Source organism: Nevskia soli DSM 19509 (assembly GCF_000711955.1).
GTDB classification, from domain to species: domain Bacteria; phylum Pseudomonadota; class Gammaproteobacteria; order Nevskiales; family Nevskiaceae; genus Nevskia; species Nevskia soli.
This window is the reverse complement of the sequence record NZ_JONR01000043.1, coordinates 1-44,332: the sequence shown is the minus strand read 5'-3', so window position 1 is coordinate 44,332 and position 44,332 is coordinate 1. Positions and strand designations below refer to the sequence as shown.

Below are 44,332 nucleotides of genomic sequence, written 5' to 3'. Positions count from 1 at the left end.
TGCGGTTCCGCCTTGAAGGCGGGTCACTTTCTTGTCTCCAGCGACAAGAAAGTAACCAAAGAAGCGCCGCCCCGGAGCCTGCGCCCATCAATCACCTATCGGTGATTGATGGGTCCCCTGCGCTTCTCGCCCGCGGCGGGGTTTTTGTACAGGCCATCCCTGGCCTGTACAAAAACGCTTCGGCATCCTGCCTCGCCTCGCGCCAAACAGGCGCGAGCCTACGTCGCCGCGGACTCCGATGCTCGGCGCAGACAACGGGGGGAACGTCAAAAGCCACGGCAACCGCAACATCAAAAGCCGAAACGTTGCTCTTGAGCGCTCCCTATCCCTTTTCGTCATCCCCGCGCAGGCGGGGATCCAGTTTTGCTGACCTCAACGTACGGTTGCAGCCTCGACTTTCGCGGGCGTTTTCCTGGGGAAAGGAACATCGCTCACCGCATGCGTGCCAACAAAAAACCTTGGCACGCATGGCACGCATGGCAAAAACAGGGGTTTCTGCGCATGGTGCCGGCCAGCGGCTGACCATGCGCTAGCCCCTGGATTCCGGCTTTCGCCGGAATGACAAGGTGCGAGAGGTGAGACTGAGCGGGCTTGGTGAATGAAGGAATGCGTTGCGATTCTTTCGCCCCATGCCTTACGCGCTCGGAGGAATTCTGGATGGACAAGAAGCCAAGTGGTTCCGAAGACGAGGCGGCAATTCGCCAAGTAGTCGAGTCGTGGACCGCCGCCGTACGCCGCAGAGACTTCGAAGGCATTCTCCGGAACCATGCTTCCGACATCGCGATGTTCGATGTGCCGCCGCCGTTTCAAATCAGAGGAATCGAGGCCTACAGAAAGTCTTGGGATTTGTTCTTTTCCTGGTCGAGTGATCCGGTTCCGTTCGATATCACCGAGATGAGCATCACTGCCAGTGCGGATGTCGCTTTTGTTGTTGCGACGATGCGTTGTGCGGAGCCTGGGCCTGACGGTAAGCAGAAGCCACTGGATTTTCGGTTGATGATGGGGCTGCGCAAGATCGAGGGGCGGTGGATCATTACGCATGAGCATCATTCGGTGCCGGCGGAGAGTTGAAGATGCACCGCGTTCCGCCCGCGGCGGAATGACGAGGTGGGGGTGAGGGCACGATTTACGTTATTACCCTTGTGGGCTTGGCGAATGGCGGAATGCGCTACGCTTATTCCGCCCTACTATCGTTGCTCTCCCCTGAGCCGGGCTTAACAGATCTTCACTTGCCGATGACCGAACCGACGCCGAAGGAATCCCGGGTATCCGATACGCGCCAGGGCGCGAAGGTGGGATTGATCATTGTCCTGCTGCTGGTGTTTGGCGGGCTGTTCCTGGTGCGGGTGCTGCACAAGACTTCGCAGCTTCAGGATTGCGTGATGTCCGGGCGGACGAATTGTGCGCCGGTGGATGGGGCCAGTCCGAGCAACTGAGGAGGTTGGTCTTTTAGGGGGAACTACGGTGCTTTTTTGAATGCGCGCCCCTCACCCCTGCCCTCTCCCTACGTACGTGGGGAGAGGGAGTAACGACTGGGAGGGGATTCGTCAGGAGTGCGCGACCAAGCCGATTGCTAGACCAGCACGAAGGCCAGGATCCACATCAGGATGCCGCCGGCGGCGGAGACCAGGGCCAGGCCGAAGAGCCAGCGTTTGCGGGTCAGGGCGGTGATCGATGCGGCGGAGATGGCGATCTGGATCAGGGTCATCGCCATGGCCAGCTTTTCGTGCGGATGCAGGGCGTGCTCGGATTGCTGGTTGGCTTCTTCCGAGGCTTTCTCGAACTTCTCCGCCTGCTGCTTGCTCTGCTCCTTTTCCTCGCCGTAGCGCTTGATGTCGGCCTTGAGCGCGGCGATGCGCGCGGGGTCGGTGGTGGACTGCGCTTCGGATTCGGCGATTTCCTGCTTGATGCCCTTGGCCTGGTAGTAGGCCCACTGGTCGGAGGCCATGGTGCGGCTGAGCACGGCTTCGTTCTTGTAGATCAGCGCGTTGTTCTGGGTGTGGCCTCCAAGGTAGCTGACGACGGCGCCCAGGGTGGCGAGGATGGCGGTGAAGATGGCGACCTGCTGGCTCAGGGCCACGCCATGCTGCGCCTCGTGCTCGATGTGGTGCTCGTGTGCGGCCGGCACTTCGTATTCTTCGCTCATGGTTCGCTCGCTTTCATTTGCGGTCTGCAATGGCGAAGTACGTGCTTCGCCGATGTCTTGTCCCTCACCCGGCGCTGGCGCGCCGACCTCTCCCGGAGGGAGAGGCAAACAATCAGGCAATCAACGGATGTAGTGGTCGGCGAACAGCAGGGTGAAAATTCCCATCAGGTAGACGATGGAATAGCCGAAGGTCTTCATCGCCAGGCCAGGGCGCGGCGCCCACTTGAGCTGGATGGCGTAGTAGAGGAAGACGAAGCCGAGCAGCAATGCGCCGACGAGGTAGATGACGCCGCTCATGCCGAAGACGAAGGGCAGCACGCTGACCACCAGCAGCAGGATGGTGTAGAGCAAAACCTGCAGGCGGGTGTACTCAAGGCCGTGGGTGACGGGCAGCATGGGTACGTCGACGTCGGCGTATTCCTTGTGGCGCTCGATGGCCAGGGCCCAGAAGTGCGGCGGGGTCCAGGTGAAGATGATGAGGAACAGCAGCAGGGCGTGCGGATGGATGGTGCCGCTGATGGCGGCCCAGCCCAGCACCGGCGGTGCGGCGCCGGCGGCGCCGCCGATGACGATGTTCTGCGGCGTGGCGCGCTTGAGGTAGAGGGTGTAGACGCCGGCGTAGCCGATGAGGGTGGCGAGGGTCAGCCAGGCGGTGAGCGGGTTGACCAGGAACCACAGCACGGCGAAGCCGGCGGTGCCGATGATGGCGGTGAAGACGATGGACTCGGTGACGGACAGCGTGCCGGTGACCAGCGGGCGGCCGCAGGTGCGGGCCATGCGCGCGTCGATGTTGCGGTCGATGAGCTGGTTGACGGCGGCGGCGGCGGCGGCCTGGAGGGTGATGCCGATGGTGCCCCACAGCAGCTTGTCCAGCGGCGGCAGGCCGGGCACGGCGAGGAACATGCCGATGATGGCGGTGAAGACGATGAGCATCACCACGCGCGGCTTGCACAGCTCGTAGTACTCGTTGAGCCGGTGGCGCAGGCCCGAGGGCGCGGCGACGGTGGTCTGTGCGGTCATGTCGGCTTGGCCCTCAGCCTTGTGCGGTTTCCGGCTTGCGCCAGGCGAAGAAGTTGACGGCCACCACGGCCAGCAGCAGCAGGGCGGCGCCGGCATTGTGCGCGTCGGCCAGCAGCAGGGGCAATTGCAGCTTGACGATGCTGATGCCGATGCAGACCTGGAGCAGCAACGCCCCGAGCAGGGCTGCGCCGAGGCGGCGCCACAGCGTGGTCTTGGCGGTGGCCAGCAGATACAGCGCGAGGCCGCCGAGCACCAGGCTCAGCAGCAGGGCGCCGTAGCGGTGCATCAGGTGAATGGTGGCGCGGGTGGCGCCGTCGAGGATGCCGTACTCGTAGTTGGCGCCGGTGCCGTGCCAGACGTCGAAGGCCTGGGCGATGCCGGTCTGCGGCGCGTAGGAGCCGAGGCAGGCGGGGAAATCCGGACAGGCCAGGGCGGCGTAGTTGGAGCTGGTCCAGCCGCCGAGGAAGATCTGGCCGATCACCAGCAGCAGGGCGAAGGCAGCGCAGCCGCGCAGGCTGGTGGCGGTGGACGGCGCCGGCGCTGCGGCCTTTTCGTTCTGCGCGGTGAACCAGGCCTGGCGCTCGGAGCGGGCTTCGCGCTCGGGCCTGCCGCGAGCGGCGGTGGCGGGTTCGACGGCGCCGCCGCGCAGCCACAGCCACCACAGCAGGACCAGGGTGGTGAGGCCGACCAGCAGGTGGCCGGTGACGGTGACGGGGTTGACGTTCCACAGCACGGTGAGCGCGCCGAGCGCGCCCTGCAGGCAGACGGTGCCGATCAGGGCCAGGCTCAGGCCGCGGAACTGGCGCAGGCCGCCCACCAGCCAGGTGAGGGCGGCGAGGATCAGCAGCAGGGTGCCGAGGGTGGTGGCGAGGTAGCGGTGGATCATCTCCTTCCAGGCCTTGTGGGCCTCCACCACCGGGCGCGTCGGGTAGGCCTGCGCCACGCTTTCGGCGGAGTCGCGGGCGGCGGCGGTGACGGTGAGGTGGCCATAGCAGCCGGGCCAGTCAGGGCAGCCGAGGCCGGCGTTGGACAGGCGCACATAGGCGCCGAAGACGACGACCACGAAGCAGAGGATCAACGCGAGGAGATTGATGCCGCGAAACAGGGCCATTTTCGGGGGATTTGCACTGCCGCGGCCGGTGCATGGGCGGCTTCTAAGGGTGCGTATTGTACCCGTCCAGGTGGTTAAAAGCTGCTCAGGGCCGGGGCCGCGCTGGCCCCTCGATACACCCGCTTCGCGGGCACTCGGGGCGAACGGGTGTAGTGCTTGGGAGGGAAACAGCCGGCGGCCATGGGCCGCCCAACAATCACTGCTTGCGGCCTCAGTCGATCTGGGATTGGTTCATCAGCTTCTTCAGGTCCTTGCCGATGCCCTTGAAGTCGACGATGGGGTCGGCCTTGGGGGGGTAGAGCATGAACCAGTTGCCGAGGGGGTCGACCATGTAGAGGGCGTCCGGCGCGGCGGGCTGGAAGAAGTCGGTGGCGCGGCTGCCGGGGGCAGCGGTGTCAGCCAGAAATACGAGGTCGGGGTGTTCGGCGGCGAGCAGGGCCTTGGCGGCGGCCAGGGACTGGGCGTCGGGGGCGAGGTAGATGCGTTGCAGGCGGCGGGCGTTGCGGTCGAGCGAGGTGCGTATCTGGCGGCTGAGATGGACGGCGGTCCGGCAGGCCTGGGCGCATGCGGCGGGGGCGAGATAGACCATGTCCCACTTGCCCTTGAAGACGGCGGCGTCGGCGGGTTTGCCGTCGGCGTCCTGCAGGGCCAGCGGCGGCAGCGGGCGCGCGGGATGGACCAGCTGGCCATAGTTGGTGGTGCCGGTGGGGCGCAGGTTGGGGAAGAGGAAGTAGACGGCGTAGGCGGCCAGCACCGGCAGCACGAAGATGGCCAGCACGATGAGGAAGGGGCGGCGGTTGCGCGGGGGAGCGGTGGGGGTGGTGTTCACGGCTTACGTTTCAGGTTGAGCTTGATGAAGATGACCAGCAGGGTCAGGGCGAAGGCGAACCATTGTGCGGCATAGGCGTAGTGGCGCGCCGGGGGAAAGCCCTCGCTGCTGACGCGCCACTCCCGCACAAAGCCATCGGGCGCGTCGGGGGCGAGGAGGATTTCGCCGGCCATCACCGGCTCGCCGTAGAAGCAAGCCAGGTCCTTGGCGTTGGGATAGAGCACCAGGCGCGGCCATTCGGCGGAGAGCTTGTCGGGGATGCAGGCCGAGTTGCCCAGGCGGATGCCCGGCTCGGGCAGGGAGCGCCACAGGCCCTGCACCATGACCTCGCCTGCCGGCACCGGCAGCGGCGGCAGGGTGTGGCGGTTGGGACCGTGTGGCACCCAGCCGCGGTTGACGATGACCAGTCCGCCGCTGCTCAGGCGCAGCGGGGTCCAGACGTTGTAACCGGGCATGTCGGCGTGGACCTGGTCGTCGAGCAGGAGCTGGCGCTCGGCGAGCCAGGTGCCGTGCGCGGTCACCGCGATGGCGGCGAGATTGGCCGGGACGGCGGTGGCGGCTTTCAGTTCGACCGGCGCAAGCTGGGTGGCGGCGGTGTATTGCAGGTCCAGGGCTTTCTTTTCGGCGCCGCGGTCGAGTTGCCAGATGCCGAGATAGACGGTCAGGGCGCAGCCGACGACGGTGCCGGCGATGGACCACTTGGAGGGGCGGAATGACCAGCTCATCGATTGCCTGAATTACCTGCGGTTTCATCGGGGGACACGCCGCGGGCTAAGATGCGCCTCAGCCTTCCACTGGCGTCCGTAATGCTTGTCAAAATCATCATCGTGGCCTTCCTGCTCGCCATCGTGGCGTCGCTGTTCACGGGCCTCTACTTCCTGCTCAAGGACAAGGGCACCAGCGACGACCGCCGCACGGTGAATGCCTTGAAGGTACGCGTGGGGCTGTCCATTGCCTTCGCGCTGTTCCTGATTGTGAGCTACTACATGGGGTGGATACATCCCCATGGTGTGGGTGGGTAGAGCTTGGGGAGTCAATCGCCACGGCTGGGGATATCCCGCCAATGGGCTTGCTGGGATTCGCTGCGCTCATCCCAGCTTACGGGAATTGCGAAGCGCGAAACGCTATCCGGAATGATGAAGTGCGTACTCCGCATCTCTGGATACCGGCTTTCGCCAGTATGACGCTGATGATGTGGGTGGCGGCTTAAAGCAAAAGGCCCGGCCTTGCGGCCGGGCCTTTTTTATTTCGCTACGGCTGCGCGCTCAGAGCACGTAGACGAAGGTGAACAGGCCGATCCATACCACGTCCACGAAGTGCCAATACCAGGCCACGCCCTCGAAGCCGAAGTGGCGATCGGGCTTGAAGTGGCCGGACATCAGGCGCAGGGTGATGATGATCAGCATCAGGGTGCCGAGCGTCACGTGCATGCCGTGGAAGCCGGTGAGCATGAAGAAGGTGCTGCCGTAGACGCCGGAGTGCAGGGTCAGGTTCTGCACTTCGTAGGCATGGATGTATTCCTTGGCCTGGCAGAACAGGAAGGTGACGCCCAGGGCGATGGTCAGCCACATGAAGGCGATGCACTTGGCGCGCTTGTTTTCCTTCAGCGCGTGGTGCGCCCAGGTGACGGTGAAGCTGGAGGTGATCAGGAGCAGGGTGTTGATCGCCGGCAGGCCCCAGGCTTCCATGCCTTCGAACTCGCCGCCGACGTGGCCGGGGCCGTTGCTCGGCCAGCTGGCTTCGAAGTGCGGCCACAGCAGCAGGTTGGTGAGCAGCTTGGAGCCGTCGCCGCCGAGCCAGGGAACCGACAGCATGCGGGTGTAGAACAGGGCGCCGAAGAAGGCGCCGAAGAACATCACCTCGGAGAAGATGAACCAGCTCATGCCCCAGCGGAAGGTGCGGTCCACCTGGAGGTTGTAGCTGCCGTGCTCGCTCTCCATGGCGACATCGCGGCACCAGCGGAAGATGATGTAGAAGGCCAGCACCGCGCCGGCGATGATCATCGGCTTGATCGGCAGGGCGCGGTCTTCCAGGTAGCCGGCCACGCCATAGACCAGCAGCGCCAGGGCGGCGGTCAGGATGAACGGCCAGACGCTGGGGTTGGGGACGAAGTAGCGGCTCGGGCCGGATTCGGCGGGGGCGGCAGGTGCATGGGTCGCCATCTGACTTTCCTCGGTTCAGCTTTTAGGTGAGATCGTTTGCTGCTCGGTGCTGCTTTTCGGCGCGTTCTGCTGCGCCAACTCGGTTACATCGAAAAACGTGTACGACAGCGTGACCGTATCCACATCCGCCGGCAACTGCGGATCGAGCATGAAGCGCACCGGCATGCGCTTGGCTTCGCCGGCCTTGAACGGCTGCTGGCTGAAGCAGAAGCACTCGGTCTTGTGCAGATGCTTCGCCGCATTCCACGGCGCGACACTCGGCACCGCCTGCCCCACCACGTCCTTGTCCCGTTGATTCTTCGCATCGAAATACACCGTGTACAGCTTGCCCGGATGCACTTCGATCTGCGCCTGGTCGGCGCTGAAACTCCACACCTGACCGCCATTCACCGTGGTCAGGAACTGCACCTTGACGATGCGGTCGCTGTCCACCCGTTCCTTCACATCGCTCGACACCAGCATGCCGTTGTTCTTGCCGTTGAGCCCGGTCAACTGGCAGATGGCGCCGTACAGGGGCACCATGGCGAAGCCGAACCCGAACATGAACAACACCACCACTGCCAGCTTCCAGCTGCCGCGGCGGGCGCCTTTCCTGCCGGTTGCTTCCTCGGACAAGAGCGCTCAGCCTCCGCGGTGACTCATCGACCAGAAGAAGGCGGCGACGAAGGCGAACGCCAGCAGGGCCAGCCACAGCGCGGTGCGTACATTGCGCCGGGCCAGGTCCTGGTTGCCGCGTTTCGTTTCGTTCACTGCCTTCCGGTCGTCCTGATCAATGGGCCCAGGGGCTTTCGGCATCCGTCACGTGGGGCGGATCCTCGAAGGTGTGGTACGGCGCCGGGCTCGGCACGGTCCACTCCAGGCCATAAGCGCCATCCCACACGCGAGCGGTCGCCGGCTTCATGCCGGTGCGCCAGAGTGCACAGCGCAGGATGTTGTAGAAGAACACGAACTGGCCGATGAAGAACAGGAAGGCGCCGACCGTGGAGATCTGGTTGAAATCGGTGAACTGCACGGCGTAGTCCGGGATACGGCGCGGCATGCCGGCGAGGCCGACGAAATGCTGCGGGAAGAAGGTGACGTTGATCCAGACCACCGACCACCAGAAATGGACCTTGCCGAGCGTCTCGTTGTACATCACGCCGGTCCACTTCGGAATCCAGTAGTAGACGGCGGCGATGATGCCGAACACCGCGCCGGGCACCAGCACGTAGTGGAAATGCGCCACCACGAAGTAGGTGTTGTGGTACTGGAAGTCGACCGGGGCCAGGGCCAGCATCAGGCCGGAGAAGCCGCCGATGCTGAACAGGAAGACGAAGGCCAGTGCGAACAGCATCGGCGTTTCGTAGGTCATCGAGCCCTGCCACATGGTGGCGACCCAGTTGAACACCTTCACGCCGGTGGGCACCGCGATCAGCATGGTGCTGAACATGAAGAACAGCTCGCCCGCCAGCGGGATGCCGACGGTGAACATGTGGTGCGCCCAGACGATGAACGACAGGAAGGCGATCGAGCCCATGGCGTAGACCATGGAGGCGTAACCGAACAGGGGCTTGCGGGCGAAGGTCGGGATGATGGTCGAGATCACGCCGAAGGACGGCAGGATCAGGATGTACACCTCGGGATGGCCGAAGAACCAGAAGATGTGCTCGAACATCACCGGGTCGCCGCCGCCGGCGGCGTTGAAGAAGCTGGTGCCGAAGTATTTGTCGGTGAGCAGCATGGTGACCGCGCCCGCCAGCACCGGCATGACGGCGATCAGCAGGTAGGCGGTGATCAGCCAGCTCCAGGCGAACAGCGGCATTTTCAGCAGGGTCATGCCCGGCGCGCGCATGTTCAGGATGGTCACCACCACGTTGATGGCGCCGGTGATGGAGCTGATGCCCATCAAATGGATGGCGAACACCAGCAGCGGGAAGGAGTTGCCGGTCTGCAGCACCAGCGGCGGGTAGATGGTCCAGCCGCCGGCGGGGGCGCCGCCCGGCAGGAAGAAGGTGCTGAGCAGCAGGGCGAAGGCGAACGGCAGGATCCAGAAGCCCCAGTTGTTGACGCGCGGCAGGGCCAGGTCGGAAGCGCCGATGGTCATCGGCACCATCCAGTTGGCAAGGCCGACGAAGCCGGGCATGACGCCGCCGAAGATCATCACCAGGGCGTGCATGGTGGTGAACTGGTTGAACAGCTCCGGATCGAAGTACTGCATGCCGGGCTGCCACAGCTCGGCGCGGATGGCCAGGGACATCAGGCCGCCGATGATGAACATGGTGGCGCTGAACCAGAGGTACAGGGTCCCCAGGTCCTTGTGATTGGTGGTCTTGATCCAGCGCATGATGCCCTTGTCGGGACCATGGGCGTGATCGTGGCTGTGGTCGTGACCGTGGTCGTCGTGAGCGTGTGCTTCTGCCATGACTCTAGCTCCTACCTCGAATTCGGATTACTGCTTACTTGCCGCGCAAACATGTTTGTGACTGGATCCCGGCTTTCGCCGGGATGACGGCCCATGCTGCGGGCTAATTCTGTCGCATCACATCAAGATCAAGATAATTCACTTGTGGCTTACTTGCCGCGCAGAGCCGTTACCTGCGCAGGCTGCACGTCGCCGGAATGGTTGCCCCAGGAGTTGCGCTCGTAGGTGGCCACGGCCGCGACGTCGGCATCGGAAAGCTGGGGGCCGAACGGCGGCATCGCGTTCTTGCCCTTCAGGATCTGGGTGATGTGGGCGTCGACCGGGCCGGCGACGACGGCACTGCCGACCAGGGCCGGGAAGGCCGGCTTCATGCCCTGGCCGGTGGCCTGGTGGCAGGCGGCGCAGGTGGCGGCGTAGATCTTCTCGCCGTTCTTGACCAGTTCGTCATGGTCGAGCTTGGCCGGCGCGGCGGCGGCAGGCTTGGCGGCATCGGCGGCCGGGGTGGCGGCTGGAGCGGCTGCAGCGGGAGCGGCCGGGGCGGCGGCGACTTCGGTTGCGGCGGGCGCGGCGGCGGCGGGAGCCGGGGCTGCGGTGGCGCCCTTCTGCTGCGCCAGCCACTGTTCGTATTCGGGCTCGGACACGGCCTTGACGACGATCGGCATGAAGCCGTGGTCACGGCCGCAGAGCACGGTGCACTGGCCGCGGTAGATGCCGGGCTCGTCGATCTTGGCCCACATCTCGTTGATGTAGCCCGGGATGGCGTCCTTCTTTACGGCGAGGTCGGGCACCCACCAGCCGTGGATGACGTCGTCGGAGGTGAGCAGGAAGCGGACCTTCTTGCCGACCGGCAGGACCAGGTAATGGTCGACGTCGTGCAGGTAGTTCGGCACGGTCTTGGGGTCGATGCCGGAATGGAGCTGGCGCGCGGCGTTGGCCTTGGCTTCCAGGGTGCTGAAGAAGCTGACGCCCTGATCGACGTATTCGTACTGCCACTTCCACTGGTAGCCGGTGATCTTGACGGTCAGGTCGGCGTTGCGCGTGTCGTACATCTTGATCAGGGTGCCGGCGGCCGGAACGGCCATGGCGATCAGGATGAGGAAGGGGATGATGGTCCAGGCGATTTCCACGGTGGTGCTTTCGTGGAAGGTGGCCGGCACCGGATGCTTGGTGCGGCGATGCGCGAACAGCGAGTAGAACATCACGCCGAAGACCAGCACGCCGATGACGACGCAGATCCAGAAGACGTACATGTGCAGCCACCAGACGCGGTGGCTGATTTCGGTCACGCCCTTGGGCATGTTCCAGTAGGCATTGTCCATCGTGTCCGCCGCGCGGGCGGCGAAGGTACCCAGCCCAAGCAGGGCGGCGACGATGCTGCGGAGGACCAGATTGACTCTGGGGCTCAGGTTCGGCATTCCCCTCTCCAAAAATGACTACGCCTAATCAATATATGCAGCTCATCCCGGAGCGGACTCCGGGTTACGACCGTCCGGCTTGCGGCGCCAGCCGGGGTGTATCAGTTCGCGCATGCGTGCGGCGAGGCGTTCCCGCTCCTCGTCCGTCAGGCAGCGTCCCAGTTCGAGACTCTGCCCCAGACTGCTCAGCAGCAGCCGGCTAGGGCTGTTGCGATACGGGCCGGTCTCCAGCAGCACCCGTGTACTCGACCGCGTGAAGCGTACCTGCAAGCCGGCGCCGCGTCCTATTTCACCGACTTCGACGCGGATGGCGTCTTGGTCGAAGTCCACCACCTCGCGGTAGCGGTTGCGGCGCAAGCTTACTGCCAGGGCCGCTGCCAGCGCGACCAGTTCCAGTCCGGCAAACGGGAGAATCGGCCAGAAGCCCTTCAAGGCAAAGAAGCCGCCGATCGCCAGCGACACCGCGCACATCCAGGCCATGAACCAGACCGCCTGCCGCACGCTCATCGAAGCGTTCGGTCCGATCACCAGTCGCGTGTTCACGGAATACTGCATGTTCGCGTTGCTGGACGTCCGTCCGGAATCCGCCGGGCCGCCAAACGCCGGTATTTTAGGGGCCTGCGTCCGCAGGCGTAAAGCGAAACCTTGGAAAAGGCTTACGTTTGCAACACTTGCTCATCGAACAAGGCGGCGATTTCGCCGGTGCCGGCACCGGCCGGCACGGTGGCGAGCAGTGGCGCAGGCATCAGTGTGCGCAGTGTGTCGATATTGTCCCGCAGGCGCTCCTGGACCGGCGGCATGACGTTGGCGATCCAGCCCAGCAAGCGGGTTTTACGCTGGATGGACTCGGCGCTGAGTAGGGCATGATTGATACACCCCAGGCGCATCGCCACCACCAGGATCACCGGCCAGCCGTGTTGTCCGACCCAGTCGGCGTAGCTGTGGCGCGCGTTCAGCGGCACCAGCCAGCCGCCCGCGCCTTCCACCACGACCCGGTCGTGTCCGCGCGCAAGATGGTGGTGCGCGGCGTCGAGCGCGGCCAGGGCGATGTCGATGCCGGCTTCGCGCGCGGCCAGGTGAGGGGCGATGGCGGGCTCGAAACACCAGGGGTTCACCTCCTCGTAGCTCAGCCCGGGCGTGGAAGCGGCATGGAGCAGCAGGGCATCGTCGTTGCGCAGGCCGGCGGCACTGCGCTCGGCGCCGGAGGCGAGCGGCTTGAAGCCGGCGGCGCTGTGGCCTTCGGCGCGGAACCGCTGCAGCAGGGCCTGGGCGATGCGGGTCTTGCCGACGCCGGTATCGGTGCCGGTGACGAAAATCGTGGCGGAAGCCACGATCTTCAGTGACTAGTGGTTAGTGGCCAGTGATTAGTAGAAGCGGTTGTTTCGCCTTTACTAGCCACTAACCACTGATCACTGTTCACTTGCCTCAATCCGTCCGCCAGCGCCTCCAACAGGCCATCGATCTGCCCTGAAGTGTGGGCGGCCGACAGCGTGATGCGCAGGCGCGAGGTGCCGCGCGGCACGGTGGGCGGGCGGATGGCGGCGACCCAGTAGCCCTGCTCATAGAGGTGGCGCGAGAGGCTCAGCGCGCGTTCCGCCGCGCCCAGCACCAGGGGCTGGATCGGCGTTTCCGAGGACGAGAGGTTGAGGCCGAGTTGCGCGGCGCCGCTGCGGAAGCGGTGGATATTGGCGTGCAGGGCTTCACGCCGCTGCGGCTCGGCCTGGACGATGCGCAGCGCGGCGCGCGCGGCGGCGGCGATGGCCGGTGGCGGCGCGGTGGAGAAGACCCAGCTGCGCGCGCGCTGGATCAGGTATTCGATGAGGGTGTCCGAGCCGGCGACGAAGGCGCCGGCGGCGCCCAGGCTCTTGCCGAGGGTGGCGACGTGGACCAGGGGCGGCGGCAGCGGCGCCGCGGGGTGCGACAGCAAATCGAGACTGCCCTGCCCGCGCTCGCCGAGCACGCCGAAGCCGTGGGCGTCGTCGACCATGAGGTTGCCTTCGTAGGCTTCGCACAGGGTGGACAGGGCCGGCAGGTCGGCGAGGTCGCCGTCCATGCTGAAGACGGCGTCCGTCACCAGCAGGGCCTGGCGGCCGGCGTCCCGCGCCTCGCGCAGGGCGCGGCCGAAGCCGCCGAGGTTGCCGTGGGGCACGCGCACGCATTCGGCGCCGGAGAGCCGGCCGCCGTCGATGAGCGAGGCGTGGTTGAGCTCGTCGGCCACCAGCACGTCGTCGCGCCTGAGCAGGGCGCGCAGCACGCCGAGGTTAGCCGCCCAGCCGGTGGAGAACAGCAGCACGCGCGGCCTTTGCAGGAACTCCGCCAGCTCTTCCTCGAGCCGGGCGTGCTCGCGGTTGTAGCCGGAGACCAGAGCGGAGGCGCCGCTGCCGGTGCCGGAGGCGTCGAGCGCACGCTTGGCCGCTTCGGCCAGGCGCGGGTCGGCGGCGAGGCCGAGATAGTCGTTGCTGCAGAAGTTGATGCAGGGCTTGCCCTGCACGGTGAGCGCGACGCCATGGCCGCCTTCGACGGCGCGCCGCACGCGGTACAGGTCTTCGGCGCGCAGCTGCTTCAGTTCAGCGGCGAGCCTTTGCTCCAGGCCCGGGTGCGGGGTTGGACCGTCCACGAAAAGATCTGGTCGTCGGCAGGATCAGGCGGTGGCCGCTGCGTGTTCGGCGACGCCGGCGTGATGGTGGTGATCGCCGCAGGCATCGGCCTTCACCACCGCGCCCTGCCCTTCCGGCTTGAGGCCGAGGCGCTGGAACAGCTGGCGGTCCTTGTCGTTCTGCGGGTTGGAGGTGGTGAGCAGGCGCTCGCCGTAGAAGATGGAGTTGGCGCCGGCGAAGAAGCACAGGGCCTGGAGCTCGTCGTTCATCTGGGTGCGGCCGGCGGAGAGGCGCACGTGGGAGCGCGGCATCATGATGCGGGCGATGGCGATGGTGCGGACGAAGTCGAAGGGATCGAGCGGGGCGGCGCCGTCGAGCGGGGTGCCGGGCACCTGCACCAGCTCGTTGATCGGCACGCTTTCGGGCTGCTCGGGCAGGTTGGCCAGGACGCGCAGCATCTCGGCGCGGTCGGTGGGCGACTCGCCCATGCCGACGATGCCGCCGCAGCAGACCTTCATGCCGGCGTCGCGCACGTTGCCGAGGGTTTCGAGGCGGTCCTCGAAGGTGCGGGTGGTGATGATCTCGCTGTAGTGCTCGGGCGAGGTGTCGATGTTGTGGTTGTAGTAATCGAGGCCGGCGGCGGCCAGACGCTGCGCCTGGTGCTGCTTGAGCATGCCGAGGGTGACGCAGGTTTCCAGTCCCATGGCCTTCACTTCGCGCACCATTTCCTCGACCTTTTCGAGGTCGCGGTCCTTGGGCGAGCGCCAGGCGGCGCCCATGCAGAAGCGGGTGGCGCCGTTGTCCTTGGCTTCCTGCGCGGCGCGCATCACTTCCTGCAAGGGCATCAGCGGCTCGGCCTTGAGGCCAGTCTCGAAGCGCACGCTCTGCGGGCAGTAGGCGCAGTCTTCCGGGCAGGCGCCGGTCTTGATCGACAGCAGGGTGGAGAGCTGCACCGCGTTCGGATCAAAATGGGCGCGATGAACCGTCTGGGCCTGGAACAGCAGATCGTTGAACGGCAGGGCGAACAGGGCCTGCACTTCCTCGCTGCGCCAGTCGTGGCGGGTGGCCTGGGCTTCGGACATGGTGACTCCACTGGGGTATCTGAAATGTTGCCGGAATGCTGCCGCGCCAGTTTTGCCGGGCCGGGATCGGCTGTCAACTTATGAGCCACTCCTATGGTTGACGGCGTGTTTTCCGGGCTGTTCCGGCTGTTGCTGCCGGAGCGGTGCAGCCTGTGCCGGCAGGTTGCCCCTGGACCGGTGTGCGGCGACTGCCGCGCGGACCTGCCGTGGAACCACAGCGCCTGCCCGCGCTGCGCCCGGCCGCAGGAAAGCGGGCCGGGGCATGTTTGCGCCACCTGCGCCGAGGCCCCGCCGCCGTTCGATTCCGGCTGGTCGGCGTTCCGTTACCAGATACCGATCGACAAGGCGGTACAGGGACTGAAATACCACGCCGGGTTTCGCAGCGCGCAGTGGCTGGGGCAGGAAATGGGGCGGGCGCTGGCGCAACGCGCCCTGCCCTTGCCGCAGGTCTTACTGCCGGTGCCGCTGCATGCGGGGCGGCTGCGCGGGCGCGGGTACAACCAGGCGCTGGAGCTGGCGCGGGCCATCGGCGGCGTGCTCGATGTGGAAGTGGATGCGCGGGGCGCCGCTCGCTTGCGGGCCACCGCGGATCAGATCGGCAAGAGCGCGGCGGAGCGGCGGCGCAATGTGAAGGGGGCTTTCGCGGTCACGGCCGGGCGCTACGACGGCAAGCACATCGCGTTGGTGGACGATGTGATGACCACGGGGAGCACGCTGGCGGAACTGGCGCGGGCTTGCCGCAAGGCTGGGGCTTCGCGCATCGAGGTGTGGACGGCGGCGCGGGCGGTTTGAGTTTCGGCCCTTGCCGCCAGGGGCTGGTTTAGAGCCAGCCGGCGGGGCGCAGCAGGAGATCCAGCGCGAGGCCGGCGAAGACGGCCGCGCCGAAACGGTTGTTGTCGAGGAAGGCCTGGAAGCAGGGTCCGCGTTCGCGGGTGCGCGTCATCCATTGCTCACGGATCGCGAAGCCCGCAGCCGCCACGAGGCCGGCACCATAGGCCGGGCCGCGTTGCGCCTGCACGCCGACGATCACCAGCAGCACCAGCGCGGCGAGATGCAGCAGGCCGACAATGAGGCGATCGTAGCGGCCGAACAGGATGGCGCTGGATTTGACGCCGATCTTGAGGTCGTCCTCGCGGTCGCTCATGGCGTAGTAGGTGTCGTAGGCGACGACCCAGCACAGGTTGGCCGCCATCAGCGGGGCCGCTTCGCCCCAGGGGACGGAACCACGCACGGCCGCGTAGGCCATGGGGATGCCCCAGGAGAAGGCGATGCCGAGATGGGCTTGCGGCAGGCTGTGGAAGCGCTTGGCGAAGGGGTAGCTGGCGGCGAGGACCACGGCGGGGACGGAGAGCCAGAGGGCGGCGGCGTTGAGATGGCTGGCGATGAGCAGGGCGAGCAGGCAGAGCACGGCGAACAGGGCCAGCGCTTCGCGCGGCGACACTCGGCCCGCTGCGATGGGGCGGTCCTTGGTGCGTTCGACGTGGGGATCGATCTTGCGGTCGGCGAAGTCGTTGATGACGCAGCCGGCGGAGCGCATCAGGATTGTGCCTGCTACGAAGACTGCGAACAGGTCCCAGCTTGGCGTGCCTTTGGAGGCGAGCCACAGGGCCCAGAGGGTGGGCCAGAGGAGGAGGTAGATGCCGATGCGCTTGTTGAGGCGCATCAGGAGGGCGTAGTCGTGGAGGCGCTTGGACATTACTAAGCGTTCGCTAGCAGCACGTATTGGCGCGTGCATGAGTGGGTTTGGATTGCCTTCTGAAACCTTGGCGTGCGCGCTTGCGCGCGGGCATTGGAGTCGCAGATTGAAATTGCGGTTCCGCCTTCAAGGCGGAACCAGGATTTCAGGCAGCGCAGGCAAGGAGCCGCGCGCAAGCGCGTGCGCCGAGATGTCAGAGCTGCGAGGCCAGATCCTTCGCTGCGCTCAGGATGACAAGGGAAAGGCAAAACTGGATTCCCGCCTGCGCGGGAATGACGATGGGGGATAGTTCCGTGCTTGGCCCCTCCCTCGATACAAATCGCTTCGCGATTCACTCGGGACATTCGGAAAAGCACACCCGCTGCGCGGGCACTCGGAGCGAACGGAGGTTGGCGCATTGCAATGAAAAAGCGCCCCTCACCCCGGCCCTCTCCCCATGTTCATGGGGAGAGGGGGAACGGCGATCACACCTGGGCATATTTTTCGGCGTCGCCTACCCAGCGGGCGATCAGTCTCCGTGCTTCGTGCGGTGATTTGTTGAGCCATTGGTCCGCGAGTTTCTGCAAGGGCGGAATCTGCGCGGCATCGCGCACCGGGTCGGCGATCTTGAGGCCGACCAGGCCGGTCTGTTTGCGGCCGAGGAGTTCGCCGGGGCCGCGCAGTTCCAGGTCGTGCTGGGCGATCTTGAAGCCGTCGTGGGTGGTGCGCATGACTTCGAGCCGCGCCTTGCCGCCCTCGCCCAGCGGCGGCTGGTACATGAGCACGCACTGGCTGGCGGTGGCGCCGCGGCCGACCCGGCCGCGCAGCTGGTGGAGCTGGGCCAGGCCGAGGCGTTCGGCGTTGTCGATGATCATGATGCTGGCATTGGGGACGTCGACGCCGACTTCGATGACGGTGGTGGCGACCAGCAGCTGGGTGCCGCCGTTCTGGAAGGCGCGCATCTGCGCGTCCTTTTCCGGGGCCTTGAGGCGGCCGTGGACCAGGCCGACACGCAGCTCTGGGAGTTCGGCGCGCAGCTGGCGGTAGGTCTCTTCGGCGGCCTGGGCCTGGAGCTGGTCGGACTCTTCGATGAGGGTGCAGACCCAGTAGGCCTGGCGGCCGGCGAGGCAGACTTCGCCGATGCGCTCGAGCACTTCGCCGCGGCGCTCGTTGGAGAGGGCCACGGTCAGCACGGGGGTGCGGCCGGGAGGGAGCTCGTCGATGACGGAGACGTCGAGGTCGGCGTAGAGGGTCTGCGCCAGGGTGCGCGGGATCGGCGTGGCGGACATGATGAGCTGGTGCGGGGTGACGCCGCGCGGGCCCTTGTCGCGCAGGGCCAGGCGCTGGCCGACGCCGAAGCGGTGCTGCTCGTCGACCACGACCAGGCCGAGCTTGGCGAAGCGCACTTCGGACTGGAACAGGGCGTGGGTGCCGACCCAGACCTTGACGTCGCCGCGCGCGGCGCGGCGCATGGCTTCTTCCTTCTCGGCTTTCTTCATGCGGCCGGAGAGGACGCCGACTTCGACGCCGAGGGGGCCGAGCATGCGGGCGAGGTTGTGGGCATGCTGTTCGGCCAGCAGCTCGGTCGGCGCCATCAGCACGGCCTGCAAACCGGCCTGGGCGCTGCCGAGCATGGCGGCGGCGGCGACGACGGTCTTGCCGCAGCCGACATCGCCCTGGAGCAGGCGCAGCATTGGCTTGCCGGAGGCGAGGTCGTGGGCGATCTCGCCGATAACGCGGCGCTGCGCGCCGGTGAGGGCGAAGGGCAGCTTCTCCTGCAACATGGCGGAGGCTTGTTGCAGGTTGTCGATGCGCGCGCCGGGCTGGGCCAGGGTGCGCTTGCGCAGCAGGCGCATGCACAGTTGGTGCGCCAGCAGCTCTTCACGCAGCAGGCGCAGTTGCGCCGGATGGCGCTCGAGCAGGAGGTCGCCGAGGTCGGTGCCGCCGGGCTCGTGCAGGACGCGCAGGGCGGTCATGGTGTCCGGCGGGGCGAGGCCGGGCAGTTCGGCGTTGAATTCCGGATCGCGCGCGGCGGCTTCCATGGCTTGCTGGATCAGGCTGCGCAGGCGCTGCTGGGTGATGCCGGTGACGAGGGGATAGATCGGCGTGAGCTTGGGCTCGGCCGGCAGCAGGGCGGGATCGTCGGCGACGCGGTATTCGGGGTGAACCATTTCCAGGCCGGAGGCGCCGGCGCGGACGGTGCCGAAGGCGCGCACCCAGCGGCCCTCGGTGAAGCTCTGCTTCTGCAATTCGTTGAAGTGGAAGAAGCGCAGCAGCAGGCCGCTGCCGCCGTCGTCGATGGCCACGCGCAGGCTGCGGCGCGGGCCGCCGAAGCGCACGTCGGCCGCCACCACCTTGCCGCGCACCAGGGCTTCCTCGCCGGCCTTGAGCTCGTCGAGCGGGACGATGCGGCGGCGGTCCTCGTAGCGGCTGGGCAGGTGGAACAGCAGGTCCTGCACGCGCTCGATGTCGAGCGCGCGCAGTTTCGCGGCCACGGCGGGGCCGGCACCTTTGAGGTAGGTGACTTCGGTGGCGAGGGTGGTGGGCGGCTTGACGCCGGCCGCACGCGGCGCTGTGCGCCGCCCGCCTGCCCCCTCCCTTTTCACGGCCCCCGCCACCGCAGTTCTATTCGAGAACCAGGATCGCGTCCGCCTCGACACGCGAGCCGCGCGGCAGGCTGGCCACGCCGATGGCGGCGCGCGCCGGGAACGGCTGCACGAAGTACTCGCTCATGATTTCGTTGACCTTGGGGAAGTGCGCCAGGTCGGTGAGGAAGACGTTGAGCTTGGCGACGTCCTTGAGGCCGCCGCCGGAGGCTTCGGCGACTGCGCGCAGGTTGGTGAAGACCTGGTGGATCTCGGCCTCGATGGTGGCGTTCTGCAGCTGCATGGTCTTCGGGTCGAGCGGGATCTGCCCGGATAGATAGACGGTGTTGCCGCACTTGACGGCCTGCGAGTAGGTGCCGATAGCGGCCGGCGCCTGGTCGGTGTGGATGATCTGACGGGTCATAGTGGAAAAGTGATTAGTGGTTAGTGGTTAGTGGTTAGTAGAAGCGAAATTTGCGAGCCGCACAAACCAACTGGTCACTAACCACTAATCACAGGCCACTGCTTTAAACGCGGTTGACGCGCTGCACCGGCGGCAGGCGGCGCAGGCGGCGCAGCACGCGCGCCAGGTGGACGCGGTCCTTCACCGTGACGACGAAGCGCATTTCCAGGGCCTCGGAGCCGTCGCGTTCGGGCATCTGCACGTTTTCGATGCTGGCGTTGGCGCTGGAGATTTCGCCGGCAACCATGGCCAGCAGGCCGCGGCGGTTCTCGGCCTTGAGCTTGAGCTCGGCCAGGAAGTCGCCCTGCACTTTCTCCGACCAGATCAGGGGCACGCGTTCCTGCGGTCCGCCCTTGCGGGTCTGCACGTGGCGGCATTCGAGGCGGTGGATGACGATGCCGCGGCCGACGCTGACGTAGCCGCAGATGTCGTCGCCCGGGATCGGGTGGCAGCACTTGGCGTAGTCGATGACCAGGCCTTCGGTGCCTTCGATCTGCAAGGGCACGCTTTCGCCGGGGACGGTGTTCTGCTGCGGGTCCGGCAGGAAGTGGCGGGCCACCAGCGGCGCCAGGCGCGAGCCGGTGCCGATGGAGATGTAGAGGTCTTCCATGTCCTGCAGGTTGAAGGCCTTGAGCACCGCTTCGGTGGACTCCTCCTTGAGGGAGGACAGCGGCACGTGCAGCTCGCGCAGGGCGATTTCCAGCAGGCGGCGGCCGAGGCGGATGGCCTCGTCCTCGCGCTGGTTCTTGAGGAAGTTGCGGATGTGCGAGCGCGCCTTGGCGGTCTTGACGTAGTTGAGCCAGGCGGCGTTCGGGCGGGCGTGGCGGGCGGTGATGATTTCCACCGTCTGGCCGTTCTGCAAGGGCGTGTTGAGCGGCTCGAGCTGCTGGTCGATGCGCGAGGCGACGCAGTGGTCGCCCAACTCGGAGTGCACCGAGTAGGCGAAGTCCACGGCGGTGGCGCCGCGCGGCAGGCGGCGGATCTGGCCCTTGGGGGTGAAGACGTAGACCTCGTCCGGGAACAGGTCGACCTTGACGTTTTCGATGAAGTCGAGCGCGCCGGCGCCGCCCTGCATTTCGAACAGGTTGCCGAGCCATTCGCGGGCGCGCACCTGCGGCGCGGAACCGGGGTCGTTCTTGCCGCCGAGCTTGTACTGCCAGTGGGCGGCGATGCCGCTCTCGGAGATGTGGTGCATGTCGCGGGTGCGGATCTGCACTTCGATCTTGCGGCCCTGCGGGCCGACGCAGGTGGTGTGCAGCGACTGGTAGCCGTTGACCTTGGGGTTGGCGATGAAGTCGTTGAACAGCTCGGAGATGGGCCGGTAGACGTGGTGCACCACGCCCAGGGCGCGGTAGCAGTCGTCGACCTTGGTCACCAGGATGCGGAAGCCGAGCAGGTCCATCACGTCGAGAAAGCGCAGGCGCTTGCGCTGCATCTTTTCGTAGACGGCGTAGAGGTTCTTCTGGCGGCCGACCACCGAGGCGCCGATGCCTTCCTCGCGCAGGGCGCGCTCGAGCTTGTGCTCGAATTCCTTGATCAGGCTCTTGGTGTCGCCCAGACGGTCGTTCACCGCGCGCTGGAACACGTTGTAGCGCTTGGGGTGCAGGTTGAGGAAGGCCAGGTCTTCCAGCTCGGTGCGCAGGGTGTTTATCCCTAAGCGCTGCGCGATGGGAGCGTAGATTTCGATGGTTTCGCGGGCCACGCGGCGGCGCTTGGCCGACTCCACGCCTTCCAGGGTGCGCATGTTGTGCAGGCGGTCGGCCAGCTTGACCAGGATGACGCGCAGATCCTGCGCCATCGCCAGCAGCAGCTTGCGCACGCTCTCGGCCTGCTGCTCGGCGCGGGTCATGCCTTCGACTTTGTGGAACTTGCTGACGCCGTCGACCAGCTCGGCCACGTCCTTGCCGAACAGGCGCACGATCTCGCCCTTGTCGACGGCCGTGTCCTCGATCACGTCGTGCAGGATAGCGGCGCACAGCGTGGTGGCGTCGAGGCGCATTTCGGCCAGGATGCGGGCCACCGCCAGCGGGTGATAGATGTAGGGTTCGCCGGATTCGCGGGCCTGGCCGGAATGCATGCGGGCGCCGAACTCGTAGGCGCGGCGCACTTCGGCGATCTGGTCTTCGGGCAGATATTCCTGCAGCACCTTGCACAGGGCTTCGATGCCGTACTCGCGCGCTACGCGCTGAGTGCGGATCGCCGTGCCGATGCGCTGGATGACCGGGAATTCCATAAGCTCAGTATAGACTGAGGGCGGCGCGCGACGGTGCAAGCTGGACGTCCTGTCCAGGCACCGGTCATCGATGACCGGACTGTTGAAACAATCAAAAGCGGCAAATCAAAAGCAATAAAAAAGGGGCCTTGCGGCCCCTTTTTTGAATCTGCGAAATATCCGCAGCTTACATATCGAAGCTGGGATCCAGCGCTTCCAGTTCCATCTTCGGCTGCTGGATGGCGGGCAGGTCGGCCTCGCTCAGCACGGAGGTGCCGACGTAGCCTTCGGCGATTTCCTTCAGCGACAGGACGGTGGACTTGTGGCTGCCCCAGGGCAGGCGCGCTTCGGCGCCGCGAGCCAGCTGGCGGGCGCGCTTGGCGGCGACCAGGCTCAGTTCGAACTGGTTGGGGATGCGGGCCAGACAATCTTCTACGGTTACGCGTGCCATGACTTACCTGCTGAGAAAACACGGACTAAGCTGCTAATTATACCCAAACCGGGGGCGGCAGGCCAAGAGCGGGGCGGTTTTTAGGCGCCTGGAAATGGGAACGGCACCCGTCGGCTCCGCTTCGCTCGAGCCGACCTACCGGACCGGGACTGCGCCGGTAACACTCGAAATAGTATGGGGTTTCGCTGGCTTTTCAACCGGGACCGGGCGGAGCCCCAGGCCGGAGAAAGCGGCCGGATTTACAGCTTCAATTCCCGGATCAAGGCGGCATGGCGCGCGCGCTGGGCCGGCAGGCCGAGGCGGCGGGCCAGGATCAGGGACTGCAACTCGTCGAGGGCGTGGTCGAAGGTGTCGTTGACGATGAGGTAGTCGTATTCGTCGTAATGCACCATTTCGGCGTGGGCGGCTTCCATGCGGGCGGCGATGACCTCGGGGTCGTCCTGGCCGCGGCCGTGCAGTCGGCGTTCCAGTTCGGCCGCCGAGGGGGGCAGGATGAACACCCCTTTGGCATCCGGTCGCCGGGCACGGATCTGGCGGGCGCCCTGCCAGTCGATATCCAGCAGCAGTTCGGTGCCGGCGGCGAGCAGGCGCTCGGTTTCGGCGAGGCCAGTGCCGTAGCGCCGGCCGAACACCTCGGCGTGCTCGAGGAATTCCCCGGCCGCGACCATGGCCAGGAATGTGGCGTCGTCGACGAAGTGGTAGTGGCTGCCGTGCTCCTCCCCCGCGCGCGGCGCGCGGGTGGTGTAGGACACCGAGATGGCGCAGGCGATGCCGCGCTGCTTGAGGCGTTCCACCAGGGCGCGGCTCAGGCTGGTCTTGCCGCCGCCGCTGGGGGCGGAGACGATCCACAGCGATCCTGGCGGAACTTCGGCATGAGGCTGGGTCTGCGGCATTTAGCGTTCCACCGGGCAATGCGTCGATTTTCGCGCAAAGCCGCGTCTACTGCCTACGGCCTCCCTCACCCCACCACCCGCTCCGCGGGCGGTCCTCCCCTCTCCCGCGTTGCGGTAGAGGGGCATCGGTCGGCGGCTACGCCGCCGGTTCATGTGAACGGGTGGTACTGGAACAGCCAGGTTTCGGACAGGGTGTTGCTGCCCGACTTGAGGTAGAGCCGCAGGTCCACCGGGTCGTTGCCGTCGACGGTGAGGTCGAACTGGGCGCGCCAGTGGCCGCTGACACCGTCCGGCACGGCTTCGGCGAAGACATAGGAGAAGGTGCCGCGCGAGGCGGTCAGCACCGGCTCGGGCTTGACGCCGAACGGCAGGGACACCAGCGGGCCGCCCATGAATTCGACCACGAACTTGCGCACGCCCGCCGGGCGCGGCTGGCCGGGCTGGCCGCCGCGGCCGAGGCGGGTGGCGACGCAGCGCGCCAGCGGCGTGGGGTACGGCTCGTCCGCGCTCCAGTAGAGGCGGTAGTGCAGGCGGTAGCTGGAGCCGGCGCGGGCCGGGGCCTTGGGCACCCACATGGCGACGATGTTGTCGTGGATCTCGTCGTTGTCGGGGATTTCCACCAGCTGCACCGAGCCCTCGCCCCAGCCATCCAGCGGTTCGACCCACAGGCTGGGGCGGCGCTGGTAGTTGACGCCGTCGAGGTAGTGGTCGAAGTTGCGGTCGCGCTGGAGCAGGCCGAAGCCGTGCGGGTTGGCGTCGGAGAAGGCCGAGGCCATGGTGCGCGGCGGATTGTTGAGCGGGCGCCAGATGTGCTCGCCGGCGCCGGTCCAGATGGCCAGGCCGTCGGAGTCGTGCACCTCGGGGCGCCAGTCCACGGCGGTGCTCTTGACGGTCTCGGAGAACCAGTACATCGAGGTCAGCGGCGCGAGGCCGAGCCGGTCGATGTCGGCGCGCAGGAACAGGGCGGTCTCGACCTCCATGATCACCGCCTTGTCGCGGCGCATGATGAAGCGGTAGGCGCCGGTGATGCTGGGGCCTTCGAGGAAAGCGCAGACGGTCACCGTGTCGCTGTTCTCGGCCGGGGCTTCGAAATAGACCTGGGTGAAGGCGGGAAATTCTTCCGGCTTGCCGGCCACCGCAACGTTGGCGGCGACGCCGCGCGCGGACAGGCCGTATTGGTACAGCTCGCCGATGGCGCGGAAGTAGGAGGCGCCGAGGAAGGCGGCCCAGTCGTTCTTGTGCCAGTCGAGCCGGTCCTGATCATCGAGACGGCTTTCCTGGAAGCGGAAGCCGGCGAAGCCGGCGCCCTTGGGCAACTCGCGCGCCGGACTGTCCTTCGGCATGTCGAAGTAGTCCGGGTCGTAGATCAGCTCGCGCGCGCTGGCGCCTTCGGCCAGGTACATGCGCACCGGCGCCTGGAAGTAGCGGCCGAGGTGGAAGAAGGTCACCGGGAATTGCCCCGGGCCCTTGGCGAAGAGGGCGTACTCGGGCTTGAAGTGGATCTTGCCGTGGGCGTCGTAGTCGATGCGTTCCAGCACTTCGCGCGACAGGGTCGGCGGCGGCGCATAGGGCTGCCCCGCCCTGGCGCGGGCTTGCTCGATCAGCGCCTCGAAGGAGAAGGGCGCGGCGGCGCCGAACTGGATGCGCTTGGCCGCGAGCGCGGCCGGCGTGATGCCGAGCGCGGCGAGGGCCATGGTGGCGCTGCTGGCGGTAAGAAAGGTTCTGCGATCGATCATGACGGGTTCCGGCCGGTGGCAAATGATACAGGCTGGAAAGCGCGGAGCGTCACCGCCGTGAATGCGGCGCCCGCCACGCTTCCTGGGGGGACCGTTTCAGGAACGTCGTCGAAAAGATCAGTTCAGCCGCCCCGACGCGGGCCGGGGCGGCTGAACTGGGCAACAAGCATGCTTACCAACCCTGCGGCTTGCTGAATTCCGGATAGGTCCTGGCGATGAAGGCCTTGAACTCGGGGGAGTTGTAGGCGGCGACGAGGTCGTTGACGAAGGGCTGCCCCTTGTCGGCGCTGCGCACCGCGACGACGTTGATGTAGCGGTCGCCGAGGTCTTCGATGTCCACCGCGTCGGCCAGCTTCAGGCCGGAGGCGTAGGCGTAGTTGCCGTTGACGAAGGAGTAGTCGGTGTCGTCGAGCGAGCGCGGCAGCGAGGCGGCTTCCAGCGGCAGCAGCTTGAGATGGCGCGGGTTGGCGGCAACGTCCTTTTCCGAGGCGCGCACCGGGTCGGTGTCGGGCTTCAGTTGCAGCAGGCCGCGCTTGGCCAGCATGCCGAGGGCGCGCGCCTCGTTGGTCGGGTCGTTGGGCAGGGCGATGCGGTCGCCGTCCTTGAGCTCGTTCAGGGCGTGGTGCTTGCGGCTGTACAGGCCCATCGGCTCGGTCGGCACCTGCGCCACCGGCTCGAGCTGCAGATCATGGTCGGCGGCGAACTTGCGCAGGTAGACGATGTGCTGGAACACGTTGGCGTCGAGCGCGCCCTGCGCCAGCGCCAGGTTGGGCTGCACGTAGTCGCTGAACTCGATCACCTTCACCGAGTAGCCGCGCGCTTCCAGCCAGGGCTTGATGCTGTGGCGGATCATGTCGCTGAAGGGACCGGCGGTGGCGCCGATGTTGAGCTGCTTCTTGTCGGCCGCCTGCGCCGGCAGGCCGGCGAGCAGGGCAACGAGGAACAGGGGCAAGGCACGGAACAGCAGTTTGCGGATCATGATGCGTCCCTCTTTATATATGAAGTCTGGAGCGGAAGGGCTCAACGCTTGTCGAGCCGCGCGGCAATGCGGTTGCCGGTGAACTGGATGGCCTGCACGATCACCACCAGGATGGCCACGGTGATCAGCATGACGTTGGTCTGGAAACGGTAGTAGCCGTAGCGGATGGCGAGGTCGCCGATGCCGCCGCCGCCGACCACGCCGGCCACGGCGGTGTAGGACAGCAGGCTCACCGCCATCACGGTCAGGCCCAGCACCAGGCCGGAGCGCGCCTCCACCAGCAGCACCTTGAACACGATCTGCGGCACGCTCGCGCCCATCGCCTCGGCGGCTTCGACCACGCCTCGCGGTACTTCGCGCAGCGACTGCTCGACCAGGCGGGCGAAGTACGGGACGGCGGCGAAAGACAGCGGCACCGCCGCGGCCAGGGGGCCGATGGAACTGCCGATGAGCCAGCGCGTCAGCGGCACCAGGGCCACGATGAGGATGACGAAGGGGAAGGAGCGCACCACGTTGATGAAGCCGTTGAGCACGGCGAACAGCCAGGGCCGTTGCAGCAGCTGGCCGCGGTCGGTGAGCAGCACCAGCACGCCCAGGGGGCCGCCGAGCAGCACCGACGCCGCCAGCGACACCAGCAGCATCAGCGCGGTCTGGCCCAGGGCCAGCCACAGGTCGGGCAGGATTTCGATCAGGGAATCCGACATGGCTCGATAACTCCTATACCGCCTCGAACAGGCGCCGTGCCGCATCGCTGCGCGGCTGCGGCGGTTCGGCCTGGCGCAGGTCCAGTTCCTCCACCACGCGCCCGTTTTCCATCACCGCCACGCGGTCGCACAGCGCGCGCACCACCGCGAGCGAATGGCTGACGATGACGATGGTCACGCCCAGGCGCTGGTTGATGTCGCGCAGTACAGCGAGCAGTTCGCGGGTGGTATGCGGGTCGAGCGCCGAGGTGGGTTCGTCGCAGAGCAGCACCTGCGGCTCGGTGGCGAGCGCGCGGGCGATGGCGACGCGCTGCTTCTGGCCGCCGCTGAGCTGGGCCGGATAGTGCGCGGCCTTGTCGGCCAGGCCGACCAGTTCCAGGCACTGCCGGGCGCGGGCGGCGACGGCTTCACCCTTGAGGCCGGCGATGCGCAGCGGGAAGCAGACGTTCTCCAGGGCGCTGTGGTTATGCAGCAGGTTGAATTGCTGGAAGATCATGCCGATGCGCCGCCGGGCCTGGCGCAGGGCGGCGGCATCGAGCAGGTCCAGGCGCTGGCCGCCGACCCAGATTTCGCCGGCGGTAGGGCGCTCCAGCAGGTTGATCAGGCGCAACAGTGTGGACTTGCCGGCGCCGGAGAAGCCGATGATGCCGAATACCTCCCCGGATCCGACGCGCAGGCAGAGGGGCGCCACCGCTTCGAACGGGCGCGGTCCCGCCGCGAAGCTCTTGGCGACGCCTTCGAGGCTGATCATGGGCGGGGCCTGGGACAAGGGAATGGAGCGGCGCGAGGGTCGCACACTCTAGGCAAAGCGCCGGGCGCGGGGAAATAGCCAATGGTGCTAGCGATATGAAAAACCGCGTCATGCGGCGCCCAGCCCGCTGATTAACGGAATTTAATGATTCGCCAATGCCCCCGAATGCGGCGGCGCTTAATCTTCCGTCCGGGCGCAGGCCCGCACTACACGCAATGACCGCTCGAACGACAGGTTCTCCTACGAACACGCCCTCCCCTGGCCGCCACCGCTGGCTGGCCGCCTGCTGCGTGGCCGGCCTCTCCGCCTGCAACCTCGGGCCCGGCTACCAGCGGCCGGACGTGCCGCCGCCCGCCGCCTGGACCGGGGCCGATGCCCAGGCCGCCGCGGCCTGGCCTTCGGCGGACTGGTGGAAGGGGTTCGGCTCGCCGCAGCTCGACGCCTTCATGGCCCAGTCGCGCCAGGCCAACGACGACATCGCCGCCGCCATTGCCCGCGTGCGCCAGGCCGACGCGCAGGCGCGCATCGCCGGGGCGGCGCTGCTGCCCACGCTGGACGCCAGCTTCGACGCCAGCCAGACGCGCACCCAGGGCTCCAGCGGCTCGCACACCGGCGCCACGTTCAGCCCTCTGCTCAGCGCCAGCTACGCGCTCGACTTCTGGGGCAAGAACCGGGCGACGCGCGATGCCGCCGTGGCCGCCGCCAACGCCAGCCGCTACGACCGCGCCACTGTCGAACTGACGGTGATGAGCAGCGTCGCCGGCACCTATTTCCAGACGCTGTCGCTGCGCGACCGCCTCGACGTGGCGCAGAAGAACCTCGATGCCGCGCAGACCATTCTCAACGGCCTCAAGCTGCAGCAGCAGGCCGGCACCGCCAACGCCCTCGACGTGGCGCAGCAGGCCACCACCGTGGCCACGCTCTACGCCGCAATCCCGCCGCTGAAGCAGCAGCTGCGGCAGAGCGTGGACGCGCTGGCGATCCTGGTCGGCGCCACGCCGGAATCGGTGGAAGTGAACAGCGGCACCCTGGACGGTGTGGCGCAGCCGCAGGTGGCGCCGGGCTTGCCGTCCGAACTGCTGGCGCGCCGCCCGGATGTGGCCGAGGCCGAGGCGCAGCTGATCTCCGCCAATGCCGACATGGCCGCGGCGCGCGCCGCCTTCTTCCCCAGCATCGTCCTCACCGCCAGCGGCGGCTATGCCAGCGACCAGCTGGCCGGACTGCTCAATCCCTCCAACGCCATCTTCTCGGTGGCGGCGGGCATCACCCAGCCGATCTTCGAGGGCGGCCTGCTGCAAGGGCAGTCGGAACTGGCCAAGGGACGCTACGCCGAGCTGGCGGCGGATTACCACAAGGCGGTGATCTCGGCCTTCGGCAATGTCGAGGACGCCCTGGTCGCGGTGCAACAGACGGCGGAGCAGGAACAGCGGCAGCAGGAGGCGGTGAACACGGCGCAGCGCGCCTATGAGATCGCCCAGGCGCAGATGCACGCCGGCACCATCAACGTGCTGACCCTACTCAATACCGAAAGCGCCCTGTTCACTGCGCAGGATGCGCTGGCCCAAGTCAAATTCTCCCACCTGCAAGCCCTGGTGAATCTGTTCAGCGCCCTGGGCGGCGGTTGGCAACAAGCTTAAGCAACTAAGCAACAAGGCTGCAGGAGCAAACAAGCATGGCCGCTGACAGCGGAATCTCGATGCGGACCCTCAAGCCGGGCCGCACCCGTAGCGTGATGATCGCGGTCGCAGTGGTGCTCGGCCTGCTGTACTGGTGGCACCTGCGCGCGGACGAAAAGGCCGGGGCCGCGGCGAAGCCGAAAGCCTCGCAGGGTATCGCCGTCGATGTGGTCCCGGCTAAGCGCGTCGACATGCCGCAGTACGCGGAAGGCCTGGGCTCGGTGCAGGCCTTCTACACCGTGACCATCACGCCGCGCGTCGACGGGCAGCTGATGAAGGTGGGCTTCACCGAGGGACAGACGGTGCAGAAGGGCGACCTGCTGGCGCAGATCGACCCGCGCCCCTACCAGGCCGCGCTGGAGCAGGCGATCGGCACGCGGGACAAGGATCAGGCCCTGCTGGAGAACGCCAAGCGCGACCTCGAGCGCTACGAGATGCTGGCGCCGCAGGACCTGACCAGCAAGCAGACGGTGGACACGCAGCGCGCCCTGGTGATGCAGACCGCGGCGCAGATCAAGAGCGACCAGGCCGCGGTGGACAACGCCCGCACCCAGCTCGACTACACCACCATCACCTCGCCGATCCAGGGCCGCACCGGCATCCGCCTGGTCGATCCGGGCAACAACGTGCACGCGTCCGACACCACCGGCATCGTGGTGGTGACGCAGCTGCAGCCGATCTCGGCGATCTTCACCCTGCCGGAAGATTCATTGCCGGCGATGTCCGCCGCCCTGGAGAAAGGCGGCGTGACCGTGGCGGCGCTGTCGCGCGACGGCAAGACCGAGCTGGATCACGGCACCGTGACGCTGATCGACAACCAGATCGATCCGACCACCGGTACGGTACGGGTCAAGGCGGTCTTCCCCAATACGCACAACACCCTGTGGCCGGGCGAGTTCATCAACGCCAGGGCCCTGCTGCAAACCCGGCATGAGGCGCTCAGCATCCCCTCCACCGCGGTGCAGCGCGGACCCAACGGCATCTTCACCTACGTACTGCGCGCCGACTCCACGGTGGAAGTGCGGCCGCTGAAGATCACCGACGAGAATACCGATACGGTGCTGGTGAACGACGGCCTCAAGGAAGGCGAGCAGGTGGTGGTCAGCAACCAGTACCGTCTGCAACCCGACGCCAAGGTGCGCACCGGCTCCGATAACGCCACCAAGACGGCGGCGGCCGGCGCGGCCCCGGCTTCCGACGCCACCCCGGCGACGGAGCCGGCGGCGGCCAACGCCAAGCCATGAACATTTCCGCCCCCTTCATCCAGCGACCGATCGCCACCTCGCTGCTGATGGCGGGAATCCTGCTGATCGGCATCGTCACCTTCCCGATGCTGCCGGTGGCACCGCTGCCGCAGGTGGATTTCCCCACCATCCAGGTCTCGGCCTCGCTGCCCGGCGCCAGCCCCGAAACCATGGCCTCGTCGGTGGCGACGCCGCTGGAAACGCAGTTCTCGGCGATTCCCGGCGTGTCGCAGATGACCTCGACCAGCGTGCTCGGCAACACCCAGCTGACCATCCAGTTCGACCTCAACCGCAACATCGACGCCGCGGCCCAGGACGTACAGTCGGCCATCGTCGCCGCGGGCGGGCAGCTGCCGAAGAACCTGCCCTCGCCGCCCAACTACCGCAAGGTCAATCCCGCCGATTCGGCGATCCTGATCCTGTCGGTGCACTCCGACGTGCTGCCGCTGACCCAGGTGGACGACTACGCCGAAACGGTGATCGCGCAGCACGTGTCGCAGCTGCCGGGCGTGGCGCAGGTGTCCCTCGGCGGCCAGCAGAAACCGGCGGTGCGTATCCAGGTGGATCCGGGCAAGATCGCCGCGCTCGGCATCCAGCTGGAGGACGTGGCCAGCGTCATCACCACCGCCTCGGTGGATGCGCCGCAGGGTTCGATCAACGGCGTCAAGCACAGCTTCGCCATCTACGACAACGACCAGCTGCTCAAGGCCGCGCCGTGGAACGACGTCATCGTCGCCTATCGCAACGGCGCGCCGGTGCGCATCCGCGACATCGGCGTGGCGCTGGACGCGCCTGAAAACATCCAGCTCTCCGCCTGGCAGAACGGCAAGAACGGCATCCTGCTGCAGATCTTCAAGCAGCCCGGCGCCAACATCATCGACACCGTCAACAGCATCAACGCCCTGCTGCCCAAGGTATTGACCGCGGTGCCGCCCTCGATCAAGGTGGACAAGGTCATCGACCGCACCACCACCATCAAGGCCTCGGTGGAGGATGTGGAGTTCACCCTGGTGCTGACCATCGCGCTGGTGGTGATGGTGATCTTCCTGTTCCTGCGCAACTTCTGGGCGACGGTGATCCCCGGCGTGACCGTGCCGCTGGCCCTGCTCGGCACCGCCGCCCTGATGTACGTGGTGGGCTATAGCCTGGACAACCTGTCGCTGATGGGCCTGACCATCGCGGTGGGCTTCGTGGTCGATGACGCCATCGTCATGCTGGAGAACATCTACCGCCACATCGAGGACGGCATGTCGCCGCGCGAGGCGGCGATCAAGGGCTCCGGCGAGATCAGCTTCACCATCATCTCGATCAGCCTGTCGCTGGTGGCGGTGTTCATCCCGCTGCTGCTGATGGGCGGCATCGTCGGCCGCCTGTTCCGCGAATTCGCCGTCACCGTGACCATGACCATCGCGGTTTCGGCCTTCGTTTCGCTGACCCTGTCGCCGATGATGTGCGCCCTGTTCCTGCGCGATGAAAAGCACGCGCAGCACGGCCGCGCCTACCTGGCGATCGAGCGCGCCTTCGACAAGCTGCTGGCCTGGTACACGCGCGGCCTGGACACCGTGCTGCGGCACCAGCCGCTGACCCTGCTGGTGTTCGTGCTGACGGTGGTGGCCACGGTGCTGCTGTACATGGCCGAGCCCAAGGGCTTCTTCCCGCAGCAGGACACCGGCATCATCTCCGGCCTGTCGGACGCGGCGCAGGACGTGTCCTTCGCTGAGATGGTGAAGCTGCAGCACCAGCTCACCGACGTACTCTCGAAGGACCCGGACGTGGCCAGCTGGGGCGCCTCGGTCGGCGGCTCGCGGCCGCTCAACAACGGCTACGCCGTCATCGGCCTGAAGCCGCGCGGCAAACGTTCGGCCAGCGCCGACCAGATCATCAGCCGCCTGCGGCCGCAGCTGGCCAAGGTGAAGGGAGCCACGCTTTATTTGCAGGCGGCGCAGGACGTCAACGTCGGCGGCAGGCTGGCGCGCACCCAGTACCAGTACACCCTGCAGGACGCCGACCTCAACGAGTTGAACGACTGGTCGCCGCGGCTGCTGGCGGCGCTGCAGAAGCTGCCGGAGCTGCGCGACGTCGCCTCCGACCAGCAGAACCACGGCACCAAGCTGTCGCTGGTGATCGACCGCGACCAGGCCGGCCGCTTCGGCATCCAGCCCTCGCTGATCGACAACACGCTGTACGACGCCTTCGGCCAGCGCCAGGTGACGCAGTATTTCACCCAGCTCAACAGCTATCACGTGATCCTGGAAGTACCACCGGCGATGCAGGCCGACCCCAACACGCTGAACAAGCTGTACATCAAGTCGCCGGTGACCGGGCAGCAGGTGCCGCTGTCGACCTTCGCCCGTTTCGACACGCAGCACGTCACCTACCTGTCCATCAGTCACCAGGGCCAGTTCCCGGCGGTGACGCTGTCCTTCAACCTGGCGCAGGGCGTGGCCCTGGGGCAGGCGGTGGACGCGATCAACCAGGCCGCGGCGGCGATCCACCTGCCGGCCTCGCTGACCGGCACCTACCAGGGCACGGCCCAGGCCTTCCAGGCCTCGCTGAAGAGCGAGCCCTACCTGATCCTGGCGGCGCTGGTGGTCGTGTACATCATCCTGGGCATGCTCTACGAGAGCTACATCCATCCGCTGACCATTCTCTCCACCCTGCCTTCGGCCGGCGTGGGCGCCCTGCTGATGCTGATGGCATTCCACTTCGACCTGTCGGTGATCGCGCTGATCGGCATCATCCTGCTGATCGGCATCGTCAAGAAGAACGGCATCATGATGGTGGATTTCGCCATCCAGGCGGAGCGCGAGCACCACATGACGCCGGAGCAGTCGATCCGCCAGGCCTGCCTGCTGCGCTTCCGCCCGATCATGATGACCACCATGGCCGCCCTGCTCGGCGCGCTGCCGCTGATGCTGGGCCACGGCACCGGCTCGGAGCTGCGCCAGCCGCTGGGCTACACCATGGTCGGCGGCCTGATCCTGAGCCAGTTGCTGACGCTGTTCACCACTCCGGTGGTCTATCTCTACCTGGATCGTCTCAACAACCGCCTGGGCCGTTCGCGCGGCGCGGCGGCGGCGGGCGACGCGGCGCACGGAAGCGCCGCGTAAACGTGGATAATGGAGCGGCGGTCCCTGGGCCGTCGATACGGGTATCGCCATGAAGGTTCTGCTGGTCGAGGACAACGAACGGGTCACGCGTTTCGTCACGCGCGGACTGCGCGAGGCGGGCCATACCGTGGATCACGCCGGCAACGGCCGCGACGGGCTGTTTCTCGCCGCCAGCGGGCCTTACGACGTGATCGTGATGGATCGCATGCTGCCGGGGCAGATCGACGGCCTGTCGATCATCGAATCGCTGCGCAAGTCCGGCAACCGCGTGCCGATCCTGATTCTCAGCGCGCTGTCGGACGTCAACGAGCGCATCCGCGGCCTGCACAGCGGCGGCGACGACTACCTGACCAAGCCCTTTTCCTTCGGCGAGCTGCTGGCGCGGCTCGACGCGTTGAGCCGCCGCAGCTGGAGCGGCGGCCGCGAGACTCACCTGGAAGTCGGCGACCTGCGCATGGACCTGCTGTCGCGCAAGGTGAGCCGCGGCAGCCGCGCCATCACCCTGCAGCCGCGAGAGTTCAAGCTGCTGGAATACCTGATGCGGCACGCCGACCAGGTGGTCACGCGGACCATGCTGCTGGAGAATGTGTGGGAGTTCAATTTCGACCCCCAGACCAATGTGGTGGATGTGCACATCAGCAAGCTGCGGCAGAAGATCGAGTTCGAGCTGGAGCGGCCGTTGCTGAAGACGGTGCGCAATGCCGGCTATATGCTGACCGCGGACGAGTAAAAGACTCCTGCCCATGATCCGCTCCTCGGCGGTGAACCTGGCGGTCGGCTACGTGCTGTTCGGCATCGTCGCCCTGATCGCCTTCGCCGCCCCGGTCTGGTACGCCTGGCAGGTGACGATCGAGGAGGGGCGCACCGAGATCCTGCAGGAGGATGCACAGCGCCAGGCCGAGGTGTTCCGCCGCGAGGGCGTGGCGGGGCTGACCCATTTCATCAGCGAGCGCGTCAGCCTGCAGATCGCCGGCGAGCGCGTGCTGCTGTTCACCGATCCGCAGGGTCATGTGCTGGCCGGCAACCTCAGCGCCTGGCCGCGCGGCATTCCCGACCAGTCCGGCACCTATACCATCACCGTCGAAATGGACGGCCATCCCTCGCGGGCGGTGGTGGTACGGGCCAAGCTGCCCGGCGGCTACGACCTGCTGGTGGCGCGCGACCTGGCGCGCTATGCGCCGGTGGAGACGCGCTTCTGGTTCGGCCTGGGCGCGGGTGTGGCGATCCTGTCGGTGATGGGGACGATCGGCGCCGTGCTGATCCGGCGCGAACTGCTGGCGCGCATCCAGGGCATCCGCCAGACCGTCTCGGCGATCATGCAGGGCGAGTTGAGCCACCGCCTGCGCACGCGCAGCAGCGGCGACGAGCTCGATACCCTCTCGCAGACCATCAACCGCATGCTCGACCAGATCGAGCAGCTGGTACACGGCATCCGCAACGTCTCCAATTCCATCGCCCACGATCTGCGCACGCCGCTGGCGGAGCTGCGCTCGCGCCTGGAAGAGCTGCTGGTGACGCGGCCGCCGACGCACGAGGTCTATAACGAAGTGGAAGCGGCGGTGGCCGACGTCGACCGCGTCATCGGCATCTTCAACGCCCTGCTGCGCCTGGCCGAGATCGACACCGGCATGCGCCGCTCGGGCTTCGTCGAGGTCGATTTGGCCGAAGTGGCGGAGGAGGCGGTGGACTTCTATGTCCCTGCGGCGGAGCTGAAGGGCATCACCCTGTCCTTCCACGGCCGCGGCCCGCTGCCGATCGCAGGCGATCCGCTGCTGCTGGCGCAGGCGGTGGGCAACCTCATCGACAACGCGCTCAAATACGCACCGGCCAACGGCACCGTGCGCGTGGAAACCCGGCGCCACGACGACGGCACGGTGGAACTGGCGGTGGCGGACAACGGCCCCGGCATACCGGCGGCGGACAAGCCCAAGGCGGCGCAGCGCTTTTTCCGCGGCGACGCCAGCCGCGGCACGCCCGGCGTGGGCCTGGGCCTGAGCATCGTCGATGCGGTGGCCCGGCTGCACGGCGGCTCGCTGGAACTGGACGACAACCATCCCGGCCTGCGCGCCCGTCTGCTGACGCGCTCCGGCGCACCCGCCGCCGAGGCGGCGAACAACCTGCCTATTGCAGGTTGACGAACAGGCCGCCGTCGACCAGCAGCGAGGCGCCGGTGACGTAGCGCGCCAGGTCCGAGGCCAGGAACACCACGCAGCCGGCGACATCGTCGGGCTGGCCCAGCCGTCCCAGGGGGATGCGCTGTTGCATGTAGGCACGCTTGGCCGGATCGGCCAGGTCTTCGCGGTTGATCTCGGTGGCGACGGTGCCCGGCATGATCGAGTTGCAGCGGATGCCATGGCGGCCGAGCGCGATGGCGCAGGACTGCATCAGGGAATGTACGCCGGCCTTGGTCGGCGTGTAATGCGTCTGCATCTCGCCGCCGACCAGGGCGCTGATCGAGCTGATGGCGACGATGGCGCCGCCGCCCTGCCGCTTCATCTGCTTGGCCGCCGCCTGCACCATGTAATAGGCACCGTGCAGGTTGACGCGCATGGTGCGCTCGAAGGTTTCCGCCGGCATGTCGAGGAAGCTGTGGAAGGGGCAGATGCCGGCGTTGCTGACGAACACGTCCACGCCGCCGAGATCGCGCACCGCCGCATCGATGAATGCCGGCGCCGCCGCCGGGTCCGCCACGTCGCCCTGTACGGCGACGGCGCGGCGGCCCAGGGCTTCGATTTCACCGACCAGGGTGGACACCGCGCCCTCGTCGGCCAGGTAGTTGATGCCGATGTCGGCGCCGTGGCGTGCGCAGGCCACAGCGGTGGCGCGACCGATACCGTGGGCGGCGCCGGTGATGAGTACGGTTTTTCCTTGCAGCAGCACGTTGTGTCTCCTTCCTTATATGGCCGCCGCGTAACGTTGAACCGCGACGGGGACTGTGTCCGTCATCCCGGGCGCGAGGCCGGATCCTTCGCTACGCTCAGAGCCTACCCCGGACTCGATCCTGGGATGACAGGAAAAAAACTCAAGCGCGCGGCGGATCGCCTCTCCAGCCGAGTTCGCGGCTGATGGCGGCGGTGGTCGCCTTCACTTCCTTCGCCAGCTGCTCCATGCGGCTGTCGCTCATGTATTGCGCGGCGCTGGAGACGCTGATCGAGGCGGCGATGCGGCCGCCGGCTTCGCGGATCGGTGCCGAGACGCAGCGGATGCGGTCTTCGTTTTCCTCCAGGTCGAAGGCATGGCCGTCACGGGCGTAGGCGCGCATGCGCTTGAGCCAGATGCGGAAGGCGTTCTCCGTGGCGCGCGCGCCGAGGTCGGCCATGAACAGCTCGTGCCAGCGCTCCTCGCTCTCGTCGAGGATCAGGGCCTTGCCCAGGCCGGTGGTGGTCAGCGGCTGGCGCTCGCCGACGCGCGAGCCGATCTCGACGCGGCGGCGGCCGGGAATCTTGTCCAGGTACAGGGCCAGGGCGCCTTCCTGCACACCCAGGTGCACCGTGTCCTCGGTTGCCACCGACAGGGCCTCCAGGTGCGGCGCGGCGATGCGGATGATGTTCATCTGCTGGCGTGCGCTGAAACCCAGCTCGAGCAGCTTGGGTCCAAGGGTATAGCCCTCGCGCGGGGCGAACGCCAGGTAGCGGCGCTCCACCAGCACCGAGGCCAGGCGGTGGGCGGTGCTGCGCGTCAGCTCCAGCCGCTCGGCCAGATCGGCCAGGCCGATCACGCCGCCGGCCGCGGCCTCCAGCACGTCGAGCCCGCGCAGCAGGGTCTGGCTGCCGGACGGCGCAGCCGCTTCGCGCGGCTTGGCCGCGGCTTTCGAGGTTGACTGTTTTAATCCCATATATTAAAATTATATCCCATAATATGAAATTCTGCAAACCGGATTTGCAGGGGGAGGGAGGAGATGATGCACCGGTTCTTCGGCTCCTCCTGGGCCGGCCACGGCCTTGCTTCACGCCCCGCTCCCGCCTACGCCGCCACCTTCGCCACGAGCATCCCTTCATGAGCTTTCCCTCGATCAAGCAGGTTCGCGCCTTCGTCGTCCACGGCGGCGGCGCCGACTACCACGACCAGGGTTCCGGCCACTGGATCGACGATCATATCGCCACGCCGATGAGCCGTTACCCGGAGTACCGGCAGAGCCGCCAGAGCTTCGGCATCAACGTGCTCGGCACGCTGGTGGTGGAGATCGAGGCGAGCGACGGCACGGTCGGCTTCGCCGTGACCACTGGCGGCGAGCCCGCCGCCTATATCGTGGAGAAGCACCTGGCGCGCTTCCTCGAAGGCGCGCGGGTCACCGACTACGAGAAGATCTGGGACCAGATGTTCTTTTCCACCCAGTTCTACGGCCGCAAGGGCCTGGTAGTCAACGCCATCAGCGGCGTCGATCTCGCGCTGTGGGACCTGCTGGGCAAGCTGCGGCAGGAGCCGGTGTATCACCTGCTGGGCGGCGCGGTGCGCGAGGAACTGCAGTTCTACGCCACCGGCTCGCGCCCGGACCTGGCGCAGAAGATGGGCTTCATCGGCGGCAAGATGCCGCTGCACCACGGCCCGGCCGAAGGCGAGGAAGGCCTGCGCAAGAACATCGAGGAGCTGGCCGAGATGCGCGCCCGCGTCGGCGACGATTTCTGGCTGATGTACGACTGCTGGATGAGCCTGGACCTGAACTACGCCACGCGCCTGGCGCGCGCCGCGCAGGCCCACGGGCTGAAATGGATCGAGGAAGCGCTGAACCCGGACGACTACTGGGGCTACCGCGACCTGAAGAAGAACGTGCCGAAGGGCATGCTGGTCACCACCGGCGAGCACGAGGCCACGCGCTGGGGCTTCCGCATGCTGCTGGAGATGGACTGCTGCGACATCATCCAGCCGGACGTGGGCTGGTGCGGCGGCGTCACCGAGCTGATCCGCATCTCGGCCATGGCCGACAGCCGCGGGGTGATGGTGGTGCCGCATGGCTCCAGCGTCTACAGCTACCATTTCGTCATCACCCGCCACAACAGCCCCTTCGCGGAATTCCTGATGATGGCGCCCAAGGCGGATGAGGTGGTGCCGATGTTCAGCCCGCTGCTGCTCGACGAGCCGGTGCCGGTAAACGGCCGCCTCAAGCTGCCGGACACGCCCGGCTTCGGCGTGCGCCTCAACCCGGCCTGCACCCTGCACCGCCCCTACACGCACTGATCAACGCACGGAGACCCACCATGAAACTGCTGCGCTACGGCCCGCCGGGCCAGGAAAAGCCGGGACTGCTCGACGCCGAGGGTGTGCTGCGCGACCTGTCGGGACAGTTGGCCGACATCACGCCGGACACGCTGGCCCCCGCCGCGCTGGCGCGGCTCGCCGCCCTCGATCCCGCGCGCCTGCCGGCCGTGAAGGGTGCACCGCGGCTGGGCATCCCGTTCAGCGGCACCAGCAAGTTCATCGCCATCGGCCTGAACTACCGCGATCACGCGGAAGAATCCAACATGGCGATTCCGAAGGAGCCGGTGATCTTCACCAAGGCGATCAGCTGCCTCGGCGGCCCCGACGACGAGGTGATGCTGCCGCAGGGCGCGACCAAGGGCGACTGGGAAGTGGAACTGGGCGTGGTGATCGGGCGCACCGCGCGCTATGTCGCACAGGCGCAGGCCCTGCAGTACGTCGCCGGCTACGTGGTGGTCAACGACGTCAGCGAGCGCGGCTTCCAGCTCGAGCACGGCTCGCAGTGGGACATGGGCAAGGGCTGCGACACCTTCGGCCCGGTCGGCCCCTGGCTGGTCACCGCCGACGAGGTGGGCAATCCGCAGGAACTCGACCTGTGGCTGGACCTCAACGGCAAGCGCATGCAGACCGGCAACACCCGCACCATGATTTTCGGCGTAGCGGAGTTGATCGCCTACGTCAGCCGCTTCATCACCCTGATGCCGGGCGACATCCTCACCACCGGGACACCGCCGGGCGTGGGCCTGGGCCAGAAGCCGGCGCCGCTCTATCTCAAGCCGGGTGACGTGATGGAACTGGGCATCGCCAAGCTGGGCCGGCAGCGGCAGCGCGTGGTGGCCTGGCACGCGCAGGCAGAGGACGCGGCATGAGCGGTACTTACGCGGGACGCTTCGCAGGGCAGACCGCGATCATCGCCGGCGGCGCCTCCGGCGTTGGACGGGGCCTGGCGGCGCGGCTGACGCAGGAAGGCGCGCGGGTCAGCATCTGGGATTACGACGCCGCGTTGCTGCGCGAGGCGGCGGCGGAAACCGGCGCGGCGCATACCGTGGTGGTCGATGTTGCGGACGAGGCGCAGGTGCAGGCGGCGGCCGATGCCTCGGCCCAGGCCCTGGGCCGGGTCGACGTGCTGGTGGTCAGCGCCGGCATCACCGGCCCTACCACCACCGTGTGGGAATACCCGACGGCGGAGTGGCGGCGCGTCATCGACATCAACCTAAACGGCACCTTCTACTGCTGCCGCTCGGTGGTGCCGCACATGATGAAGAACGACTACGGCCGCATCGTGAACATCTCTTCCGTGGCCGGCAAGGAAGGCAATCCCAACGCCTCGGCCTACTCGACCTCGAAGGCCGGCGTCATCGGCCTGACCAAGTCGCTGGGCAAGGAACTGGCGAAGACCGGCATCCGCGTCAACTGCGTCACCCCGGCGACGTTCCGCAGCCCGATCCTGAAGCAGCTGACGCAGGGACAGATCGACTACATGCTGTCGCGCATTCCGATCGGGCGCATCGGCGAGATCGACGAGGTTGCGGCGCTGGTGTCCTGGCTGGCGAGCCGCGAGTGCTCGTTCAGCACCGGGGCGACCTTCGACATCTCCGGCGGCCGCACCACTTACTAAGATCTGATCCATGATCGATTTCCCCATCGTCGATCCGCATCAGCACCTGTGGGATTTCGAGGTTTGCCGCTACCCGTGGCTGATGGACCGGCCGCTGCCGCACAACCCGGCCGGCGATTGCAGCGCCATCGCCCGGCCCTACGGCCTGGACGACTACCTGCGCGACACCGTGGGCTGGAACATCGCGCGCACGGTGCACGTGGATGCCGGCGCGGTCGCCGACGACGCACTGCGTGAAAGCGCCTGGCTGCAGGAGACCGCCGACCGGCGCGGCTATCCGCACGGCATCGTCGCCTACGCCGACCTGCGGCATCCGCGCATCGACCAGCAGCTGGCGGCGCAGCGCGCCTATCGCAATGTGCGCGGCATCCGCCAGATCGCCAACTGGCATGCCGATCCGCTGAAGACCTACAACACGCAGGACCCGCTCGTCGATCCGTACTGGCTGCGCGGCTTCGCCCTGTTGCGCAAGCACGAGCTGTCGTTCGACCTGCAGATCTATCCCGGGCAGATGCCGGCGGCGGCGGCGCTGGCGGCGCGCCATCCGGATACGCGCATCATCCTCAACCATGCCGGCATGCCGACCGACCGCGACGCCGCCGGCCTGGCAGCCTGGCGCAGAGGCATGGCGCAGCTGGCGCGGCAGCCCAATGTACTGGTGAAGATTTCCGGCCTGGCGATGATCGACCGGCAATGGACGGTGGACAGCATCCGGCCCTTCGTGCTCGACACCATCGAGCTGTTCGGCCCCGCGCGCTGCATGTTCGCCAGCAATTTCCCGGTGGACCGGCTGTACGGCGAGTTCGGCCGGCACTATCAGGCCTACGACGACGTCGTCGCCGCGTTCGGCGACGCGGAGCGCCGCCAGCTGTTCGCAGATACGGCGATGGCGGCATACCGGCTCGACTGAGCCGGCGCACCGCACCCAGGCAGTACAGGCAGGGGCGGAACCACAAGCAGTTGAGGGAGGAGAAGCACCGATGTCGAATCAAACCGACGGCGTGGGCACAGCGCGGCAACCCGGCTTGCTGGTGCCGCTGGCATACGCCATCAGCTGCTTTTTCATCTGGGGCCTGGCCTACGGCCTGCTCGACGTGCTCAACAAGCATGTGCAGGACACGCTGGCGGTGGGCAAGGCGCAGTCGACCTGGCTGCAGATGGCCTACTTCGGCGCCTATCTGACCATCAGCCTGCCGGCCGGCGCGCTGCTGCGCCGGCGCGGCTACAAGGTGGGCATCTTCGCCGGCCTGTGCCTCACCGCGGGCGGCGCGCTGCTGTTCATTCCGGCCGCCGGCACCGGCAGCTTCCACTTCTTCGTGCTGTCGATGTTCGTGCTGGCCTCCGGCCTGTGTTGCCTGGAGACGGCGGCGGACACTTACGTCAACGTGCTCGGGCCGCCCGAAGGCGCTGCGCGGCGGCTCAACCTGGCGCAGTCGTTCAACGGCCTCGGCGCCTTCCTCGGGCCGATCATCGGCGGCCTGCTGTTCTTCGGCGGCGACGGCGCGCAGTCGCACCGCGCCGTGCAGCTCACCTATGCCGTGATCGGCGCGCTGGTACTGATCTATGCGGTGCTGATCCTGCGCGCGCGCCTGCCGGAGATCGCCGAGCCGGATCATCCGCTCGGCGGACGGGTGCGCAAACCGCTGCGGCAGGAGCGGCATTTCGTGCTCGGCGTGGCGACGCAAGCGCTGTACATCGGCGCCCAGGTCGGCATCGGCGCCTTCTTCATCAACCTGGTCACCGAGACCTGGCCCGGCCTGAGCGCCCGCAACGGCGCCTTCCTCCTGTCGCTGGGCATGCTCGGCTACCTCGCCGGGCGCTTCCTCACCACCGCGCTGATGACGCGGGTGCGGCCGCGCACGATCCTCACCACCTACGGCGTGATCAACACGGCGCTGACCCTGGTGGTGGCGCTGGGCCTGGAGCGGATTTCGGCACTGGCGCTGATCGCGGTGTTCTTCTTCATGTCGATCATGTTCGCCACCATCTTCGCCCTGGGTGTACAGGACCTGGGGCCGGACACCAAACGTGGTTCATCGCTGATGGTGATGGCGATCGGCGGCGGCGTGCTGCTGCCGTATCCGATGGGGCTGGTGGCCGAGGCATTCGGCACGCCGGCCGCTTTCCTACTGCCGGCGGGCTGTTTCCTGCTGGTGGCGCTGTATGGCTGGAGAGGTGCACACGTTGTCACCGTACGCGATACCCTGGTCCCGGCGCTGCAAGCCGCCGGCACGCAGACACCGCAAGCTTGAGAGGCCTACCGTCATGTCTTCCGCTTCCGCTCCTTCCTATACCCACGGCTCGCAGGCCCGGCAACTGCTGGGCGAGACCATCGGCGAGAACCTGCGCCGCACGGTGGAGAAATTCGGCCACCGCGAGGCGCTGGTGGTGCCGTTCCAGGGCTACCGCGCCACCTATGCGCAGTTCTGGGACGAGACCGGGCGCGCCGCGCGCGGCCTGATCTCGCGCGGGGTGAAGAAGGGCGACCGTGTCGGCATCTGGTCGCCCAACTGCCACGAGTGGGTGGTGGTGCAGTACGCCACCGCGCGCATCGGCGCGATCCTGGTCAACATCAATCCGGCCTACAAGGCTTCGGAACTGGAATACGCGCTGAAGCTTTCGGGCCTGAGCTTCCTGATCATGGCGCGCGGCTTCCGTACCACCGACTACGTAGCCATGCTGGAGCAGGTGCGCGGCCGCTGCCCGGAGCTGCGCGACACCCTGGTCATCGACGAGGGCTGGCACAGCCTGCTCAGCGAGGGGGCGAAGCTGCCGCTGCACCGCCTGAGCAGCTGCGAGGCGGCACTGCAGTTCGACGATCCGATCAACATCCAGTTCACCTCGGGCACCACCGGACTGCCCAAGGGCGCGACGCTGTCGCACCACAACATCCTCAACAACGGCTACTTCGTCGGCGAGACGCTGCACTACACCGAGAACGACCGGGTCTGCATTCCGGTGCCGTTCTACCACTGCTTCGGCATGGTGCTGGGCAACCTGGCCTGCACCTCGCACGGCGCCTGCATGGTCATTCCCGGCGAGAGCTACGACCCGCTGGCGGTGATGCGCACGGTGCAGGAGGAACGCTGCACCTCCCTCTACGGCGTGCCGACCATGTTCATCGGCGAGCTGGATCACCCGGAGTTCGAGCGCTTCGATTTCTCCAGCCTGCGCACCGGCATCATGTCCGGCGCGCCCTGCCCGGTGGAGGTGATGAAGAAGGTGCAGACGCGCATGAACATGGAGCAGGTGACCATCTGCTACGGCATGACCGAGACTTCACCGGTATCGACCCAGACCACCACCGAGGATTCGCTGCAGAAACGGGTGAGCACGGTGGGCCGGGTGCTGCCGCACATCGAGATCAAGATCGTCGATCCGGAAACGGAGGCGGTGGTGCCGCGCGGCACGCCGGGCGAGTTCTGCACCCGCGGCTACTCGGTGATGCTGGGCTACTGGAACAACGAGGGAGCGACCCGCCGCGCCATCGACGCCGGCCGCTGGATGCACAGCGGCGACCTGGCGACGATGGACGAGGAAGGCTACGTGCGCATCGTCGGCCGCATCAAGGACATGATCATCCGCGGCGGCGAGAACATCTATCCGCGAGAGATCGAGGAATTCCTCTACGGCCACCCGGAGATCTCCGACGTGCAGGTGATCGGCGTGCCGAGCGAGAAGTACGGCGAGGAGGTGATGGCCTGGGTACGGCTGCGCCAGGGCGCGCTGCTCGACGCCGAAAGCCTCGGCTGTTACTGCCGCGGGCAGATCGCCACCTACAAGATTCCGCGCTACTGGAAGTTCGTCGAGGACTTCCCCATGACCGTCACGGGGAAGATCCAGAAATTCCGCATGCGGGAGATGGCGACGGAAGAACTGGGGCTGGCGACGAAACAGTAGCCTGGATGTAGTGAAACGGAATCCGGGAGCTTTAGCTTTGGCGCGGTCCCGGATTCCACTACGTTTCATCCGATGGGTATGGACTCCTCCCCCTTCTAAGTAACGGCATCTAAGTGCCAAGCTGGAATTGCTGAGGTTCCGGCTAACGAAGAGAGAGGAGTCCGACATGGAGATTACCGTTTTCTCGGTGGATTTGGCCAAGAACAAGTTCCAAGTGCACGGCTTTGATGCCCGAGGCGAAAAGCGGTTCGGCAAGACGCTCAAACGGGACCAGTTCCTGGTCTTTTTCCGCGGCCAGACGCGAGGCGCCCAGGTCTTGATGGAGGCTTGCGGCGGCGCCCACCATTGGGGCCGGCAGCTGATCGAACTGGGTTAC

The 44,332-nt window shown here is 66.9% G+C and carries 41 protein-coding genes and 1 pseudogene; 16 read left to right on the top strand and 26 right to left on the bottom strand.

Features of this window, described 5'->3' with window-relative positions; genetic code table 11:
* Positions 1-657: 657 nt before the first annotated feature.
* Both BP26_RS0119170 and BP26_RS29685 read left to right on the top strand, forming a co-directional pair.
* Entirely contained in the window at positions 658-1,071 is a 414-nt protein-coding gene (locus BP26_RS0119170; protein ID WP_029922177.1) for a YybH family protein, read from the top strand.
* Positions 1,072-1,163: 92 nt separating this feature from the next.
* Complete coding sequence (locus BP26_RS29685; RefSeq protein WP_211254978.1) at positions 1,164-1,436, top strand: hypothetical protein; 273 nt, start codon at positions 1,164-1,166, stop codon at positions 1,434-1,436.
* Positions 1,437-1,573: 137 nt separating this feature from the next.
* Here the strand turns inward: BP26_RS29685 and BP26_RS0119160 are convergent, their stop codons facing one another.
* From BP26_RS0119160 to BP26_RS0119140, 5 genes are all read right to left on the bottom strand, one after another.
* On the bottom strand, positions 1,574-2,146 hold the full coding sequence (locus BP26_RS0119160) for a DUF4337 domain-containing protein (RefSeq protein ID WP_029922176.1): 573 nt from the start codon (positions 2,144-2,146) through the stop codon (positions 1,574-1,576).
* 120 nt (positions 2,147-2,266) lie between these two features.
* Positions 2,267-3,166 carry a heme o synthase gene (gene cyoE, locus BP26_RS0119155; protein ID WP_029922175.1) on the bottom strand — a complete coding sequence of 300 codons (900 nt, stop codon included), beginning with the start codon at positions 3,164-3,166 and terminating at the stop codon, positions 2,267-2,269.
* Positions 3,167-3,179: 13 nt separating this feature from the next.
* Positions 3,180-4,277, bottom strand: a complete 1,098-nt coding sequence (locus tag BP26_RS0119150; RefSeq protein WP_029922174.1) for a COX15/CtaA family protein — start codon at positions 4,275-4,277, stop codon at positions 3,180-3,182.
* A 211-nt stretch (positions 4,278-4,488) separates the two neighbouring features.
* On the bottom strand, positions 4,489-5,106 hold the full coding sequence (locus BP26_RS0119145) for a redox-active disulfide-containing membrane protein (RefSeq protein ID WP_029922173.1): 618 nt from the start codon (positions 5,104-5,106) through the stop codon (positions 4,489-4,491).
* Complete coding sequence (locus tag BP26_RS0119140; RefSeq protein ID WP_029922172.1) at positions 5,103-5,831, bottom strand: SURF1 family protein; 729 nt, start codon at positions 5,829-5,831, stop codon at positions 5,103-5,105. Before BP26_RS0119140 ends, BP26_RS0119145 begins: the two co-directional genes overlap by 4 nt.
* A gap of 81 nt (positions 5,832-5,912) precedes the next feature.
* Here BP26_RS0119140 and BP26_RS0119135 point away from each other — a divergent pair, with 81 nt between their 5' ends.
* Complete coding sequence (locus BP26_RS0119135) at positions 5,913-6,128, top strand: twin transmembrane helix small protein (RefSeq protein WP_029922171.1); 216 nt, start codon at positions 5,913-5,915, stop codon at positions 6,126-6,128.
* Positions 6,129-6,371: 243 nt separating this feature from the next.
* Here BP26_RS0119135 and BP26_RS0119130 read toward each other — a convergent pair whose 3' ends face one another.
* From BP26_RS0119130 to bioB, 9 genes are all read right to left on the bottom strand, one after another.
* The gene (locus BP26_RS0119130; RefSeq protein ID WP_029922170.1) at positions 6,372-7,268 is read right to left on the bottom strand and encodes a cytochrome c oxidase subunit 3; all 897 of its coding nucleotides are present in this window, start codon (positions 7,266-7,268) and stop codon (positions 6,372-6,374) included.
* 15 nt (positions 7,269-7,283) lie between these two features.
* Positions 7,284-7,883, bottom strand: coding sequence for a cytochrome c oxidase assembly protein (locus BP26_RS0119125; RefSeq protein ID WP_036517404.1), 600 nt, complete (start codon positions 7,881-7,883; stop codon positions 7,284-7,286).
* Between the two features lie 6 nt (positions 7,884-7,889).
* Complete coding sequence (locus BP26_RS30930) at positions 7,890-8,018, bottom strand: hypothetical protein (protein WP_281172781.1); 129 nt, start codon at positions 8,016-8,018, stop codon at positions 7,890-7,892.
* 19 nt (positions 8,019-8,037) lie between these two features.
* Positions 8,038-9,669 carry a cytochrome c oxidase subunit I gene (locus tag BP26_RS0119115; protein WP_029922168.1) on the bottom strand — a complete coding sequence of 544 codons (1,632 nt, stop codon included), beginning with the start codon at positions 9,667-9,669 and terminating at the stop codon, positions 8,038-8,040.
* A 149-nt stretch (positions 9,670-9,818) separates the two neighbouring features.
* Entirely contained in the window at positions 9,819-10,988 is a 1,170-nt protein-coding gene (gene coxB / locus BP26_RS0119110) for a cytochrome c oxidase subunit II (protein ID WP_366518053.1), read from the bottom strand.
* Positions 10,989-11,126: 138 nt separating this feature from the next.
* The gene (locus tag BP26_RS27855; RefSeq protein ID WP_051749174.1) at positions 11,127-11,639 is read right to left on the bottom strand and encodes a DUF2244 domain-containing protein; all 513 of its coding nucleotides are present in this window, start codon (positions 11,637-11,639) and stop codon (positions 11,127-11,129) included.
* Between the two features lie 101 nt (positions 11,640-11,740).
* Positions 11,741-12,415 (bottom strand): dethiobiotin synthase, encoded by a 675-nt coding sequence (gene bioD, locus BP26_RS0119100; RefSeq protein ID WP_036517402.1) that lies wholly within the window; start codon positions 12,413-12,415, stop codon positions 11,741-11,743.
* 5 nt (positions 12,416-12,420) lie between these two features.
* Complete coding sequence (gene bioF / locus BP26_RS0119095; RefSeq protein WP_211254977.1) at positions 12,421-13,701, bottom strand: 8-amino-7-oxononanoate synthase; 1,281 nt, start codon at positions 13,699-13,701, stop codon at positions 12,421-12,423.
* Positions 13,702-13,725: 24 nt separating this feature from the next.
* Positions 13,726-14,763, bottom strand: a complete 1,038-nt coding sequence (gene bioB, locus BP26_RS0119090) for a biotin synthase BioB (RefSeq protein WP_036517400.1) — start codon at positions 14,761-14,763, stop codon at positions 13,726-13,728.
* A 93-nt stretch (positions 14,764-14,856) separates the two neighbouring features.
* Between bioB and BP26_RS0119085 the strand changes: the two genes are divergently transcribed.
* A complete protein-coding gene (locus BP26_RS0119085) occupies positions 14,857-15,555 on the top strand; it encodes a ComF family protein (protein ID WP_029922162.1) in 699 nt (232 codons plus the stop codon).
* 28 nt (positions 15,556-15,583) lie between these two features.
* Here BP26_RS0119085 and ubiA read toward each other — a convergent pair whose 3' ends face one another.
* The 10 genes from ubiA to BP26_RS0119035 all read right to left on the bottom strand — a co-directional run bounded on the left by ubiA (position 15,584) and on the right by BP26_RS0119035 (position 27,212).
* Positions 15,584-16,459: a 4-hydroxybenzoate octaprenyltransferase gene (gene ubiA, locus BP26_RS0119080; RefSeq protein WP_029922161.1), complete on the bottom strand. Its 876-nt coding sequence runs from the start codon at positions 16,457-16,459 to the stop codon at positions 15,584-15,586.
* A gap of 464 nt (positions 16,460-16,923) precedes the next feature.
* Complete coding sequence (gene recG, locus BP26_RS0119075) at positions 16,924-19,044, bottom strand: ATP-dependent DNA helicase RecG (RefSeq protein WP_084183235.1); 2,121 nt, start codon at positions 19,042-19,044, stop codon at positions 16,924-16,926.
* A gap of 19 nt (positions 19,045-19,063) precedes the next feature.
* Positions 19,064-19,447 (bottom strand): RidA family protein, encoded by a 384-nt coding sequence (locus BP26_RS0119070; protein ID WP_029922159.1) that lies wholly within the window; start codon positions 19,445-19,447, stop codon positions 19,064-19,066.
* A 103-nt stretch (positions 19,448-19,550) separates the two neighbouring features.
* A complete protein-coding gene (locus tag BP26_RS0119065; RefSeq protein ID WP_084183234.1) occupies positions 19,551-21,719 on the bottom strand; it encodes a RelA/SpoT family protein in 2,169 nt (722 codons plus the stop codon).
* Positions 21,720-21,885: 166 nt separating this feature from the next.
* Positions 21,886-22,149 carry a DNA-directed RNA polymerase subunit omega gene (gene rpoZ / locus BP26_RS0119060; RefSeq protein ID WP_029922157.1) on the bottom strand — a complete coding sequence of 88 codons (264 nt, stop codon included), beginning with the start codon at positions 22,147-22,149 and terminating at the stop codon, positions 21,886-21,888.
* 239 nt (positions 22,150-22,388) lie between these two features.
* Positions 22,389-23,042: a guanylate kinase gene (gene gmk, locus BP26_RS0119055; protein WP_051749173.1), complete on the bottom strand. Its 654-nt coding sequence runs from the start codon at positions 23,040-23,042 to the stop codon at positions 22,389-22,391.
* 149 nt (positions 23,043-23,191) lie between these two features.
* Complete coding sequence (locus tag BP26_RS0119050) at positions 23,192-24,778, bottom strand: OpgD/OpgG family glucan biosynthesis protein (protein ID WP_029922155.1); 1,587 nt, start codon at positions 24,776-24,778, stop codon at positions 23,192-23,194.
* A 172-nt stretch (positions 24,779-24,950) separates the two neighbouring features.
* Positions 24,951-25,757: a MetQ/NlpA family ABC transporter substrate-binding protein gene (locus tag BP26_RS0119045; RefSeq protein ID WP_029922154.1), complete on the bottom strand. Its 807-nt coding sequence runs from the start codon at positions 25,755-25,757 to the stop codon at positions 24,951-24,953.
* Between the two features lie 41 nt (positions 25,758-25,798).
* Positions 25,799-26,461 (bottom strand): methionine ABC transporter permease, encoded by a 663-nt coding sequence (locus BP26_RS0119040; protein WP_029922153.1) that lies wholly within the window; start codon positions 26,459-26,461, stop codon positions 25,799-25,801.
* 13 nt (positions 26,462-26,474) lie between these two features.
* Positions 26,475-27,212 carry a methionine ABC transporter ATP-binding protein gene (locus tag BP26_RS0119035; protein WP_051749172.1) on the bottom strand — a complete coding sequence of 246 codons (738 nt, stop codon included), beginning with the start codon at positions 27,210-27,212 and terminating at the stop codon, positions 26,475-26,477.
* A gap of 215 nt (positions 27,213-27,427) precedes the next feature.
* Between BP26_RS0119035 and BP26_RS0119030 the strand changes: the two genes are divergently transcribed.
* The 5 genes from BP26_RS0119030 to BP26_RS0119010 are packed head-to-tail and all read left to right on the top strand — an operon-like array spanning position 27,428 to position 35,377.
* The gene (locus BP26_RS0119030) at positions 27,428-28,849 is read left to right on the top strand and encodes an efflux transporter outer membrane subunit (protein WP_084183233.1); all 1,422 of its coding nucleotides are present in this window, start codon (positions 27,428-27,430) and stop codon (positions 28,847-28,849) included.
* Positions 28,850-28,884: 35 nt separating this feature from the next.
* Positions 28,885-30,132 (top strand): efflux RND transporter periplasmic adaptor subunit, encoded by a 1,248-nt coding sequence (locus tag BP26_RS0119025; RefSeq protein WP_211254976.1) that lies wholly within the window; start codon positions 28,885-28,887, stop codon positions 30,130-30,132.
* Entirely contained in the window at positions 30,129-33,242 is a 3,114-nt protein-coding gene (locus BP26_RS0119020) for a multidrug efflux RND transporter permease subunit (protein WP_029922149.1), read from the top strand. The genes BP26_RS0119025 and BP26_RS0119020 overlap by 4 nt, the downstream gene beginning before the upstream one ends.
* Positions 33,243-33,291: 49 nt before the next feature.
* Positions 33,292-33,972, top strand: coding sequence for a winged helix-turn-helix domain-containing protein (locus BP26_RS0119015; RefSeq protein WP_029922148.1), 681 nt, complete (start codon positions 33,292-33,294; stop codon positions 33,970-33,972).
* 13 nt (positions 33,973-33,985) lie between these two features.
* Positions 33,986-35,377 (top strand): sensor histidine kinase, encoded by a 1,392-nt coding sequence (locus BP26_RS0119010; RefSeq protein WP_029922147.1) that lies wholly within the window; start codon positions 33,986-33,988, stop codon positions 35,375-35,377.
* Here BP26_RS0119010 and lra1 read toward each other — a convergent pair.
* Positions 35,364-36,122, bottom strand: a complete 759-nt coding sequence (gene lra1, locus BP26_RS0119005) for an L-rhamnose 1-dehydrogenase Lra1 (protein WP_029922146.1) — start codon at positions 36,120-36,122, stop codon at positions 35,364-35,366. The genes BP26_RS0119010 and lra1 overlap by 14 nt on opposite strands.
* Before the next feature lie 142 nt (positions 36,123-36,264).
* A complete protein-coding gene (locus BP26_RS0119000; protein WP_029922145.1) occupies positions 36,265-37,077 on the bottom strand; it encodes an IclR family transcriptional regulator in 813 nt (270 codons plus the stop codon).
* 161 nt (positions 37,078-37,238) lie between these two features.
* On the opposite strand from BP26_RS0119000, the gene rhmD reads away from it, so the two are divergent.
* From rhmD to BP26_RS0118965, 7 genes and pseudogenes are all read left to right on the top strand, one after another.
* On the top strand, positions 37,239-38,417 hold the full coding sequence (rhmD, locus tag BP26_RS0118995; protein ID WP_029922144.1) for an L-rhamnonate dehydratase: 1,179 nt from the start codon (positions 37,239-37,241) through the stop codon (positions 38,415-38,417).
* Positions 38,418-38,437: 20 nt separating this feature from the next.
* A complete protein-coding gene (locus tag BP26_RS0118990) occupies positions 38,438-39,307 on the top strand; it encodes a 2,4-didehydro-3-deoxy-L-rhamnonate hydrolase (RefSeq protein WP_029922143.1) in 870 nt (289 codons plus the stop codon).
* Positions 39,304-40,056, top strand: a complete 753-nt coding sequence (locus tag BP26_RS0118985) for an SDR family NAD(P)-dependent oxidoreductase (protein ID WP_029922142.1) — start codon at positions 39,304-39,306, stop codon at positions 40,054-40,056. Before BP26_RS0118990 ends, BP26_RS0118985 begins: the two co-directional genes overlap by 4 nt.
* A 10-nt stretch (positions 40,057-40,066) precedes the next feature.
* A complete protein-coding gene (locus BP26_RS0118980; protein WP_029922141.1) occupies positions 40,067-40,966 on the top strand; it encodes an amidohydrolase family protein in 900 nt (299 codons plus the stop codon).
* 70 nt (positions 40,967-41,036) lie between these two features.
* Positions 41,037-42,308 (top strand): sugar MFS transporter, encoded by a 1,272-nt coding sequence (locus BP26_RS0118975; RefSeq protein ID WP_051749171.1) that lies wholly within the window; start codon positions 41,037-41,039, stop codon positions 42,306-42,308.
* 13 nt (positions 42,309-42,321) lie between these two features.
* Positions 42,322-43,956, top strand: a complete 1,635-nt coding sequence (locus BP26_RS0118970; protein ID WP_029922139.1) for an AMP-binding protein — start codon at positions 42,322-42,324, stop codon at positions 43,954-43,956.
* Between the two features lie 166 nt (positions 43,957-44,122).
* Positions 44,123-44,332, top strand: a pseudogene (locus BP26_RS0118965) (IS110 family transposase); the annotation flags it as partial.

Excerpts from the sequence above, each read along its gene's own strand:
- BP26_RS0119170 (WP_029922177.1), top strand. The coding sequence starts at position 658 with ATGGACAAGAAGCCAAGTGGTTCCGAAGACGAGGCGGCAATTCGCCAA.
- BP26_RS29685 (WP_211254978.1), top strand. The coding sequence starts at position 1,164 with ATGCGCTACGCTTATTCCGCCCTACTATCGTTGCTCTCCCCTGAGCCG.
- BP26_RS0119160 (WP_029922176.1), bottom strand. The coding sequence starts at position 2,146 with ATGAGCGAAGAATACGAAGTGCCGGCCGCACACGAGCACCACATCGAG.
- cyoE (WP_029922175.1), bottom strand. The coding sequence starts at position 3,166 with ATGACCGCACAGACCACCGTCGCCGCGCCCTCGGGCCTGCGCCACCGG.
- BP26_RS0119150 (WP_029922174.1), bottom strand. The coding sequence starts at position 4,277 with ATGGCCCTGTTTCGCGGCATCAATCTCCTCGCGTTGATCCTCTGCTTC.
- BP26_RS0119140 (WP_029922172.1), bottom strand. The coding sequence starts at position 5,831 with ATGAGCTGGTCATTCCGCCCCTCCAAGTGGTCCATCGCCGGCACCGTC.
- BP26_RS0119135 (WP_029922171.1), top strand. The coding sequence starts at position 5,913 with ATGCTTGTCAAAATCATCATCGTGGCCTTCCTGCTCGCCATCGTGGCG.
- BP26_RS0119130 (WP_029922170.1), bottom strand. The coding sequence starts at position 7,268 with ATGGCGACCCATGCACCTGCCGCCCCCGCCGAATCCGGCCCGAGCCGC.
- BP26_RS0119115 (WP_029922168.1), bottom strand. The coding sequence starts at position 9,669 with ATGGCAGAAGCACACGCTCACGACGACCACGGTCACGACCACAGCCAC.
- coxB (WP_366518053.1), bottom strand. The coding sequence starts at position 10,988 with ATGGACAATGCCTACTGGAACATGCCCAAGGGCGTGACCGAAATCAGC.
- BP26_RS27855 (WP_051749174.1), bottom strand. The coding sequence starts at position 11,639 with ATGCAGTATTCCGTGAACACGCGACTGGTGATCGGACCGAACGCTTCG.
- bioB (WP_036517400.1), bottom strand. The coding sequence starts at position 14,763 with ATGTCCGAAGCCCAGGCCACCCGCCACGACTGGCGCAGCGAGGAAGTG.
- BP26_RS0119085 (WP_029922162.1), top strand. The coding sequence starts at position 14,857 with ATGGTTGACGGCGTGTTTTCCGGGCTGTTCCGGCTGTTGCTGCCGGAG.
- ubiA (WP_029922161.1), bottom strand. The coding sequence starts at position 16,459 with ATGTCCAAGCGCCTCCACGACTACGCCCTCCTGATGCGCCTCAACAAG.
- BP26_RS0119070 (WP_029922159.1), bottom strand. The coding sequence starts at position 19,447 with ATGACCCGTCAGATCATCCACACCGACCAGGCGCCGGCCGCTATCGGC.
- BP26_RS0119065 (WP_084183234.1), bottom strand. The coding sequence starts at position 21,719 with ATGGAATTCCCGGTCATCCAGCGCATCGGCACGGCGATCCGCACTCAG.
- rpoZ (WP_029922157.1), bottom strand. The coding sequence starts at position 22,149 with ATGGCACGCGTAACCGTAGAAGATTGTCTGGCCCGCATCCCCAACCAG.
- gmk (WP_051749173.1), bottom strand. The coding sequence starts at position 23,042 with ATGCCGCAGACCCAGCCTCATGCCGAAGTTCCGCCAGGATCGCTGTGG.
- BP26_RS0119050 (WP_029922155.1), bottom strand. The coding sequence starts at position 24,778 with ATGATCGATCGCAGAACCTTTCTTACCGCCAGCAGCGCCACCATGGCC.
- BP26_RS0119045 (WP_029922154.1), bottom strand. The coding sequence starts at position 25,757 with ATGATCCGCAAACTGCTGTTCCGTGCCTTGCCCCTGTTCCTCGTTGCC.
- BP26_RS0119040 (WP_029922153.1), bottom strand. The coding sequence starts at position 26,461 with ATGTCGGATTCCCTGATCGAAATCCTGCCCGACCTGTGGCTGGCCCTG.
- BP26_RS0119035 (WP_051749172.1), bottom strand. The coding sequence starts at position 27,212 with ATGATCAGCCTCGAAGGCGTCGCCAAGAGCTTCGCGGCGGGACCGCGC.
- BP26_RS0119030 (WP_084183233.1), top strand. The coding sequence starts at position 27,428 with ATGACCGCTCGAACGACAGGTTCTCCTACGAACACGCCCTCCCCTGGC.
- BP26_RS0119025 (WP_211254976.1), top strand. The coding sequence starts at position 28,885 with ATGGCCGCTGACAGCGGAATCTCGATGCGGACCCTCAAGCCGGGCCGC.
- BP26_RS0119020 (WP_029922149.1), top strand. The coding sequence starts at position 30,129 with ATGAACATTTCCGCCCCCTTCATCCAGCGACCGATCGCCACCTCGCTG.
- BP26_RS0119015 (WP_029922148.1), top strand. The coding sequence starts at position 33,292 with ATGAAGGTTCTGCTGGTCGAGGACAACGAACGGGTCACGCGTTTCGTC.
- BP26_RS0119010 (WP_029922147.1), top strand. The coding sequence starts at position 33,986 with ATGATCCGCTCCTCGGCGGTGAACCTGGCGGTCGGCTACGTGCTGTTC.
- BP26_RS0119000 (WP_029922145.1), bottom strand. The coding sequence starts at position 37,077 with ATGGGATTAAAACAGTCAACCTCGAAAGCCGCGGCCAAGCCGCGCGAA.
- rhmD (WP_029922144.1), top strand. The coding sequence starts at position 37,239 with ATGAGCTTTCCCTCGATCAAGCAGGTTCGCGCCTTCGTCGTCCACGGC.
- BP26_RS0118990 (WP_029922143.1), top strand. The coding sequence starts at position 38,438 with ATGAAACTGCTGCGCTACGGCCCGCCGGGCCAGGAAAAGCCGGGACTG.
- BP26_RS0118985 (WP_029922142.1), top strand. The coding sequence starts at position 39,304 with ATGAGCGGTACTTACGCGGGACGCTTCGCAGGGCAGACCGCGATCATC.
- BP26_RS0118980 (WP_029922141.1), top strand. The coding sequence starts at position 40,067 with ATGATCGATTTCCCCATCGTCGATCCGCATCAGCACCTGTGGGATTTC.
- BP26_RS0118975 (WP_051749171.1), top strand. The coding sequence starts at position 41,037 with ATGTCGAATCAAACCGACGGCGTGGGCACAGCGCGGCAACCCGGCTTG.
- BP26_RS0118970 (WP_029922139.1), top strand. The coding sequence starts at position 42,322 with ATGTCTTCCGCTTCCGCTCCTTCCTATACCCACGGCTCGCAGGCCCGG.